At 71.1% G+C, this 57,671-nt stretch carries 46 protein-coding genes and 1 pseudogene (1 of these 47 running past the window's edge); 19 read left to right on the forward strand and 28 right to left on the reverse strand.

Features of this window, described 5'->3' with window-relative positions; translation table 11 throughout:
• The 3 genes from ACFPP6_RS32775 to ACFPP6_RS32785 all read left to right on the forward strand — a co-directional run.
• Positions 1 to 188: transglycosylase SLT domain-containing protein (locus ACFPP6_RS32775; RefSeq protein WP_382050046.1), on the forward strand; the 188-nt coding region annotated here is incomplete at its 5' end.
• Between the two features lie 297 nt (positions 189 to 485).
• Entirely contained in the window at positions 486 to 722 is a 237-nt protein-coding gene (locus ACFPP6_RS32780; protein WP_382050048.1) for a chaplin family protein, read from the forward strand.
• Between the two features lie 311 nt (positions 723 to 1,033).
• On the forward strand, positions 1,034 to 2,272 hold the full coding sequence (locus ACFPP6_RS32785) for a serine hydrolase domain-containing protein (protein WP_382050050.1): 1,239 nt from the start codon (positions 1,034 to 1,036) through the stop codon (positions 2,270 to 2,272).
• On the opposite strand, the gene ACFPP6_RS32790 is transcribed toward ACFPP6_RS32785, so the two are convergent.
• The gene (locus tag ACFPP6_RS32790) at positions 2,262 to 2,648 is read right to left on the reverse strand and encodes a hypothetical protein (RefSeq protein ID WP_382050051.1); all 387 of its coding nucleotides are present in this window, start codon (positions 2,646 to 2,648) and stop codon (positions 2,262 to 2,264) included. The genes ACFPP6_RS32785 and ACFPP6_RS32790 overlap by 11 nt on opposite strands.
• Before the next feature lie 230 nt (positions 2,649 to 2,878).
• Here ACFPP6_RS32790 and ACFPP6_RS32795 point away from each other — a divergent pair, with 230 nt between their 5' ends.
• Entirely contained in the window at positions 2,879 to 3,505 is a 627-nt protein-coding gene (locus ACFPP6_RS32795) for a hypothetical protein (RefSeq protein WP_382050053.1), read from the forward strand.
• Between the two features lie 7 nt (positions 3,506 to 3,512).
• Here the strand turns inward: ACFPP6_RS32795 and ACFPP6_RS32800 are convergent, their stop codons facing one another.
• From ACFPP6_RS32800 to ACFPP6_RS32825, 6 genes are all read right to left on the reverse strand, one after another.
• A complete protein-coding gene (locus ACFPP6_RS32800; protein WP_382050055.1) occupies positions 3,513 to 3,692 on the reverse strand; it encodes a hypothetical protein in 180 nt (59 codons plus the stop codon).
• Between the two features lie 39 nt (positions 3,693 to 3,731).
• Complete coding sequence (locus ACFPP6_RS32805) at positions 3,732 to 4,967, reverse strand: glycosyltransferase (RefSeq protein WP_382050057.1); 1,236 nt, start codon at positions 4,965 to 4,967, stop codon at positions 3,732 to 3,734.
• A gap of 355 nt (positions 4,968 to 5,322) precedes the next feature.
• A complete protein-coding gene (locus tag ACFPP6_RS32810) occupies positions 5,323 to 6,246 on the reverse strand; it encodes an aminoglycoside phosphotransferase family protein (RefSeq protein ID WP_382050059.1) in 924 nt (307 codons plus the stop codon).
• Between the two features lie 147 nt (positions 6,247 to 6,393).
• A complete protein-coding gene (locus ACFPP6_RS32815) occupies positions 6,394 to 6,801 on the reverse strand; it encodes a DnaJ family domain-containing protein (RefSeq protein WP_382050061.1) in 408 nt (135 codons plus the stop codon).
• A gap of 11 nt (positions 6,802 to 6,812) precedes the next feature.
• Positions 6,813 to 8,324, reverse strand: a complete 1,512-nt coding sequence (locus tag ACFPP6_RS32820; RefSeq protein WP_382050063.1) for a TnsA endonuclease N-terminal domain-containing protein — start codon at positions 8,322 to 8,324, stop codon at positions 6,813 to 6,815.
• Between the two features lie 394 nt (positions 8,325 to 8,718).
• On the reverse strand, positions 8,719 to 9,687 hold the full coding sequence (locus ACFPP6_RS32825; RefSeq protein WP_382050065.1) for an isopenicillin N synthase family dioxygenase: 969 nt from the start codon (positions 9,685 to 9,687) through the stop codon (positions 8,719 to 8,721).
• A gap of 237 nt (positions 9,688 to 9,924) precedes the next feature.
• Between ACFPP6_RS32825 and ACFPP6_RS32830 the strand changes: the two genes are divergently transcribed.
• Both ACFPP6_RS32830 and ACFPP6_RS32835 read left to right on the forward strand, forming a co-directional pair.
• Positions 9,925 to 10,971: an Lrp/AsnC family transcriptional regulator gene (locus ACFPP6_RS32830; RefSeq protein WP_382050067.1), complete on the forward strand. Its 1,047-nt coding sequence runs from the start codon at positions 9,925 to 9,927 to the stop codon at positions 10,969 to 10,971.
• A gap of 80 nt (positions 10,972 to 11,051) precedes the next feature.
• A complete protein-coding gene (locus ACFPP6_RS32835) occupies positions 11,052 to 12,278 on the forward strand; it encodes an erythromycin esterase family protein (RefSeq protein ID WP_382050069.1) in 1,227 nt (408 codons plus the stop codon).
• 25 nt (positions 12,279 to 12,303) lie between these two features.
• On the opposite strand, the gene ACFPP6_RS32840 is transcribed toward ACFPP6_RS32835, so the two are convergent.
• Positions 12,304 to 13,224: a LysR family transcriptional regulator gene (locus ACFPP6_RS32840; protein WP_382050071.1), complete on the reverse strand. Its 921-nt coding sequence runs from the start codon at positions 13,222 to 13,224 to the stop codon at positions 12,304 to 12,306.
• A gap of 146 nt (positions 13,225 to 13,370) precedes the next feature.
• Between ACFPP6_RS32840 and ACFPP6_RS32845 the strand changes: the two genes are divergently transcribed.
• Positions 13,371 to 13,838 (forward strand): nuclear transport factor 2 family protein, encoded by a 468-nt coding sequence (locus ACFPP6_RS32845; protein ID WP_382050073.1) that lies wholly within the window; start codon positions 13,371 to 13,373, stop codon positions 13,836 to 13,838.
• A gap of 63 nt (positions 13,839 to 13,901) precedes the next feature.
• Here the strand turns inward: ACFPP6_RS32845 and ACFPP6_RS32850 are convergent, their stop codons facing one another.
• The 9 genes from ACFPP6_RS32850 to ACFPP6_RS32890 form a co-directional block, all read right to left on the reverse strand.
• Positions 13,902 to 14,747, reverse strand: a complete 846-nt coding sequence (locus tag ACFPP6_RS32850; RefSeq protein ID WP_382050075.1) for an MOSC domain-containing protein — start codon at positions 14,745 to 14,747, stop codon at positions 13,902 to 13,904.
• Between the two features lie 19 nt (positions 14,748 to 14,766).
• Complete coding sequence (locus ACFPP6_RS32855; RefSeq protein ID WP_382050077.1) at positions 14,767 to 15,435, reverse strand: O-methyltransferase; 669 nt, start codon at positions 15,433 to 15,435, stop codon at positions 14,767 to 14,769.
• Positions 15,436 to 15,611: 176 nt separating this feature from the next.
• The gene (locus ACFPP6_RS32860) at positions 15,612 to 16,838 is read right to left on the reverse strand and encodes a cytochrome P450 (RefSeq protein WP_382050081.1); all 1,227 of its coding nucleotides are present in this window, start codon (positions 16,836 to 16,838) and stop codon (positions 15,612 to 15,614) included.
• 115 nt (positions 16,839 to 16,953) lie between these two features.
• Positions 16,954 to 18,249, reverse strand: coding sequence for a cytochrome P450 family protein (locus ACFPP6_RS32865; RefSeq protein WP_382050083.1), 1,296 nt, complete (start codon positions 18,247 to 18,249; stop codon positions 16,954 to 16,956).
• The gene (locus ACFPP6_RS32870) at positions 18,246 to 21,446 is read right to left on the reverse strand and encodes an amino acid adenylation domain-containing protein (RefSeq protein WP_382050085.1); all 3,201 of its coding nucleotides are present in this window, start codon (positions 21,444 to 21,446) and stop codon (positions 18,246 to 18,248) included. Before ACFPP6_RS32870 ends, ACFPP6_RS32865 begins: the two co-directional genes overlap by 4 nt.
• Positions 21,447 to 21,583: 137 nt before the next feature.
• Positions 21,584 to 22,084 carry a pyridoxamine 5'-phosphate oxidase family protein gene (locus tag ACFPP6_RS32875; protein ID WP_382050087.1) on the reverse strand — a complete coding sequence of 167 codons (501 nt, stop codon included), beginning with the start codon at positions 22,082 to 22,084 and terminating at the stop codon, positions 21,584 to 21,586.
• Positions 22,085 to 23,156: 1,072 nt separating this feature from the next.
• Positions 23,157 to 24,536: a DEAD/DEAH box helicase gene (locus ACFPP6_RS32880; RefSeq protein ID WP_382050089.1), complete on the reverse strand. Its 1,380-nt coding sequence runs from the start codon at positions 24,534 to 24,536 to the stop codon at positions 23,157 to 23,159.
• Between the two features lie 500 nt (positions 24,537 to 25,036).
• On the reverse strand, positions 25,037 to 25,702 hold the full coding sequence (locus ACFPP6_RS32885) for a hypothetical protein (protein ID WP_382050091.1): 666 nt from the start codon (positions 25,700 to 25,702) through the stop codon (positions 25,037 to 25,039).
• A 366-nt stretch (positions 25,703 to 26,068) separates the two neighbouring features.
• Positions 26,069 to 26,458, reverse strand: coding sequence for an SH3 domain-containing protein (locus ACFPP6_RS32890; protein WP_382050093.1), 390 nt, complete (start codon positions 26,456 to 26,458; stop codon positions 26,069 to 26,071).
• A 378-nt stretch (positions 26,459 to 26,836) separates the two neighbouring features.
• Here ACFPP6_RS32890 and ACFPP6_RS32895 point away from each other — a divergent pair, with 378 nt between their 5' ends.
• Positions 26,837 to 27,607 (forward strand): helix-turn-helix domain-containing protein, encoded by a 771-nt coding sequence (locus tag ACFPP6_RS32895; RefSeq protein WP_382050095.1) that lies wholly within the window; start codon positions 26,837 to 26,839, stop codon positions 27,605 to 27,607.
• A 26-nt stretch (positions 27,608 to 27,633) separates the two neighbouring features.
• Here the strand turns inward: ACFPP6_RS32895 and ACFPP6_RS32900 are convergent, their stop codons facing one another.
• Both ACFPP6_RS32900 and ACFPP6_RS32905 read right to left on the reverse strand, forming a co-directional pair.
• Positions 27,634 to 28,230 carry a hypothetical protein gene (locus tag ACFPP6_RS32900; protein WP_382050097.1) on the reverse strand — a complete coding sequence of 199 codons (597 nt, stop codon included), beginning with the start codon at positions 28,228 to 28,230 and terminating at the stop codon, positions 27,634 to 27,636.
• Between the two features lie 109 nt (positions 28,231 to 28,339).
• A complete protein-coding gene (locus ACFPP6_RS32905; protein WP_382050099.1) occupies positions 28,340 to 29,194 on the reverse strand; it encodes an inositol monophosphatase family protein in 855 nt (284 codons plus the stop codon).
• A 65-nt stretch (positions 29,195 to 29,259) separates the two neighbouring features.
• Here ACFPP6_RS32905 and ACFPP6_RS32910 point away from each other — a divergent pair, with 65 nt between their 5' ends.
• Positions 29,260 to 30,006: a TetR-like C-terminal domain-containing protein gene (locus tag ACFPP6_RS32910; protein WP_382050101.1), complete on the forward strand. Its 747-nt coding sequence runs from the start codon at positions 29,260 to 29,262 to the stop codon at positions 30,004 to 30,006.
• Positions 30,007 to 30,103: 97 nt separating this feature from the next.
• A complete protein-coding gene (locus ACFPP6_RS32915) occupies positions 30,104 to 31,348 on the forward strand; it encodes an MFS transporter (RefSeq protein WP_382050103.1) in 1,245 nt (414 codons plus the stop codon).
• Positions 31,349 to 31,585: 237 nt separating this feature from the next.
• Here the strand turns inward: ACFPP6_RS32915 and ACFPP6_RS32920 are convergent, their stop codons facing one another.
• Together ACFPP6_RS32920 and ACFPP6_RS32925 are read right to left on the reverse strand one after the other, a co-directional pair.
• On the reverse strand, positions 31,586 to 32,890 hold the full coding sequence (locus tag ACFPP6_RS32920; RefSeq protein ID WP_382050105.1) for a phosphatase PAP2 family protein: 1,305 nt from the start codon (positions 32,888 to 32,890) through the stop codon (positions 31,586 to 31,588).
• Between the two features lie 436 nt (positions 32,891 to 33,326).
• Positions 33,327 to 34,256 carry a nuclease gene (locus tag ACFPP6_RS32925; RefSeq protein ID WP_382050107.1) on the reverse strand — a complete coding sequence of 310 codons (930 nt, stop codon included), beginning with the start codon at positions 34,254 to 34,256 and terminating at the stop codon, positions 33,327 to 33,329.
• A 297-nt stretch (positions 34,257 to 34,553) separates the two neighbouring features.
• On the opposite strand from ACFPP6_RS32925, the gene ACFPP6_RS32930 reads away from it, so the two are divergent.
• A complete protein-coding gene (locus tag ACFPP6_RS32930) occupies positions 34,554 to 35,675 on the forward strand; it encodes a glycosyl hydrolase family 18 protein (protein ID WP_382050109.1) in 1,122 nt (373 codons plus the stop codon).
• Between the two features lie 18 nt (positions 35,676 to 35,693).
• Here the strand turns inward: ACFPP6_RS32930 and ACFPP6_RS32935 are convergent, their stop codons facing one another.
• Entirely contained in the window at positions 35,694 to 35,984 is a 291-nt protein-coding gene (locus tag ACFPP6_RS32935; RefSeq protein WP_382050111.1) for a hypothetical protein, read from the reverse strand.
• 234 nt (positions 35,985 to 36,218) lie between these two features.
• Between ACFPP6_RS32935 and ACFPP6_RS32940 the strand changes: the two genes are divergently transcribed.
• On the forward strand, positions 36,219 to 36,818 hold the full coding sequence (locus ACFPP6_RS32940; protein WP_382050113.1) for an HAD family acid phosphatase: 600 nt from the start codon (positions 36,219 to 36,221) through the stop codon (positions 36,816 to 36,818).
• A 63-nt stretch (positions 36,819 to 36,881) separates the two neighbouring features.
• On the opposite strand, the gene ACFPP6_RS32945 is transcribed toward ACFPP6_RS32940, so the two are convergent.
• Positions 36,882 to 38,129, reverse strand: a complete 1,248-nt coding sequence (locus ACFPP6_RS32945; protein ID WP_382050116.1) for a cytochrome P450 family protein — start codon at positions 38,127 to 38,129, stop codon at positions 36,882 to 36,884.
• A gap of 402 nt (positions 38,130 to 38,531) precedes the next feature.
• Between ACFPP6_RS32945 and ACFPP6_RS32950 the strand changes: the two genes are divergently transcribed.
• Positions 38,532 to 41,009: a discoidin domain-containing protein gene (locus ACFPP6_RS32950; protein WP_382050118.1), complete on the forward strand. Its 2,478-nt coding sequence runs from the start codon at positions 38,532 to 38,534 to the stop codon at positions 41,007 to 41,009.
• A 189-nt stretch (positions 41,010 to 41,198) separates the two neighbouring features.
• Here the strand turns inward: ACFPP6_RS32950 and ACFPP6_RS32955 are convergent, their stop codons facing one another.
• Complete coding sequence (locus ACFPP6_RS32955; protein WP_382050120.1) at positions 41,199 to 42,275, reverse strand: hypothetical protein; 1,077 nt, start codon at positions 42,273 to 42,275, stop codon at positions 41,199 to 41,201.
• A gap of 203 nt (positions 42,276 to 42,478) precedes the next feature.
• On the opposite strand from ACFPP6_RS32955, the gene ACFPP6_RS32960 reads away from it, so the two are divergent.
• The 5 genes from ACFPP6_RS32960 to ACFPP6_RS32980 all read left to right on the forward strand — a co-directional run bounded on the left by ACFPP6_RS32960 (position 42,479) and on the right by ACFPP6_RS32980 (position 52,597).
• Complete coding sequence (locus tag ACFPP6_RS32960; RefSeq protein ID WP_058043632.1) at positions 42,479 to 42,712, forward strand: hypothetical protein; 234 nt, start codon at positions 42,479 to 42,481, stop codon at positions 42,710 to 42,712.
• Between the two features lie 197 nt (positions 42,713 to 42,909).
• Entirely contained in the window at positions 42,910 to 44,556 is a 1,647-nt protein-coding gene (abc-f, locus tag ACFPP6_RS32965; RefSeq protein WP_382050123.1) for a ribosomal protection-like ABC-F family protein, read from the forward strand.
• Between the two features lie 557 nt (positions 44,557 to 45,113).
• Entirely contained in the window at positions 45,114 to 51,194 is a 6,081-nt protein-coding gene (locus tag ACFPP6_RS32970; RefSeq protein ID WP_382050125.1) for an FG-GAP-like repeat-containing protein, read from the forward strand.
• Positions 51,191 to 51,613 carry a hypothetical protein gene (locus tag ACFPP6_RS32975; RefSeq protein WP_382050127.1) on the forward strand — a complete coding sequence of 141 codons (423 nt, stop codon included), beginning with the start codon at positions 51,191 to 51,193 and terminating at the stop codon, positions 51,611 to 51,613. Before ACFPP6_RS32970 ends, ACFPP6_RS32975 begins: the two co-directional genes overlap by 4 nt.
• Before the next feature lie 162 nt (positions 51,614 to 51,775).
• A complete protein-coding gene (locus ACFPP6_RS32980) occupies positions 51,776 to 52,597 on the forward strand; it encodes a lipase family protein (RefSeq protein ID WP_382050129.1) in 822 nt (273 codons plus the stop codon).
• A gap of 94 nt (positions 52,598 to 52,691) precedes the next feature.
• Here the strand turns inward: ACFPP6_RS32980 and ACFPP6_RS32985 are convergent, their stop codons facing one another.
• The 3 genes and pseudogenes from ACFPP6_RS32985 to ACFPP6_RS32995 form a co-directional block, all read right to left on the reverse strand.
• The gene (locus ACFPP6_RS32985) at positions 52,692 to 53,468 is read right to left on the reverse strand and encodes a maleylpyruvate isomerase family mycothiol-dependent enzyme (protein WP_382050131.1); all 777 of its coding nucleotides are present in this window, start codon (positions 53,466 to 53,468) and stop codon (positions 52,692 to 52,694) included.
• Between the two features lie 56 nt (positions 53,469 to 53,524).
• Positions 53,525 to 54,856, reverse strand: a complete 1,332-nt coding sequence (locus ACFPP6_RS32990) for an aldehyde dehydrogenase family protein (protein ID WP_382050203.1) — start codon at positions 54,854 to 54,856, stop codon at positions 53,525 to 53,527.
• Positions 54,842 to 55,534: pseudogene (locus ACFPP6_RS32995) on the reverse strand (type 1 glutamine amidotransferase domain-containing protein); the annotation flags it as partial. The gene ACFPP6_RS32990 and the pseudogene ACFPP6_RS32995, both read right to left, overlap by 15 nt.
• A 244-nt stretch (positions 55,535 to 55,778) precedes the next feature.
• Between ACFPP6_RS32995 and ACFPP6_RS33000 the strand changes: the two are divergent.
• Positions 55,779 to 56,744 (forward strand): YwqG family protein, encoded by a 966-nt coding sequence (locus ACFPP6_RS33000; protein ID WP_382050133.1) that lies wholly within the window; start codon positions 55,779 to 55,781, stop codon positions 56,742 to 56,744.
• Positions 56,745 to 56,780: 36 nt separating this feature from the next.
• Here the strand turns inward: ACFPP6_RS33000 and ACFPP6_RS33005 are convergent, their stop codons facing one another.
• A protein-coding gene (locus ACFPP6_RS33005; RefSeq protein ID WP_382050135.1) for a hypothetical protein crosses the window boundary here: on the reverse strand, positions 56,781 to 57,671 show its 3' portion. It continues 273 nt past the right edge of the window; the window shows 891 of its 1,164 coding nt (coding positions 274–1,164); its start codon lies beyond the right edge, outside the window; it ends in the stop codon at positions 56,781 to 56,783.

Raw genomic sequence — 57,671 nt, forward strand, 5'->3', positions numbered from 1 at the left:
GGGACATCAACGCTGCCAATGGTGTGCCGTCGAAGGGTCTGCTGCAGATGATCGACCCGACGTTCAAGGCGTACCACGTCGAGGGCACGTCCTGGGACATCTACGACCCGGTCGCCAACATCACCGCCGCGTGCAACTACGCCGCCGACAAGTACGGCTCGATGGACAACGTCAACTCCGCCTACTGATCAGGCAGAGAGCACCGGTCTTCGAAGGGCCGGAAAGCCATCGCAGGGGCGGTGGCACCCCCACCACGGGGTGCCACCGCCCCTGATGCGTGTGTCCATCGCACGCATCACTCAACCACGCATGTTCGTCAGGTGGTTGGAGGGCCGTACCCGTAGGGGGTCAATGCCGGGGACGCGGTCACGGAGGAGGATGAACATACAGGCCATTGGTAGTGCCAGCGGTTTTTCCTACGCAAGACTCTTCCTTGCCAGAGCTTTTACCTGGCTTACTTCCCCCTTCCACCTTTTGGAGAAGCTATGAGCATCCGCAACGCCGCCGCCGTGACCGCTCTCGCCGCCGCTGCCCTCGGCGCCGGTGCCGGCGCCGCGAGCGCGCACGGTCAGGCCGTCGGCAGCACGGAGAACTCCCCGGGTGTGGCCGCCGGAAACGTGGTGCAGGTCGCCCCGCGCGTCTCCCCGAACGTCGGCGGCAACGTGGTCTCCGTGGTCGGCGTCGGCAACCTCAGCCACGGCAACACCCTGATCAACAAGTAAGCCCCGGTTCCAGCCGCCGAGGGCCACAGGGGTATCCACACCTGTGGCAGGCCGCGCGCCCTTCGACTTCCCGTCGGGCGCGCGGCCTTTCTCTGTTCCCGTCAGGAGTCTTCGCCGTGACAGACGAATGACGCACCCGGGCGCCGGCTTCCGCCTGCGGGATGACGCGTGCTGAACACTTCGGATGACCTTCAATACCCGTTCGGTCTGATGACCTCGCGCCTCAACCTGCGGGACGATCGGGGTCGTTGCAGTGTCTCCGGCCGAAGCGGCGCGGAGACGACGCAGGAGCCAGGGGCGGAGGACTGGGCATGAGGCGCAGCGGGTACGGCAGACACCGGGTGGCGGCGAGAGCGATCGCGGGGGTGGGTGCGGTCACCGCACTACTGGTCGGCGGGCCGGTACCGAACGCGTTCGCACGCCCGGAGCCCACCGCGCTCTCGGCGCGGCCACCGCGGGCCGGGGCGGACACTCGCGCCGAGGTGCAGAAGGCACTGGACGCCATGGTGAGGGCCGGTGCTCCCGGTGTCCTGGCACGGGTTGACGACAGCACGGGCTCCTGGACCGTCACCAGCGGTGTCGCCGACCTGCGGACGGGAGGCGAGGTTCCGCACGACGCGCAGTTCCGTATCGCGAGCCTCACCAAGGGGGTGGTGGCGACCACGGTGATGCGGCTGGCCGAGGCGGGGCAACTGGAGCTCGACCGCCCGGTCGGGGACCGGCTTCCCGGGGTGGTCGGCGGGGCCGACCGCATCACCGTCCGCCAGTTGCTCAACCACACCGGTGGGCTGGCCGACTACATCGAGCACGAGGAGTTCAACGACCCGGCGGTCTACGGCAAGCGCACGTACCGGCCGGAACAGCTCGTGGCCCTGGCGGACGGCCTGGGCGCGAAGCACGAGCCCGGACCGCCGTTCACGTACTCCAACACCGGCTACTTCGTGCTCGGCATGCTGATCGAGAAGGTCACCGGCCACCCGCTCGCGGACGAGCTCCGGCGCCAGGTGCTGGAGCCCGCCGGCATGACCAGGACGTTCCTGCCGCTGACCGACCCGGAGCTGAACGGGCCGCACGCCACCGGCTACTACCTGCCCAAGGGCACCGATCCGCAGGCCCCGGGCGCGTTGCGGCCGATCACGGAGATCAACCCCTCCTTCGCCTGGGCCGCCTACGGGCTGGTGTCGGACGCCCGGGACGTCAACCGTTTCTACCGGGCCCTCTTCGGCGGGCGGCTGGTCCGGCCGGCGTCGCTGGAGCAGATGCGCACCGGTGTGGCCACGCAGCACGCCCCGGTCTTCCCGCACTACGGTCTCGGGCTGGAGTCGGCCGGACTGACCTGCGGCGAGATGTGGGGCGGGACCGGTTCGATTCCCGGCTACGAGACCTTCGCCTTCGCCGACCGCGACGGGGAGCGCCGGATGACCCTCTCGATCAATGTCCAGCGCAACGACCCCGGGGTGGAGGACATCGTCTACGCCGGGCTGGACGCGCTCAACCAGTACTTCTGCGGCAGGCCGTACGCGCCGCCGGCCCGGGAGCTCAATTGGTGATGGTGGTGCAGGGGAGTCCTACGCTGGCGCCGCCGCGGAACCCTTCCGCACACAGCCGGGTGCCCGGCGGGAAGTGACGCTGGGGGTACGCCTGGTCCCGGTACGTCCTGAACTTCGCGACGTCTTCGGTCTTGGTGCCGGCGCTCCAGCCGTTGGTGGTCCACACGCGGGCACGGATGCGGTTCGGCTGGTTGGTGTTGGTGACGGACACCTCCACCCGGCCCAGGTAGGTGCCCGTGTCGTAGGTCTCGATGCAGACCGAGTGGTTGCACCACTTGCCCGCAGCCGCTGCAGGCGGTCCTGCGGCGATGACGCAACCAAGCGCCGCAGCCATTGCTCCGATTCCGGAGAAGATCTTCTTGGTGATGCCGTGCATGGCGCGTGGCCCTCCAGTATTCGTCATCCGTCGATCGCGTCGTCGCTTCCTGGTGCCAGTGTGATAGCTGATAGTCAGCCCGATCGGCCTCTCCCGCCCCGTTCACCCGAACCGGGCAGCCGACGCCCCCTGCGCGTCCGTTGCACCCATCGAGTGGATCCCGTACTCGCACGGGTCATTGCGGGCCCGCCGTGCCCACGGACACGGGCGCCCTTTCCGACGATGGGCCCATGTCACTGAGTCCTCCGCATCCTCTGCGCTCCCTGGCCCGCCGCATCGTTCCTGTCGTGCTGGCCGCACATGCCGTGCTGGGCGCTGCCCAGCCCGCCCCGGCTCAGCCCGCCTCCGCTCCGCACGCGCCCGCCGCTTGCACACCGGCCGGTTGCGGTTCGGTCGTCGTCGCCCCCGTGTCCCAGGCGCCCCCGGACCACGGCCCCTGCACCAGCCCGGAACCGGTCGTGTGCATGATCCGGAAGGAGACGCCCCAGGAGCGCAAGGTCACTCGCGATCAGCGGGTGCGCTATCACCGGCTGCTGAAGGACATGGAGCGCAAGGCATGCGCCATGCGCGCCCGGGGGAGCTCGGAGGAGAACATCGCCCGCACCTTGGTGAAGATGCGCAACGACGCCAAGGACATCGTCCGTGCGGGCATGACCCCGGAACAGGTCGCGGAGCTGGAGGCGCGCAACCAGAAGAAGTACGGCAACCCTCTCGGTCCGACAGCGGATCAGCTGCACGTCAAGTACGGCTCCTGGGAGAAGGTGAGCGAATCCGCCACACGCTCGAGCGAGGCCGTGGACCGCGAACTCGGCCTGGAGTTCCGCCACTGTTCCTGTGATGTCCTCCGGGCCGGATGACACCACGTCAGGCCCGGAGGCGTTCCGCAAGGGCGAGGAGCAGGTAGAGGTCGGGGACCTGCGAGACGCTGACGCCGGTCAGGAGGCTGCGCCCTCTCGCGTCGTTGAACCACCCAGAGCGCCCCAGCCGCTCCCGCTCCGCCGGCGCCGTCACCCGGCCGTCCGGCCCGGGTATCTGCTCGTTCATGGGTACCCCCGTGATGAGACGTCAGTTCGGGGGACCAATCTACGCAGGCGTCGGAGGCTTCTGCCTGCTGATCGTGGCGAGCAGCAGTCGCGCCGCCACCGCCGCCCCGTCGGTGCGGATCAGGCCGGCGACGGAGGCCGCTCGTGCTCGGGTCTCGGGGCTCAGGGCCGTCCTGAGCGCGGCCGACAGGGACTCGAAGGCCGGAGCCGGGCCGTCGTGTGCCGCGCCGATGCCCAGGTCGGCCACGCGGCGGGCCCAGTAGGGCTGGTCCGCCGCCTGGGGCACCACGACCTGGGGCGCGCCGGCCCGGGCGGCCGTCGCCGTGGTGCCTGCGCCGCCGTGGTGCACGACGGCGGCGACCCGGCCGAACAGCGTCTGATGGTTGACCTCGCCGGCGGCGAAGCAGTCGTCCCGGTCGTCGATCAGGGCCAGCCCGGCCCAGCCGTGCCTGACGAGTGTGCGGCGGCCCTGCGCCCGGACCGCGTCGATGGCCACCCGGGCGACGTCCGTCGACGCGTGCATGGGCATGCTGCCGAAACCCACGTACACCGGTGGAGGCCCGGCCTCCAGGAAGGCCGTCAATCCGGCGGGTAGCGGGCGGAGATCGGGCGTGATCCATGCGCCGGTCTGGACGACGTCGAGCCCCGGCGTCCGCTGCCACGGGTCCAGGACCGGATCCGTCGCCAGCCACGGCCGGCGGCCGACGACGTAGGCGCGGACGTCGTCCACCGGAGGCAGGCCGATCGTCGCCCGGTTCGAGTTGAGCGCTTCGCCGAAGAGGGCGTTGACGCTCTCGGCGTCCAGGTCCCACAGCACCCGGTTGTCGGTCACGTCCGGCGGGAACGGCCGTCCCGGATACGCCATCGGCGGGTGGTGCGGCGACGGCAGGTCGAGCTGCTGGAAGGTCACGGACACGGAGCGGATGCCCAGCCTTTCGGCCACCGACAGCGCACCGGCCGCGGCCGGCAACATGCCGGTCGCCACCAGCACGTCGCATCCCTCGGCCGCCGCGGTGACCGTGTCGAACTGGGTGGCGATCAACTCGGCCGCATACCGGGGCAGGGACGACGGCGGCGGCGCGGCCGCCGTCAGCTCGCGCGCCGACGGGCCTACGGGCACCACCGGAACGCCGGCACCGGCCAGCCGCTCCGCGAACTCCTCGTCCGGCGGCGCGCACACCCGCACCTCGGCGCCGAGTTCCCGCAATTGCACCGCGAGTCCCACCAGCGGTTCGACGTCCCCGCGCGACCCGTACGTCGACAACAACACGCGCATTTCACGACTCCCGTTTCCGTGGATTCCGGCTTCGGCCGGTGATTCTGCGGCACGGCCGGGGTCTTGCCGCAAGGTCCCCGGTGCGCTATACGTTGAGAGTGGAAAGGAGTGTGAGTACTCTCCTTTCCTTTTTGCTGTCCGCTGTGGACGGACAATCTCGACGACGTTCGGGAACCCGCTGCTGCGTGACGTCGCCGACGGCGAGGTGCTGAGGGCATTGGCCGATGCTTTTGAACAGCGCGAGGCGGCCGCCGGAGACGTGATCGCCCGCGCGGGGCAGCAGCGGGACCGGTGACTTCAACCTGCCCCGCTGCAGGAGGCGGTGGACCGCAGCGCCGCCCGCCACCAGCCTGCGTCAGGTGGTGGCGAACCACGCTTGAGCGAGCGAAGGAAGCGTGGCCTCGGCGGGTGCGCCCAGTTCTCGCATGTACCAAGGGAGGTTGCTGTACACGTGCAGCAGCGTGTGGGCGAGCAGCACGGTCGGCTCGAAGGCGCGGCCGTACGACTCGGTGAGGCGGGCCAGCAGTTTCGGATCGCCTCGGGTCACGAACAAGCCGACGCCGACGAAGTCGTACGCGCGGTCACCGATCATGGCCGGTTCGAAGTCGAAGAGCCCGGTCAGACGCCACCCGCCGGGATCGACGAGGAGGTGTTGCCGCATGACTTCCGTGTGGAGGAGCGAGCGCTGCGGCGCCCGGGGGAGGGGGACGGAGGCGAGGAAGTCCGGTATCTGCTCCAGCCAGTGTTCCGGCAGTCCGCGTGTGCGCTGCCGTTCCACGGCGCCGGCGCGCTGCCCGTCCAGGAAGATTCCCCAGTCCCCGGGGCCCAGGACGTCATCGAGGGGGCCGGGATCGAGTGAGTGGAGTACGGCGAGGGCCTCGCCGGTCTCGGTCACGAGCCGTTCGCGGTCCGCCTGCGGGATGGCGTCCCAGGCCTGAGCCAGATTCCGGCCGGGGAGCCGGGACATCAGCACGTACCGCCAGCCGTTCTCGTACGGCCCGAAGTCGCGCACCTGCGGCGTCGCCACCGGCAGCCGCCCCTGGAGAAACGACAGGACGCGGCCTTCGGTGATTGCGTCCTCCGCCGCGGCTCCGGGAAACAGCTTGAGGACGTGCTCGTCGCCCACCGCGTAGACCGGCTGGGATCCGTCGGGAAAGCGGGCGAGCGGCTCACCGGCCAGGCCCAGGCGAGCGCACAGTGCCTCGGCTCCCGGCCGCATGACCGTTTCGTCGGGGACGACCGCGTCCCACTCCTCATCTGTGTCCACCGGCGGAAGCATGATCGAACCGTAGACAGCCCGCTTTCCGGCCTGCAACCGGGTTTCGCCACCACGCGCTTGGCCGGGGGAGGAGGGTGTGCCGGGCGCCGGCGGAGCCCCGTACCGCCGCTGCCGGTCGGAGCCGATGCCGGGTGGACTGCCCGGCCCCTACGACGGGGCCTGCCGGTGCTCCCGCCACGCCGTGAGGACGGACTCGATGTCGTAGGGCGAGAGGTTCAGCGGTGGGCCGGGCGGGGGCATGCGGAGGGCGGCGGCGATCTTGTCGTTGATCTCGGCGATGATCCGGCGCGCCTCACGCTCCGTCCCGGACTCCACGGCCGCGGCGAGGGCGTCCTCGGCCTCCTTGCGCAGGGCGAGCGACGGCGGGAGGAAGGAGACCTTCTCGCGCCGCATCTTCTCCTTGATCCACCAGTCTTCGTCGTAGGGGCGTTCGAGGCCGGGCAGCGGCTTGCCGAACCCCGGCAGGTCCTTGAAGGCGCCGCGCTGCTCGGCTTCCCGTATCTGGCGGTCGGTCCACGATTCGAAGTCCATGCCGCGGGGCTTGCGCTCGGTCACTGCTCGCTCCTTCACCGCTCGGCGGCCCTGCCGTCCCTTCCTGCTTCCAGGGTCGCAGACACCGATCCGCCGCAGCGCAGCGGCCGAGGCGGGGACGGTGCGAGCCGGTAGGGGCCGAGCTCCCAGTGCCAGTCGTTGCGCAGCACCAGCGCCGCGAGGTCCAGGGAGGTGAAGGGGATGCCGTGCGCGATGTCCCGTACGTCCGGCCAGGTCAGCTCCCCGGAGGCCAGAGCCGCACCGATCCTGCGCTCCAGCTCCGGGTCGGCCGGGTGCCGTGCGAGATCCGCGCGCGTACGGGCGCCGTCGGTGACCAGGAGGCCCCACCCCTTGCGGCGGCAGAGCCCGGCCGCGGCCCGGTGCTTGGCCTGGTTGATCGCGAGCGGGATGTCGCCCCGTGGTTTGGCCTCGATGAGCACGGTGCGGCCGTCGGTGGTGACGGCCAGGAAGTCGGGGTAGTACGAGCGCCGCCGCCCGGCGTGGGTGTAGTCGACGGCGAGGGGCTGCTCCTGGAAGTAGGCGACCTGGTCGGCGTGGTCCAGGAGCTGGACGACCCGCAGCTCGGTCACCGACTCGTACTGCACTTCGCGCCCCAGCTTGCCGCTGAACCAGACGCCGGAGTGCTCGCGCTGCCCGACGCTGCGCCGGGCCGCCAGCTCCTCCCGGGCGGGGGCGGGACCGGGAGCGCCGAACCAGTCGGCCGCCGTGGCCAGCGCCTCCCACCGGCGTGACGCGCGCTCCCGGCGTTCGGCCACCCTCTGCTGCTTCCGTTCCTCCTTGTGCCGCTCGGCAAGCGCCCTGACGGCCTCCTGGAGCAGACTCCGGGCCTGTTCCTTGCCGTACCCGGCGAGACGGGCCAGGACCAGGCCACCGGGGTTCAGCGGCACGCCGGGCAGCGCCACCTCGACGACGTCCGGCAGCCGCGCCGCGACAGGAGTGTCATGCGCGCGTTCCGGGCCGAGGAGGCCGCCCAAGGCTTCGCGCAGGGCGACGGTGGCCGGGTCGCGGCTGCCGAGCATCCGGGTGATGCCGCGGGCCTGCAGCTGGCTGATGCGCTGCCGCGTCAGGGAGAACTCCTGCCCGATGGCCTGCTGGGTGGACGGCTCATGGTTCTCCAACCCCAGCCGGCGGCACAGCACGGCGTGGGTTCGTACGTCACGCAGCTCGCCGACTGCTGCGGCCACCAGGTCCCGCAGCACGGTCGCCGTGCCGGCACTGTCACCCGCCACTGCTTCCCAGGACAGGTCGGTGGTCGCGTAGCCCGGGCAGACGGTGTCCAGCAGCCAGGCCTCCAGGAGGAGCCGGCCGTCCGCCTGCCACAACCGCTCGGCGACCGGCCGCAGCGCCTCGACCGGGAAGCCGCCCAGGTACCTGAGCGGCTTCCTGGCCAGGAACTCGGCACGGCGCTCGGGCGACAGACGATGCCCGGTCACCTCCTGCCAGACGTCGGCCACCGCGCTCGGCTCGCAGACCGGCGGCCGCTCGCGCTTCCCCCGCCGACTTCCGCTCCCTCCTGGCGGTCGCACGCACCCTACGGTTCTCCGCGAGCCGCGCCTGCCAGTCGTACGCCCCCGAAGCCAGCCGTCCGGCCAGCCACGCGACGGCCGCCTCACCATCGGCCGCCTCGTCCAGCGGAACCAGCTGCCTGGCCGCCCAGCGCATGGCGGTGACACTGCGCTGATGCCGGTCCGCCAGCTCCTCGACGCTCAGCCCTCCGGCGATACCGTCGACCAGCCGTCCGTACTCCTCGGAACTCCAGCTGCTGCCCCTGCGCTCCGGGACGGCTATGTCGTCCACAGCACCATCGTTCACCTGCAAGCCCCCCACTTCGCACGCGAGTTGCCGGCCACGAGATCGTGGCCTGCGTACGGGAGTATGTCCGATGCGTGTTCGCGGAAGCGGGGAGGCAGCGGCGGTGTCTCACTTCAGGGCGATCTCGGCGACCTTGGACCGGACGTAGGCGCGGGCCGTGACCGGAGGGTGGAGTACCCGGCCGATCGGGGCGGGGAGCGACTCGACGACGGTGTGCGGGTCGCAGTCGTAGAAGTAGACCAGGGACATCAGCTCCTCGGACGGGGCGTCGGCGGGCGGGGCCAGGACGCGGTGGCGGCCGGAGCGCCAGCGGTCTCCGGTCCAGCGGGCCATCAGGTCACCGATGTTGACGGTGAGCGCTTCGGGGTCGTACGGGGCGTCCTGCCAGCCGTCGTCCTCGGTGTGGATCTGCAGGCCGCCCTTGCCGGGCTGCCGGTCGAGGACGGTGACGGTGCCGAAGTCGGTGTGCGGGCCGACACGGAACTGGCCCGGCCGCGGCATTCCCGCAGTGGTGATGGCGGGATACCAGTTGAGTGTCAGGGTCCAGTCGGGTTGGCTGGTGTGGCGGGTGAAGAAGTCGAGCGGCTGGCGCAGGGCCGCAGCCAGGAGTTCGAGCAGTTCGTCGGCGAGCGCGCGCATGGAACGTACGTACCGCGCGAGGAGGGGCTGCAGCGCCGGAGACCGGGACGGCCAGGCCTTCGCCGGCAGCAGTCCGGGCCCGGGGCGCCCGGCAGCGGCGTCGTCCGGGCCGGGGGCCGTCGACCAGGTTTCCACCAGGTCGGGCGGCGTGATCAGGCCTTCCGCCCGGCCGGTGGCCACCGCTCCCGGGCCGCTCCAGCCGTACTGGCCGCCTTCCGCCAGGAACGGCAGCTTCGCGTCGGCCGGTTGGTGGAAGAAGGCGCGGGCCGCGGTGCGGATCGCGGCAGGCAGGTCGGGATCGACGCCATGGCCGGTGACGAGCAGGAAGCCCGCTCGCTCGAGTGATCGGTCGACAGCGGTGGCGAGACGGTCGCGGCTCCGGCGGTCACCGCTCCGCCACAGCGAGAGGTCGATCGTGGGGATGGCGGAAGTACTCATGCTGCTCTCCTCCTCATGGCCTTGCCGCGTCCGGGGTGGTGCAGCGGCCCGGTCATGGTCGTTCGAGGGGCGGACGCCACCCAGCCGTTCGCCGGGAAGTGGGAGGAACGGGCGATTCCGGCCGGTGGGGCGGGAGAATGCGTCAGGCTGCGGGCCCGGTCGGGACCCGGGCCGTCTATCGTCGGGTCCTGTCGTGGAGATCACGAGGTGGCGTGGACGCAGGGGAGGGGGGTCACGGTGGTGGGATCGGGATCGGGATCGGGATCGGGATCGGGATCGAGGTCGGGATCAGGGGCGGGCACCTTCGACACTCTGGAACTGGGGCTGTTACAGGCCCTCCAGCTCGACGGACGTGCGGCCTTAAGCCGCATCGCGCGCCGCCTGGGCGCCTCGGAACGCACGCTGACCCGCCGCTACAGCCGGCTGTGCACGCTGGGCCTGCGCGTCGTCGGCCAGCCCGTCCCGGCACGGCTGGGCATGACCCGTTGGCTGCTGCGCCTCCACTGCGCTCCCGGCTCCGCGGGCTCCGTCGCCCAGGCCCTGGCCCGCCGGCCCGACACGAGCTGGATCTCGCTGGCCTCCGGGGGAACCGAGCTGTACTGCGCCCTCACCACCTCCACCCAGCACGAGCGGGACAAGCTCCTCTTGGAGAAGCTGCCCCGCACCCCCGGCCTTACGGGCGTCGACGCGCACTGCCTGCTGCGCCTCTTCACCGGCATCACCAGTACGTGGTACGCCAGCGGCATCCCGTTCGGCCCGTTCGGCCCGGTCCGTAGGGGTGAGGAGGGACGCGTCCCAGTGCCGGCCTCGGAGCTCCGCGAGTCTCCCGGGCCCGGGCCCCTGTCCCTGGACGCCACCGACCGCGCTCTCCTCGCCGAGCTGGCCAAGGACGGCCGGGCGGGCCTGCCCGAGCTGGCGGCCGCCACCGGCCGATCGCCCTCCAGCGTCCAGCGCCGCCTCGAACACCTCAAGTCCCAGGGCGCACTGGGCTTCTCCGTGGACTTCGCGCCCCGGCACCTGGGCTACCACCTGATGACCCACCTCTGGCTGCGAGTGGCTCCCGGCGAAGTCTCGGCCGCCGGCCGCGCCCTGGCCGCCCACCCCGAAATAGCCTTCGCGGCCGCCACCACCGGCCCGCACAACCTCGTGGCCAGCGGAGTCTTCCGTGGCGACCACGACCTCCACGACTACCTCGACCACCGCATCGGATCGCTCCCCGGCATCCAGTCCATCGAGACCGCCCCCATCCTCCGCGAGGTCAAACGGCTCGCCTTCCGCGCCTGACCGGGAACCAAGCTTCTCTCGAAGCTTCAGAGCTCAGCCTCCTTGACCTCAATCAAGCTTGAGGTGCGAACCTGGGCGGCATGAACAACACCACCGCCCCTGTTGGGGGTCCTTTCGCTTCGCCCGTGAGCGCGTCCGATCCGCGCCATGCTGACGTCCGTCCGCTGCCCCTGTCCGGCAATGCACTCGATGCGCTTGCCGAGGACATCTCTGCGAAGGCGACCGTTGTCGGCATCGGGGAGTCCACTCGCTTTTCCCGGGAGACTTTCGGTGTGCGGGATCAGCTCTTCCGCCGGCTGGTCCAGGATCACGGGTTCCGGGCGCTGGCTGTTCAGGACAACGCGGTCGTCGCCGCTCGGCTCGACCGGTACGTGCTCGCCGGTGACGGTTCGGCCGAGTCCGCCCTCGAGGGCGCCTGGCGGCCCTGGCGTACCCACGAGATGGCCGCGGCGCTGGAGTGGATACGGGCGTTCAACCGGGACCACCCGCACGACCCCGTCCGCATCTTCGGTGTGAAACCCGCACAGGCCCAGCTCGGGGACTACGACGCCGTGCTGGACCACGTCCGTGAGTCGGCCCCGGAACGGTGGGCGGAGGTGGCCTCGCACCTGGAGGTGATCCGCAGTGCTCACCAAATCGATGAGCATGTGCAGCGTGCCCGGGGAACGCACCCGGGACGCCCCTTCGCCGACCATGCCCGCGACGCGCTCGCGCTGGTCCGGTCACTGACCGGCACTGCCCCCGCCCATGGCGACGACATCCTGGCGCGGATGCGTCTGATCGTGGACTTCCACGAACGCAGCGTCGCCGGGCGGGACAGCTACGCGGGTGACGACGCCGTATGGGCCGATGCCATCAGCGGCCATCAGCGCCGGACCGGCCTGCGCATCGTCTACTGGGACGGCATCGCCCACACGTCGGCAACCGCGGCGACCCTGGGCCTCGCCCCCGAGCGCGGTCCGCAGCCCACCGTCGGCAGTGTGCTCCGCGAGCGTTACGGCGACGAGTACGTATCCGTGGCGATCGGCTTCCACCACGGAGACCTCGGCGCGGTAGTCGTCCCGGAGCCGGCCGGGGAGCTGATCGACGCAACGCTCGGCGCGGTGGACCTCCCCGCCCACTGGCTGGACCTGCGCGACGCCGCCGTACGCCGCCGGTGGGACGGCCCGGCGAAGGCCCGTGTCATCAGTGGCGTCTACGACCCCTCCCGCGATGCCGCCGAGCACATGGTCGTTCCTTCTCTCGCCGACGCGTTCGACGTGCTCATCCACATTCACGAGGTATCCGCGGTGCGATGGCTGCCGTGAGCCGGGAGACCGGGGCGTCATGCAGTCATGCAGCCGAAGGGTCGCTCAGATCCCGGAGCCGGCGCGACCGGCCGCTCTGGTGGATCAGTTCGCGGAAGCGGGCCACCAGCGGGTTGGTCGTGTTGCGGCGCCAGACCAGGGAGTTGGACGTGGTGGCGCCGGCGAGCGGGCGCGGGGTGACGCCGGTGCGGTGCAGCACCCGGTAGGAGTCGGCGAGCACGGCGGCGCCGAAGCCGGCGGCGGCCAGTGCCAGGAGTGTCTGCACCGTACGGGCCTCGGCGGCGATCCGCGGGACGACCCCGGCCTGCCGGCACAGGGCGGCGATCTCGTCGTACGACAGCGGTGAGACTTCCCGCGGCCACAGCACCAGGGGCACGTCGCCGAGTGCGGTGAGCGGCAGTTCGCCGTCGCCTGCGGCCAACGGGAGTGCGGAGGGAAGGAAGAGCGTGAAGGGCTCGCGCCACCACTCGCGTACGGCGAGCCGTTCGTCCTGCGCGGGCAGCCGCTGCACGGCGAGGTCGCAGCGGCCTTCCAGCACCTCGGCGGACATCCGGGCGTCGTCGAAGCTCTCCACCAGGCGGAGCTCGACGTCGGGGAGCGTCTCGCGGGCGGTGCGCAGGGCGGCGCCGAGCGGGCCGTTGATCCCGGACCCTGCGAAGGTGATGGTCAGCCGCCCGCGCAGCCCCTGCGCGGCGAGCCGCACGTCCTCCTGTGCGGCCTGGGCCTCGGCGAGGATCACCCGGGCGCGGGCGAGCAGCGCTTCGCCGGCCGGGGTGGGGGTCATGCGACGGCCCTCGCGGTGGAACAGCGGGGTGCCCAGGCGGCGTTCGAGGTCGCGCAGCTGGCGGCTGAGTGTCGGCTGGGTGAGGTGCAGACGCTCGGCGGCGGCGACGAGGGTGCCGGTTTCGGCCACGGCGACGACGTAACCGAGGACTCTGATCTCCATGTATGCCTCCTGGGCAGACATTGTCTGCTCAGGACTGCCTTGCAGGCAAACAAGTGCGCGGGCAGGGTGGGTCACGTCAAGCAGAACGGCGACAACGAAACGAGGAGCCCATGACTACTGACCTCATGACCACTGAAACTGACCCCATGACTGCCGACCCCGAGGCTCCTGCCACTTCCATTTCCACCTCCACCTCCACCTCCACCTCCGTCCGGGCCGCCGCACTCCACACCGTCGAGGCGTACTTCGAGGCATTCGGCCACGGCGACATGGACGCGGTGTTCGCTCTGCTCGACCCGGAGGTCGAATGGTTCGTCCCCGGTGACGCGGCGCTGGTTCCCTGGGCGGGGCGGCGCACCGGGCACGCGGCGATGCGCGAGTGGTTCCCCCTGCTCGCCGGTGCCGGGGAGCGGAAGGACTTCGAGCTGTACGGGATGACGGCGCTCGGCCCGGACCAGGTCCTGGTGAACGGACGGTTCGTCTTTCGCATGCACGCCACCGGGGCGGTCTACGACGACGAGTTCGTCATACGCTTCACCGTCCGCGACGGGCGCATCACCGCCTACCGCATCTACGAGGACACGCTTGCCCTCGCCCGCGCCTACCGGGGCTGAACGGGCTCGGCGGTTCCGGGCGTCAGTTGCCCGGTGCGATGCCGAGCGACCGGATGAGGGCGGTCAGGCGGCCGCGGGAGCGTGCAGCTCGGACTCGCCCCACGAGGTGACGGTCACGTCGTCGCCCACGGAGATCTTGCCGGGCCGGAGCACGGCGAGCTTCGTACCGAAGGCGACTCCGCCCTCGGAGGCGCGCCGGTAGCCCGCGAGGGTCCGCAGCGGTTCCGGGCCCGCCTTCTGCGCCGATTCCTGTTCGACCAGGGTGACGGCACAACGGATGGCGAGCTTGGCGTAGCCCAGTTCGGTCGTGCCGATCCCGAGGACGTGGGCCCGGTCCTCGGTATGGGGCTCGGCCCAGCCGTCGATCACTATGTTCGGGCGGAAGCGGTTCATGGGCAGCGGCGCCGTGCCGCGTTCGGCCAGCTTGCGGTTGAGCAGTTCGAGGGTGGAACGTGAGATGACGTGCAGGGCGCAGCTGTCGGCGTAGCCGGAGGTGCCCGGCGTTCTGCCGTCGGTCACTCGATGGTGCTCCGGCGGCACCCGCACCAGGCGGCTGGGGGTACGGAGCACGTCGGAGAGCCATGCGGCGGCTGTGTCGCCCTGGTCGATCCCCTGGTAGGCGGTCCCGAACAGGTCGACCGGCCGGCGGGCACCCGAGGCGTCCACGGGCAGGTCCACGGCCTCGGTGTCCGGCGCGCGGAGGGTGAGCCGTTCGCCGTCGTCACTGACGGCAGGCCGGATCAGGGACAGCCGAGGGTCCCGGCGCTGGGAGCGGAAGACGCCCTCGTCGCTGATGACCATGAAGCTCCGGTCGTGCGCGAGCCCGGCGGGCGTCAGGAGAGCCTCACGGGTTGCCACGCCGGCACACCCCTTGATGGGGTAGTACGACATCTCGACGACGCGGGCCATGCCCTGTTCCTCCGGCTCTCTAGCGGGTGACGAGTGCGAGGGCGAAGCCGTCGTGGCCCTTGGCGCCGACGGTCTGGACGGCGGTCGCGGTGAGGCGGGGATGCTCCGCGATCAGCTCGGTGAAGCGGCGGACGCCCTGGATGTGGGGGTCGGCACTGGCCGGGTCGGTGACCGCCCCGTCCCGCACGACGTTGTCGCCGATGATGACGCTGCCGGGCCGGGTGAGCTTCAACGCCCACTCCAGGTAGGCCGGGTTGGACGGCTTGTCGGCGTCGATGAAGACCAGGTCGAACGGGTCGTGCCCCTCGTCCGCCAGCCGGGCCAGCGAATCCAGGGCCTTGCCGACGCGAAGGTCGACGATGTGGTCCAGCCCGGCGCGGGAGATGTTGGCGGCGGCCACGGCGGCACACTTCCCGTCGGCCTCGAGAGTGACCAGGCGCCCGTCCGCAGGCAGGGCCCGGGCGAGCCAGATGGTGCTGTAGCCGCCGAGGGTGCCGATCTCCAGGATTGTGCGGGCGCCCTGGAGCGTCGCCAGCAGGTTCAGCAACTTGCCCTGATTGGGGGCGACCTGGTGCGGGGGCAGCCCCGCCGCTCCACTGTCCGCGACGGCCGCGAGGAGCGCGTCGTCCTCCTCGACCAGCAAGCCGTTGAAGTAGTCGTCGACGGCGGTCCAGGTCTGCTGGGACACGTGGATTCCCTTTCGATACGCAATGCGTTCCGGAGGCGAACCTACTACGGACGTCCGGCAGTCGGCCAAGAGTTTGATACGCAGTTTCCCGGACACCACTGACCTGTCCGGCGACGACGCCGCCCACGCGGAGGTCGGCCTGCTGCTGCGCGAAGCCGCCGCAGCAGGCCGTCACCTCACCAGGTGACCGGGATCCCGGCAGCCATGATCGCCATCCGGTTGGGGTGCCAGGGCACCTCCTCCGCCGGTACCGCGAGGCGGATGCCGGGCAGCTGGTCGAGGAGGACGCGGAAGGCCGTCTCGGACTGGCGGCGGACGAGGTGCGCGCCGGGGCAGTGGTGGCGGCCGTAGCCGAACCGCAGGTGGGGGTTGGGGGAGCGGTCCGGATCGAAGGTCTCGGGGTCGGTGAACGCGGCCGGGTCGAAGTTGACCGCGTCCAGGGACAGCAGCACCAGGTCGCCTTCACTGATGGACGCGGAGCCGAGCTCGGTGTCCTGGGTGACGTAGCGCGGGATGGCGTTGCCCAGGACGACGCTGCACCGCAGCAGCTCCTCCACGCACTGCGGCATGGTCTCCGGGCGGGCCCGCACCGCACTCATCACCTCCGGCTTCTGCAGGAGGTTGACGGCCGCCACGCCCAGGAAGCTCGCGAAGTCCTCGTAACCGCTGACGAACAGCACCGAGACGATGTTGGACAGCTGCTGGTCCGTCAGTCCCTTGCCTTCGGCGTTGAGATCGGCGAGACGGTCCGCCAGGCCGCGCGGCTCGCCGGGGCGGCGGCCGGACATGTGTTCCTGCATGTAGACACGGATCTCCTCCCAGTTGCGGGCGAGTTCCTCGGGTGTGTACGTGACCATCGTCAGGTCCATGTCGGCCCGCCGGGCCAGCCACTCGCGGTCCGCGAAGGGCAGGCCGAGCAGCCGGCACATGCACTGGGCGGCGACCCATTCCGCGAAGTGCCGCTGCAGATCGCCCGGTGAGCCCTCCCGGACCATCGCGTCCAGGCCCTCACGGGTGATGCCGGCGACCCAGTCGGCGGGCAGCTCCGGCTGGTTGCGGCCGAGCGCCTTGAGCACCTCGTCGCGCAGCCCGGCCTTCTGCAGGTGGTTCATGGCGTCCAGCAGTTCGGGCGCCAGGACCGGGACGTCCTGCGCGGGGCTGTCGGCCTCGGCCAGCACGGACCGCGCGAAGGCCCGGTCCCGCAGCACCTGCTGGGTCAGTTTGTAGCCGGTGACCAGCCATGCCTCCCCGCCGGAGTTGGTGCTGACCCGGGCCACGGGGCAGCGGCTGCGCAAGTCGGCGAGCTCGGGGGCGAGACGGTCGCCGTCGGTGCTGAACGGATAGTGCGGAAGCGGCTCCTCGCGCGGAGCGTCGTCGGTCATGGGCGGCTGCGGTGCGGTCACGTCGTACGAGCCTTTCGTCCGGGGGCGAGCGCGGTGCGGTATTCCGGCGGAACAGATGCAGAGGACGGAGTGGGTGGAGCGGGTGGAGAGGGCGGAGAGGGCGGAGGGGGAAAGGTCACCAGCGCACCGGCAGCCGTGCCGGTGCGCGCAGCGGGGTCGTCTCGTCCCAGGGGACCGACTCCGCCGGCACCGCGAGCTCGATGCCGGGCAGCCGCTCCAGCAGCACCTGGACCGCAGTGGCGAGCTGCAGCCGGGTCAGGTGCCCGCCGGTGCACGTGTGCGGGCCGTGGCCGAACGCCACGTGGGCGTTGGGCGACCGCGTGAGGTCGAGCCGGTCGGGGTCGGCGAACGCCTCCGGGTCGCGGTTGGCCGACGCCGGTACGGGGACGACCGCGTCGCCGGCGCGGATGTGCTGCCCGTGCAGGGTGAAGTCCTCCTTGGCGACGAGGATGTTGATGGCGTTCATCAGCGGGATGTAGCGCAGCAGCTCTTCCACGGCGGTACCGATGCCTGCCGGCTCGTCCTGCAGCCGCCGCAGCTGATCAGGGTGGGTGAGGAGGGTGAACAGGGCGTTCCCGGTGTGCTGCATGTTGGTCTTGTAGCCGGCCATGAGCATGGTGACGACGAAGCTGACGACGTCGTCCCGGGTCAGCTCGCTGCCGGGGCGCCGGCTCTCCGCCAGCAGCAGGTGGACGTAGTCCTCGCCCTCGCCCTCCTGCTCCTTGCGGGAGATGAGTTCCGCCGCGTAGTCCTGCAGCGCGTACAGCGCCGCCAGAACCTCCTCCATCGACAGCCCGGAGGCGCTGAGCAGGGTGAGGGTGTGCGGGAGGTAGAGGTCGCGGTCCTCGTGCGGCAGCCCGACGGTTTCGCACAGCACGCGCAGCGGCAGCGGCTCGACGTACGCGGAGACGAGGTCCGCCGTGCGGTCCGGGGACCCGGCCACCATCTCGTCGAGCAGTTCCTCCGCCATGGCCCTGACCCGCGGGCCCATGAAGTCCAGCCGCCGGCGGCCGAACAGCGGAAGGACGGTGCGGCGCACCCGCTCGTGGTGTTCCCCGGTCATCTCCAGGAACGTAGGCAGGCACGGCGGCGGCGCGTCGTCGCCTTCGCGGGGCGGCCAGGCCGACAGCAGCGGACGCTCCAGCCGGGGATCGGCGAAGGCGGCCCGCACGTCCGCGTACCGGCTGATCAGCCAGCCCGTCTCGCCGTTGGGCAGCTGTGCCTTGACCACGGGCTGTTCGGCACGGAGCCGGGCGTAGGCGCACGGCGGTCCGGCGGTGCCGGGCTCCACGGCCGGGACCGGGATGAGGGCTTCGGGGGCGCCCATGCCGGTTCCGGAGCCGCCCATGCCGGCTCCGAGGCCGTTCGTGGGGGTCCCGAGGTCGTTCATTGCGGTTTCCAGGTCACTCATGCGTTGGCCTCCGAGGAGTCGCCGGCGGGACGGGTGATGTAGCCCGAAGTGAAGAAGTAGTCCAGATAGCGGTCGAGCAGGGCGGAGTCGACCGGCGGGCAGTCCAGCCCGCTGCCGGCCAGCGCGGCTTCGGCATTGCGGCGCCCCAGCACCGGGAACGTGTCCTTGAGGTACATCTCCTTGACGGACATGTCCGCCGTACGGCTGCGGTCCACGCACAGGGACACGAACGGGGCCGTGGCGCTCGTCGGGTGCTCGGCGACGTGCCGCACCAGCTCGCCGACCCACTGCGCGTACGGCAGCGTCCGCAGCGGGAAGCCTGCCGCGCGCATCCGGTCCAGGACGTCCGACAGCATCGCCGGGCACGGGTTGGTCAGGTGGTAGACGCGCCCGTCGGCCGGCCCGTTGACGGCGATGTGGACGATCGACTCGGCGAGGTAGTCCACCGGCACGAAGTCCATGGGCAGCTCGATGTCGGGGGCCAGCCCGGTCTCGGCGATCGTCTTGAACAGCGAGCAGATGGCCGTCTCGGTGTTGCACACGCCGTGCGTCCGGTCGCCCGTCACCTCGTACGGCCGGTGCACCGCAACCGGCAGACCCTGCTCCGCCGCCTGCTGCAGCACCCCTTCGGCGACCCACTTGCTCTCGGCGTAGCCCATGGTGAGCCCGTCCGCGTGGGCCAGCGGCACGTCCTCGTCCACCTCCCGCACCCCTGCCGGACCGAACCCGGCGAGGACGGCGACGGTCGAGACGAAGTGCACCGGCACCCGCCGCGGTGCCGCGATCCGGACGACCTCCCGGGTGCCGTCCACATTCGCCGGGCGCAGCTCCTCGTACGGGTAGAGGAAGTTGACCCGGGCGCCGTTGTGCACCACCAGGTCCAGCGTGCGGGCCAGCTCGGCCCGGTGCTCGTCCGGCAGGCCCAGCCCGGGTTCGGTCAGGTCGCCGGGGAAGCAGTCCACGCGCTGCCACGCCGCCTCGTCCGGGTGCAGGCCGTAGCGGGCGAGCGCGGTGCGCACCCGCCGTTCGGCGTGCGTCCGGCTCGACGCCCGCACCGGGCAGTGGACACGCGCCGCGGTCGAGCGCAGCAGCCGGTCGAGGAGGAAGGCGCCGACGAATCCCGAGGCGCCGGTGAGCAGGACGTTCCGCGGGTCCCGGGGGCTCGGGGCCGGTCCTTCGGCGGGCGGGAGGTCGAAGCCGAGACCGGCCTCCTTCTCGAAGTCGACGGTCGGTCCGGCCGTCGTCGTCACGGATCCGCCGCGTGCCGCACTCACGGCCGCCGCGAAGCTCTCCAGCGCGGGCGCGGCCAGCAGCGCCCTGATCAGGCCGGAGCCCAGGGAGGCGTCCAGGTCCAGGACGGCGAGGGTGCGGGTGACGGCCTCGGAGGCGAGCAGGGAGTCGCCGCCGAGGAGGAAGAAGTCGTCCTCGGGCGCGGGCCGCACGCGCAGCACCTGCTGCCAGACCTCGGCGAGGAGGCCGAGCATGCCGTCGGCCTTCGTGCCGTCGGTCTTCCCCCTGTCGGCCTTCGCCCTTTCGGTCTTCGCCCCATCGGCCTTCGTCCCGTCCACGTCTGAGGGGGCGGTGGCAGGCGTGGGGGCGGTTTCGGAGCCCGGGGAAGCGGACTTGAGCCGGGCGCGGTCCACCTTGCCGCCGCTGGTCACCGGGAAGTGGCCCATGGGTATGAGTACCGGAACGGCCTGCGGCGGCAGCCACTGCGCACAATACGCGCGTAGATCCGGCAGAGGGAGAGGCCGGCCGGGTTCGGCAGGGGTGACGTACGCGGTCAGCGCACCCTCCTCGGCCTTGACGACGGCCTCGCCGACCGCGGGGTGGGCTCGCAGCCGCGCCTCCACCTCGTCCAGTTCGATGCGTATGCCGCGCAGCTTCACCTGGCGGTCCAGCCGTCCCCGGTACTCCAGCAGGCCATCGGCCGTCCACATCACCCGGTCGCCGGTCCGGTACAGCAGGCCGTCCGGCTCCACCGCGGGTATCGATACGAAGCGCTCGGCGGTCAACCGCGGGTCCCCGAGGTAGCCCAGGGCCAGCCCGTCCCCGCCGACGTACAGCTCGCCTTCCTCGCCGCGTGCCGCGAGCGAGCCGTCCGCCCGCAGGACGTGGCAGACGGAGGCGCCGAAGGGACGACCCAAGGGGACGTGCGTGGCGTCCTCGGGCAGCGCGCGCAGCACGTGGGCGGTGGAGACCACCGAATTCTCGGTCGGACCGTAGAAGTTGACCACCGTGGTGCCGGGGCAGGACGCGAGGACGGCGTTCGCCAGCCGCGGGTCCATCGCCTCGCCGCCGGCCGAGACGAACCGCAGCCCGGAGAGCGCTTCGGGGCGGGTGCGGGCCACGAGGTGGAAGACGCTCGTCGTCAGGTAGGCGACCGTCACGTCCTGCGCGCGGAGCAGCTGCTCCAGGGCCGGAGGCGAGAGGAGTTCCTCCCGGTCGGCGATGACCAGGCACGCACCGGTGATCAGCGCGCCCCAGATCTCGATCGTCGAGGCGTCGGAGGACAGCCCGTAGGCGTGCAGGACCCGGTCGTCCGGCCCCGGCGGCGGCAGCTCGGGCTCGGACAGGACGAGGCGGACCACGCCCCGGTGCGGTATCGCCACCGGCTTGGGCCGGCCGGTCGTGCCGGAGGTGAAGACCACGTAGGCGCGGTCGGTCGCGGACGGGGTGCGGGCGGGGCCGGCGAAGGGGACCGGGGCGCCGTCCCCGTCCCTGCCCCCGCTCCCGTCCCCGTCGTCGAGCCCGATGTTCACCCGCAGTCCGCGCACCGGGCGCGCGCTGCCCGGCAAGGTCACGGCGGCGCGCAGCCCGGCGTCCTCCGCCATCGCCCGCAGCCGGGCCGGCGGCAGGTCCTCGTCGAGCGGCACGTACGCACAGCCGGCCTTGAGGATGCCCAGGAACGCCACCAACGCCTCCAGCGAGCGGCTGCCGCGCACGCCGACCAGGTCGTCCGGACCGACGCCCTGTGCGAGTAATCGCGCCGCTAAGGCGTCGGAACGGGCGTCGAGTTGCCCGTACGTCAGGGTGCGTTCCCCGTGCCGGGCCGCCGGCGCGTCGGGCCTAGCCGCTGCCTGAGCGGCGAACAGTTCGGTCAGGCAGCGGTCCCGGGGATAGCCGGGTGGGGGCGTGCCGTCCGCCGGAGATGTGGGTCGGGGGAACAGGGATGGCGAAACGGTGGTGTCGGTCATCGGGTTCTCGGGTCCTTCTCGGTCGGACTGTGGGAGGGGATGCGGGGGCCGCGCGGGACACGGGGCGGTCAGCTGGCGGGGGCCGGGGCCGGGGCCGGGGGGTCGGTGGTCGACTACCAGTGGTTCACCACCGGTGGTCAGCCGGCGTCGGATCCGGCCTCGGCTCCGGTGCCGGCTCCGGCATCGGCGAAGTCGGCGGCGAAGGCGGCGAAGTCAGCGGTGCGCCAGCGCTGGGGGCGCATGCGGAAGGCGATGTCGTCCTTGAGCTGGTCCGAGGTCGCCGCCAGGTAGTCGCGCGCCTCGCCGGGGTCCAGATAGCGCTGGGCCAGAGCCTCGCGCACGGCAGGGTCGATCGGGTCCTCGATCGAGGTGACGGGGCCCTCGACGCTGACGTAGCGGTACGGCCGTCGCTCGTCCTGCACGCAGAGGCTGAACCGTCCCGCGGCACGCAGCAGCCGGGCCTTGACCGTCTCCCGGCCCGTCTCGACGACGATCTCACCGCCCGGTTCGTAGCCGTACCAGACCGGCACCACCAGGGGCGCACGGTCGCCGCTCCGGGGATCGGTGACGCCCAGGACGCCGATGCGGGGGGCGGCGAGGAATCGTTCACGGGCGTCGTGGGGCATTGCGGGCAGCATGAAGTGAACTCCTGTTCTGGTGATGGTGATGGGGGTGGGGATGGGGATGGTGACGGGGTGGTGGCAGCGAGGGGTGAGGATCGCAGAAGCGGTCTCCCCGTTGCTCTCCGGCTGAATGCCTGTGAATGCGGGGGACGGGTTCTCGAAGGTGCTTCCCGGCCCGGCCGGTGCAGGTTGTCGTCTGCCGGCCGGTGCTCCCGTCCTATCTGAAGGAAGGCTCGTCTGCGAGCCACCGAGCCGGCCGGAAGGCGGGGCGGCGCTGCTCGGCTGCAACGGCCTGCGGGCCGTGGTTCTGCCCGCCCCGCCGGTCCCGCCCGTCCCGCCCGATTCGAATCGTTCCTACGCCCGCACTCGGTACGTGGCTACGCAGAACGGGTGCCGGAGTCCGGACCGCTGCCCCTCGTACTGCCTGCTCAAGGGGTCTCCAGGTGCCACCCACACGTACTCTCACAGAAGCCCAGCCTTCGAACTACAACAGACAGGGAGGAATAGGGAGGATGCTCGACGTACTTGAAGGAACCTCTCATACCTGACGCGGCCCTGATCCACTCTGCCCGGCGTGCGGCACGTCGCACAACCGTGCCTGAGGGGTATGGCTGACGGGCTACGGGTCACTCCCTGGTGGGCTTGCGTAATCGACCATGATCGGTTCCGCGAGAAGAACCACCCTGCTGGTGACCGTGCGTGGTCGCCGGAGATGCCGGGGTAAAGGCCGTGCGTCGGAAGGGATCGGCCCGTACCGCTGCAGGCCGTTCCATCATTCCTTACGGACCGTCACCACCCTTAGGGATGCGGTCCGTTGTTCGGTTCCGGCTCGGGTTCCGCGGAGCGATCATGGTGAGTCAGATTTTCGGACCGAGCCGAGCCGGTTAGACCCGGACTGGGTCGACCACAGCCCTACGGCGCAGGGCCGCCGGCCGATGCGCTTGGTGGCCGGAATCCACCGCGCCGGCGCCGCACGCAGGGGCTTCGGCAAGGTCATGACCGCCGGCCGCCGCTGAGGCGGCACGCCCGGTCGTCGGAGCGGCGGCTCACAGCAGTGGGTCCCGGCAGTGGGTCTCAGCAGTGGTTCTCAGCCGCCGCGGCGGACCCGGGCCGCCTTGCGGGCTTCGGCGAGCTTGCGGGCCTCGGTGGCCTTGCGGGACTTGCCGCCGGTGCCGCGGGAGGTGTCCTTGCTGGTGCCCAGGCCACGGAAGGGGGTGTTGGTGTTCTTGGCCCGGGGCGCGGCCGGCCCGCCGTCGAGCGGGGTGCCGGAGGGAGCCTTGGCCCCGGTGATCCGGCTCAGCTCCGCCTCACCCGAGCGCACCTTGGTGGTCTTCGCCTCGATGCCGGCACCGGCCATCAGCTGGCTCACCTCGCGGCGCTGTCCCGGCAGCACCAGCGTGACGACGCGGCCGGACTCGCCGGCCCGCGCGGTGCGGCCCGCGCGGTGCAGGTAGTCCTTGGGGTCGGTGGGCGGGTCGACGTTGACCACGAGGTCGAGGTCGTCGACGTGCAGGCCACGGGCCGCGACGTTGGTGGCCACCAGGACGGTGACCTGGCCGTTCTTGAACTGCGCGAGGGTCCGTGTGCGCTGCGGCTGGGACTTGCCGCTGTGCAGGCCCGCGGCGTGCACTCCACTGGCCCGCAGGTGCCGGGTGAGCTGGTCGACCGCGTGCTTGGTGTCCAGGAACAGCAGGACGCGGCCGTCGCGGGCGGCGATCTCAGTGGTGACGGCGTACCGGTCGGGACCGTGGACGACCAGTACGTGGTGGTCCATCGTCGTGACCGCGCCCGCGGAGGGGTCGACCGAGTGGACGACGGGGTCGTGGAGGTAGCGGCTGACCAGCTGGTCGACCTCGCGGTCCAGGGTGGCCGAGAACAGCATCCGCTGGCCGTCGTGGTGCACCTGGTCGAGCACCTCGGTGACCTGCGGCAGGAAGCCCATGTCGCACATCTGGTCGGCCTCGTCGAGGACGGTGATCCGTACCCGCTCCAGGCGGCACGCCTTGCGCTCGATGAGGTCGTGCAGGCGGCCGGGGGTGGCAACGACGACCTCGGCCCCGTCGCGCAGCGCGGCGGTCTGCCGGCCGATGGACATGCCGCCGACGACCGTGGCCATCCGCAGCCGGAGCGCGTCGGCGTACGGCACGAGCGCCTCGCTGACCTGCTGGGCGAGCTCCCGGGTGGGCACCAGGACCAGGGCGAGGGGCCGCTTCGGCTCCGCGCGCCGCCCGGCCGTCCGTACGAGCAGCGGCAGGCCGAAGGCCAGCGTCTTGCCCGATCCGGTCCGCCCGCGTCCCAGGACGTCACGTCCCGCGAGGGCGCTCGGCAGCGTGGCCGCCTGGATGGGGAACGGCTCGCGCAGGCCGCGCTCGGTGAGCGTGCGCAGCACCGCGGCCGGCAGCTCCAGCTCGGCGAAGGAGGCGACCGGGGATGCCGGGGAGACCGGCGGGGTGAGGGCCACAGACATGAAGAGCCTTCCGTATGGGGAACGTACCGAGGAAGGCCCGGCAGGAACGAGCAACCGACGAACAAGGGAAACCGGACGGACGGAATCGACGGCCCTCACGGTCATGCAAACGTTTGATGGTAACACAAAGTGACAGCGCGCCCCGGTGCTGTGGCGCTGATCTCTCCGTATGCACGCCCGAGGGGGACATCCTGCCGGCGGAGGAGCTCGGCGAGGTGCCTGCCCGTGATCCGGAGGGCGCGGGGGACGGACAGATGGCCTCGGCGGCCCAGGTGTGCCTGCTGCAGACACAGCACGGACAGAATCAGCAATGCGATGGAGCGCCGTTCTCCGGGGAGGCGGCGGGAGGTCGAGTGAACCGGCGTCATCGGCTTGATGCGACCCGCCGGAGCTGACCCCCTCGGCCTTGAAATGACACAGGCCCTCATCAGCATCCGACGTGTCGCTAGCGCATGCGCCCGCACAGCCGGCCGGAACGCACATGACGCGCACCGGTCCGCTCAGGCCTCAGCGGCTGCGGTCGTCTCCGCGGCTGCTTCGGCCTCAGGCTCCGTTGCCCGGTTCGCTGTGTCCGGCGCCGCGTCTCCCTCGACCGCGGGCGCGGTGTAGAACACGGAGCCCTGCTTCCGCTCGCGCTCCAGGCGCCCCTTGGCAACGAGGGCTTCCACCGTGCTGCGCACCACCGGGCCACTCACGACGCGCTCCGGGTGAGCCTGTCCCAGCTCCTTGACGATCTCGCTGACCATACGCGGCTGACCGTGCTTGCCGAGAACACCGAGAATCAGCTCACCCAGTGTGGGCCCGTCGCCCTTCCTGGTGCGCACCGCCGGTGCCGGCTGCTCCGCGCCCGCACCCGCGTTCCCGGCCTGCGCCGGCTTCTTCCGGCGTCCCGGGGAAGCAGATGACTTCTTCGCCCGGCGCGCTCGTGGTACGGCTCCTGCAGTCGCTGTGCTTCCGGCCTTGCCAGGCGCTTCGGCCGCCTCTCCCGGGCTGGCCTGCTGCCCGGCCACAGTGCTCCGCATGCCGGAAAGCCACGCGTGCTCGGTCTCCAGCGTCTGAAGGCGAGCACGGAGACCTTCCTGCTCCTTCTCGTTCTTCTCCAGGTCAGCTGCGAACTGCGCTGCATACTGAGCCTGGATGTTGGCGCCGTCCATCTCGTCGGTCATGACCGCTCCCTCACCTGGACTGGTGTATTGCTGCGGGATGTTACCCACCCAGGCGCGGTATCAGCACCACCTGCCGCACAAGTAGACCCTGTGCCACGTCTCGACGCGTCCCCAATTGGGATACAACGAGGGCATGTCGGAGCCGCGCTGCATGGGGTGAGCGGCGTTCAAGTGCTCACCGCACGGAGTCCGCACCGCATGTGTGATGTTGACGGCCCACCCGTGGCGGCTCCTCGGTTCCGTCGGTGCCGACCGCCGGGGCTCAGCGGTCCACCTACCCGACCCCACCAGCCAGGCGACGAGAACAGCGGGCGGATCCGGCGTGTGTGCCGGGTCCGCCCGCTGCCGGGTGTCACGGTGAGAGGGTCAGCATTTGTTGTCGGGGTGCTTGGAGCCGCCGTCGTCCAGACGGTCGTTGTAGACCCAGCCGTTGGTGTCCTTGCCGTCTATGCGGACATGGGTCCACTTGTGGCCGTGGTCGTTCTCCACCCAGCAGTGGTACTGCAGCACCGTGCTGCCGGAGACCTCCTTGACCACGGAACAGTCCTCGCTGGGGCCGGTGCGGATCTTGGCGCTGTCCCCCTTGGGCGTGCCCTTGCCCGGGGACTTGTTGGACCAGGTGGGGTGGGCGCAGGCGTCGGCCCCGCTGGGTTGGGCACTGGCGGACGGTGCTGTGACCGCCACGGTTGCCGAGGCCATCAGCAGTGGCACCACGGCTGCGGCGAGAAGTCCTGCCTTTGCCCTGTTCACACTCATGGATTTCCCCTTTTCGGCTCGGTGGGCAGCCGGTGCGGCTGCCCGTGATCACGAGAACGCTGTGCGAAGGAGTGGCGCTGGACGACGAACGGCCGGTTCCGAGTTCGGCCTCGAAGCAGGCCATTGCCGGTTCACCGTGCAGGTTCCGTGGATCCTTACGGCCGTCGTCGTGGAGGAAAAGCTATGTCGGGTTTATTTCTACGTCAATGAAGAAAGTGCGTAGCTCAGGCGAAGTGGCAGGCAGGTGCCGGGAATTCGTTGCAACGATCCTGGCGGTTAATGCAAAGGTTTCGATGGAGTCGTTGCAACGATCCGGTCGTGAACGCACACTGGTCCCGGCTCCGGCTCGGCGCTCCGGACCGCAGGAGGTGACTACTGATGCCGGGTAGCAGACTGACGCAGCAGGACCGCCGGCACATTGCCGCCGGACTGGCCGACGGGCTGTCGTACGCCGGGATAGCCAGACGCCTGGACCGGCCGACGTCGACCGTCACCAGGGAGGTGATGCGCAACGGCGGCCCTGTCGGATACCGCGCAGACCGTGCGCACCATGAGGCGGGGCGGCGTGCCCGTCGGGGCGGACGCGGCGGCACCGGCTCCGCGCCGGCTGCCGCGTTCGCCACCGACCTCCCCGGCCGGGACGGGGAAGCGGTGCGCGACTACGAGAAGCGGCTCACGGAAGTCCTGGTCGCCATGGGTCTGCCAGGGATGACGGCCCGCGTGCTCGCCTGCATCGGCATCACCGACTCGGGCTGTGCCACGGTCGCCGACCTCGTTCAGCGGCTGAACGTCAGCCCGGCGTCGGTCTCCAAGGCCGTCGGCTACCTCGAAGGCCAGGGGCTGATCCGGCGGGAGTGCGACGCACGCCGGCGGCGCGACCGGTACGTCATCGACAACGAAATGTGGTTCGAGGCCATGATGGCGAGCGTCCGGCTCAACGCCCTCCTCGTCGCGACCGCCCGTGACGGCGCCGCCGTCCTCGGACCCGGAACGCCCGCAGGAAACCGGCTGAACGACATGGCCCACCTCCTCGAACACGTCAGCCACGACCTCCACCGGTCGATCGAGCGCTGGCTCCACGGCTACTACGCCCGGCGGGCGCCGCACGCGCACGGTGGTGACAACTGCGACCCCACCAGCTCGCAGTAGCCCGTTGGAAGCCGGTCCGCAGGTGTTCAGTGGAGCTTGTTCACCGCAGTGCGGGTCGTAGTCCTGAAGCCGCTGACGGGGGCGTCCTTGAACGTGCCCATCTGCCCCCAGTGCACGACGGTCACCGTCCGGCCGTCCCGCCCCACCGAGAAGAGATGGACGTCGCTGCCCGTCTCGGCGCGCGTCGTCTGCACCCCTTGTACGTGGGCGCCGTCCGCCACCTCAACCCTGCCGAGGTCGCGCCACGCGGCGCGCGTGCCGGGATCCTCCTGCTCGACCTTGCCCGCGCAGTCCCTGACCGCCTTGTCCAGCAGCCCGGCCAGCGCCTCGGCCCGCGACGCGTCGCGCTCGACCACGGTCACCTGCACGGCGCTCGTGTCGAGGTCCGTCCAGAACGCCCGGTGCCGCGAAGTCGCCCCCGGCAGCGCCTCACCCACGCAGAACGGCAGCGGGTCCGGCACACCGCCCGTCACCGCCCCGCCGTGCCAGGCCGTCCCCGCCCGCGGAGGCAGCTCCGCCGGGTCGAGGAACGCCGGCACACCCGGTGCCGCGGAGGCGGGCGACGCCGCCACGACGACCGCAGCAGCCGCCAGGACGGCGAAGACAGGACGACGACGTCTCATGAGAACTCCCCGGAAGGAAGGAACAGTTGGTCTCTCATTGTCGCAAAGAAATGCCGCCCGCCCCGGCGTGACAGCCACAGCCTGGCAGCCTGGTCGGACCCGCCGCCATTTACGAGTTCGCAGCCCCGGCCTCGACGCCTCGACTGCGGATCATCGACATCAGCAGCCCGTGAGTCTCGGCGTCCGCGGCCGCTACGAGCCCACGCCCTGCCTGCCCGTCCTGCTCACCTTGCCCGATCGGAGCGCCGTCAACTCCTGTGACGACGCAGCCGGCGGCCCGGCACAGAGCGATACCGGCGGCGAAGTGCACGCTCCCGGTCAGGTCGCCGCCGTCGGTGACGTATGCGGCACGCTTGCCGGCCGCGACCCAGGCCAGCGCCAGCGTCGTGGACACGACGCGCGGCCGGAACCGTTCGACGAAGCCGGGGTGAGTGAGCAGGTCCACGGCCCTGAATCCGGGCGCGCTCGGAAAGGGCGGATCCAGGTTCACGTCCACCAGCCGGGTGGCCGCCGTCGGCGCCAGTCGTGTGTCGCCGTCATCGCGCCGCACCCAAGCGGCATCACCGTCGGTGAAGAAGACCTCGCCACTGAACGGATCGGCCACCGCAGCCGGACCGTTGAGCAGTGCCGCGTTGCGCAATGCCACGTTGACAGCAACGAGCATGTTACCGACGGCATAGTTGAGTGTGCCGCACAAGGGGTCCACCAACCACTGGCGCACCGCGTCGGCTGCACCTCGCCGCCCGCCTTCCTCGCCGAGCACCGCGTCCTCGGGCCGCGCAGCACGGATGACGCCTAGGATCGCCTCCTCAGCGGCCACATCGGCGTCAGTGGCAAAGTCCCCGGCACCCTTGTCCATACGGGTGAGACGCTGCCCGTACCTGGCGCGCACGGCCTCTGCGCCGGCACGGACGGCACCTATCGCAACGTCAGTGTCGTCAAGTCCCGCAGTCGAGTTGATCACGACGTGCAGAGTAGCCGGGCGGCGACGCACCCTGAGCTGTTGCAGCCGGCATGTACGGTTCGGCCATGGAGATATCCCGATCAAGCACCACCGATGAGAACGGTGAGAACGGTGAGAACACCGGGCTGTCAGCGGTCATCAAGAGCACCGCGCGTCAGCTGCTGCTGAAGGTGGGCGCCGGAGGACTGTCCCTGGAAGCCGTTGCCGACGGCAGTGCACTTGACGTCACCGCCGTGGAAGCCGTCTTCCCGCATCGTGACGACCTGCTGACCGCGCTGGTCATCGATGCCTACAACGAGTCCGGCGCCGCGATGGAGCAGGCCGACCGGGCGGCCAGGGACGCCGGCGCGACGGCTGGTGCGCGGCTCCTCGCGGTCACCCGCGCACTGCGGAAGTGGTCGTTCGGCAACCCCGCCGAGTTCACGCTGATCTACGGCTCGCCCGTGCCGGATTACCACGCCCCGCAGGACACGGTCCCGCCCGCTTCACGCACCCCAGCGGTGCTGGCCGGGATCGTGCGCTCGGCGCTGGAGGCCGGTGAACTCACCCCACCCCGGCGCGCGGTGGCGGGGCCGCCGCTGCTCCTGCCGGAAGCCGTGGAGCTCTTCGGCGGCGTGCCCGACGCACCGTTCTCGGACGTCATCGAACGCGGCATCGTGCTGTGGAGCAACCTGATCGGGCTCCTGGTGTTCCAAGTCTTCAGCCGTACCCACGACAGTGTCCGGGACGAGTCCGCGTTCTTCGACTTCGCCGTCGCCGTGGCGGCCGAAGGCATCGGACTCGTGGTGCCTGCGGGCGAGAACACCGACTAGAGGGGGGCCGCCCGCCGAAAGGCGGCCCGGAAGCCGTCTGTTAAAATGAACGCGTTCGCCTCCGGCGCCCCATCGGGTGCGCCAGGAGGCTTTTTTCATGCCTTCTGACACACCCCAACCCTGCCAACCCTCCGAACTCTCCGAGCCCACCCTCCTCCCCACCACCGGCTACCGTGCCCTGCTCCGCAACCGCGAGTTCGCCGGCTTGTACGCGAGCTTCACCTTGACGGCCGCCGCGAGCACGCTGTCGGGCTTCGCGCTCGGGATGCTGGTGGACCACCGGACCCATTCCCCCTTCCTCACGGCCGTGAGCATGTACGGCGCCACGTTCGCGACGGTGTTCGGTGCACTGACGCTGATGTCGGTGGCCGACGGCGGCCGGCCCCGCCGGACGCTCCTGGCGCTCCAGTGCGTCTCGCTGGCGGGCGTTGCCGCACAGGCGATTCCGGGGCTGCCGCTGCCCGCCAGGTTCGGGCTGCTCCTGATACTGGGCTTCTTCCAGTCCTTGGGAACGGGCACACGGATGGGACTGCTCGCCGAAGTCGTGCCGGCCTCCACGTACGCGTTGGCGCGGTCGCTGATGAACATCACGTCCGGCGGCATGTCGGTCCTCGGCTACGCCATGGGCGCCGTGCTGCTGCGGCACCTGAGCCCGCACGGAGTCTTCGGCATCGCCGCGGTTCTGACCGGCCTCGGACTGGTGGTGGTCGCCTCCACCGCCCGGGAGCACTCGATCCGCCTGACGCGGCGGCCCGGTCTGCGTCAGACCTGGGCAACGAACACCGCGCTCTTCTCCCACCCGGGCCGGTGGGCGCTGCTGCTGAACCTCTGGGTTCCCAACGGCCTGATCGTCGGCTGCGAGGCTCTGCTGATCTCCTACTCACCGGACCACGCCGGAGTCCTCCTGGCCGCCGGGTCGGCGGGCATGCTGCTCGGAGACCTGACCGTCGGGCGGCTGCTCACCGCCGGCCGGCGACGCCGCTGCGCGTTCGCCCTGCGGCTGCTGCTCGCCGTCCCCTACCTGCTGTTCGGGTTCCACCCGCCCGCGTGGGCGGCGACGGCCGCGGTGTTCGTCGCCGGTGCCGGGTTCGCCGCCACCCTGCCCCTGCAGGAGCAGCTCATGCAGCTGACCCCCGATCCGGTCCGCGGCCAGGTCCAGGGCGTCGAGTCCGCCGGCCGGATGACCTGGCAGGGCATCGGCGCCGCGATCGCCGGCGGCGTCGCCCAGTACCTCACCCCCGGCGCCGCGGTCACCGCTCTGGCCGCGGTATCCGTGGCCGTCACCGTCCTCTCCCGGCCGTTCGTGATCCGGAACTCGCCCGCGGCATCCGGGACCGGGTGACGGCAGCGGGGGAGCGCCGCCGACGCGGCGGTCGGGTATCTCGCGGACGAGGAGAGCCGCTACCGGATCACCGGTCTCCGCGGACGGTGCCCTCATACGTGTGCTCCCTCCACCCATGGGCCCTTGGCGCGGTATGAAATCCGCGTGATGCCCGTGGGGGAGGGAGCAGGTCCGGCCGTTGACCGGCCCGGTCGTCCGTGGTCGCCGCCCTCGGAGGACCGGGTGCCGCCGGTGGCGTCAAACCAGTTCGGGTTGCGGTTCCGGCTGCCGGGCCGGTGCGGTCCTCGGTTCCCAGGCTCTGGTGGTCCGCACGTAGCCGTATATCACCGAGATCATCGCCAGAATGAGAATCGGTCCGAACACCCACGGGTATTCGGCCATTTCCATCGGCAGATAGCGATAGGACACCAGGAACGCGGCAAAGACCGTCGTGCCGTAGGCGACCAGCTGGATTCCTGCCCGGTCCCAGCCGCGTTCCTGCGCGCGCAGCGCCGCCTCGATCGTGAGGGTGAAAACCACGCCGGCGATGATGTCCGTGCCGTAGTGGTAGCCGAATCCCAGCGTCGCGCCGAGCGTGGCGATCAGCCAGAACGTGCCTCCGAAACGGAGAAGGCGCGGGCCCTTACGGGAATGAATGAAGATCGCGGTCGCCCACGCTGTGTGGAGGCTGGGCATGCAGTTGCGCGGGGTGATCTCGTCGAACGGCATCGCGTGCGGGGTGCTGATGGGCGTCGGCGTGTTCGGCCACAGGTCGGCCACCGCCCAGTGCCCGCCGTCGGCGCCGTAGGCGAAGATCGGCCCGACCACCGGGAAGATCATGTAAATGCCCGGTCCGAGGAGGCCGATCACCAGAAAGGTGCGCACCAGGTGATGGCTCGGGAAGCGGCGCTCGGCCGCCACGTTGCGCAGCTGGTACAGCGTGACGAGGACCGCGGCCACCGCAAGCTGGATGTAGACGTAGTCGAGAACGTGCTCGCCGACCGTGCCGGTGGCCTCGACGATCCGGCCCGCCAGCCACGACGGGTTGCCCAGCGCGTGATCGGCGACCGCCACGTACTGGTCGAGCACCGTCGGGCGGGTCTTCGACGTGATGAGCAGCCAGGTGTCGCCGGTCTTGCGGCCGGCCACCAGGAGCAGGCCCAGCCCGACGGCCTTCAGCAGCAGGATGCGTTCCCGGCCGGTACGGCGTGTGACGGCGATGACGGCACAGCCCAATATCACCCACAGCGCGCCGTTTCCGAACATCATCTTGGCGTCGACGGCCCACCGCACGAGAAAGAAGACGATGTCGATGCCGACCGCGACGCCGGCCGCGATGAATCGCTCCCGCCAGGTGAGCACCACCATCATCAACGCCATACTGGCGTACAACAGCGGGCCCGATTTGGGGGCGAGTATCACCTCTTTCACCTGGTTGGTCATCGGCCCCGGGAGGCCGTAATGACGTGCGGCGATCTCCAGCGTGATGAAGAATGCGAGGGCCACCACGCCCACCGTCGCCCACAGTATTGTCCGTGGTCGACGCCAGGCGGCGAACGTCATTCTGCGGTTTATTCGCGAAAACACCCGCGATGCTATAGATATCAATTATTTGGCCGATTTGTTAGTTGTCAGTTAAATATGTCACTCTTCGTGCCGGATAGCCTGTTTTCCGGTGAACGACGGGCGATGGGATGCTCGTCATGAGTCGGATCATGCTATCGGAGTGGTGCGGGTGGTTTTCGGGGGTTACGGGCGGTGGCCGGTTGACTGCGCCCGACGGGTCCGGCGCCGCCTGGAATGACCATGAAGTTCTCGGCGTCCGGTGGGCATGGCGTGCGCCTCGGCGAAAGCGCACCGCTCCTCAGGAAATGACTGAAATGTCAGATATGCCGGAACTCGATAAAGATGGTGCAGGCATGGCGGATGCCCGTCACGGGCCGGCCGACGGTCGACGGCCGGCGGTCGTCGGCCGGCGCGATCCGGATCCTGGCGCGGCCTACTTCTCGTCGAAGACGACGTCCTCGATGTCGTACTTGAGCTTGACGTTCTGACCGCTGACGGCGAAGAGCTCGTGCAGCCCGGTGAAGGACTTGCCGCGGTCGGGCGAGCCGTGAACGGCGGAAAAGACGGTGAACCTCTCCTGACCGCCGGCCAGATAGGCGGGCAAGCAGGCCAGGGAGGCGGAACCGTTGAAGAGGATGTAGTCGTACAGCCGCCGGAAGAGCTTGGGCAGGATCACCGCGTGATCCGTCAGCGTGTTCAGGTCGGCGACCGTCACCCCGCCGTTCCTCGTCACGTCGCTGGGCCAGAGCCCCAGCGCGTCCGCCCTGGCCTTCTGCGCCACGTCGGCCATTTCCTGGCGCAAGGACCTGGGCAGCGCCGAGTAGAACGTGGGGTAGGCGAGGCCGAGTTTCAGCAGGTGATGGTTGACGCTGGTCCGCAGCAGATCCACCGGGACGTCGATCCGGTCACCGGACCTGTACCGCTTCTTGCCGTCGCCGCCGGGAATGACCGGCATGGGCCCCTTGCAGACCAGGGCGATGCATCGGCCACCGGGCCGGTCGGCGCCGCTGGCGAGAATGAAGCCGGGCACGGACAGGGGAGTGGCGTATGTGACCGTCTCGCGGTCGTCGCCCTCGCCACCCCGGCGCCGCACTCCGGCGAAACCGAGCCAAGCCAGCATCTCGTCCGCGGCTTTGTGCCCGAATACGAGGGGCTGGTGCACCTGATCGCCCGCGGGCTGGTAATGGGTTTCCAGCGTGTCGATTCCGTCGAACCTCACGGTGGCGTGCCCCGAACCCCCGTGACCGACCTGCTTGAAGCCTGGCACGTCCATCCAGAAACCGGGGTCGTCGGGCTGGAAGCGGATCGTGTCACCGTCCGGCTGGGTACCGAGGACCCGATAGGTCCCCTCGATGATGACCATGCTCATAGGAGCCTCCTCCCGCGGAGGCCGGATTCTGGGGCCGGTCCCGATTGGTTCATGAGCGGGTCACTTCCACAAGTGCCTTTACGGGGCCGCCCGCCGGGCTCCCCGGGGCGCTCTTCTTCCAGTACGCGCCGCGGGGCAGGGCGTGTCAAACGGGCCGCCCCGCCGACAGCCGGGCCGGCGACCAGCCCGGCCATGAGCCCGGCGACCAGCCCGGCGGGAAACCCGCCCCCGGAAGCCCCGAGTGGGCCATCGCGGCTCGCCCGCCGGACACCCACGTACCACGCTGGGTGGATGGTCCGCAGACACGCCGCCGTCCTGACCGGAGTCATCGCCCTGCTGAGCGCGCTGCTTCCCACCAGCGCCACCGCCACCGTCACCGCTGCCACCACCGCCACCACTGCCGCGACCACCGGTCCGCCCGCCTCCCGGACCTCGGCGCAGCGCACGCAGCGCACCGTCTCCGCCTGGCTGCCGTTCTGGGAAGCGGGCGCCTACCAGGACGCGCTCGCCCACGCCGATCAGCTCCACACCGTCAGCCCCTTCTGGTACGAGGCCACCGCCGCGGACCGCGTCGAGGAACACGCCGGCGCGGGCGACCGAGCCGTGATCGACGGGCTGCACCGGGCCGGCATGAAGGTGGTGCCGACCGTCACCGAGAGCCTGGACGCCGCCGCCATGGCACGCCTGACGGGCGACCCGAAGACCCGCGCTGCGCACGTCGAAACCCTGGTGCGCCTGGCCACCGCCCGCCCGTACGACGGCCTCGACCTCGACTACGAGAAGATGAACGGAACGGGCCTCGCCCCGGCCGTCGTCCAGCAGGTGCGTACGGGCTTCAACTCCCTGGTCACCGAGGTGTGCAGCCGCCTGCACACCCTGCACAAGGAATGCACGGCCGCCGTCTTCCCCCGTACGGCGACGCGCGACGAAGGCCCGGTCTACGACTACGCGCATCTGGGCCGCACCCTCGACCGCCTGCGGATCATGGGTTACAACCTGCACAACGCCCTGGACCGGCCCGGCCCGTTGTCCAGCCCCGCGTGGTACGAGGACATCCTGCGCTACGCGACTGCGCGCGTACCCGCGCGGAAAATCGAGATGGGTATCCCCGCCTACGGCTGGGACCACCGTGCGGGCGACACCGCCCGCGCCACCCACCGCACGTCCCGCGAGGCCGAGGCGCTGCGGCAGCGCGTCGGCGCGCCCTACGCCCTCGACCCCGGCTCGAAGACCCCGCACTTCACCTACACCGAGGACGGCCGGCAGCGCGAGGTCTGGTACCAGGACGCGCGGGGGATCGCCGCCCACCTGCCCGTCCTGCGTAAATACGGAGTCGAGCACACCGCACTGTGGGCCCTGGACTTCGAGGACCCGCAACTGTGGCCCACGCTCGCCGGGTTCCCGCTCTCGTAGCGCAAAGGCGGACGAGACTCAGTCTCCGGACGGGTCCATGCCGTGAAGACACTCGGGGAAGCCCTTCAGCTCCGGAGCCGCTGCCGCGGGAAGGGAAGAGAGCTGCGAGGGAACACGGACGAACAGCGTCGGTCCGAAGGCATTGCAGGTCACGCCGACGGCCTGCCCAATCGCGGGTGAGCGCACCGGTGCTGGTGGGGCTGGGGAGGCGAGTGCGGCAGCGGAGGCGGCCGATGCGGTCACCATGAGCAGGCCGATGCCGGTGCCGGTGAGGACGCGGCCCGGCTGAGGCCGGTGGGACGAGATCATGGAGTCGAGCATGCAGCCGGGAACCGGTACGAAGCCGTAGGCGCACAGCGACACCCCTCGAGTGGGTGACGGCCCCGTCCTCTTCACGCTCCCGCCACTTTCCGGTCGCCCATGCGCCCTCTTGCGGTGGTGATCTTGCCGGCGGACACGTTGCCCACCGGAAACCCCGGAAACCCCCGGAAGCCGGAAGACCGGGAACCGCCGGGAACCGTAAGACCGGAAGGAACAAGGTTGATGTTCGTCGGGAAGCTTCGCACTGCCGCCTTCGCCGCCCTGGCGGCTCTCGCGCTGCCGGCCGCGTTGCCGGGCACCGCCTCTGCCTCCGCCTCCGCCTCTGTCTCTGCCACGGAAGCCGCCTCGCCGAGAGCCGTGCCCGGTTACCAGACCTGGCAGGCCGATGTCCGGAAGGCCGTCGGCCCGGCCGTCCCGTGGCTGCAGGACCGCGTCGGCCGGGGCGGCGGCAGGCTCGCCGTCGTGCTGGACATCGACAACACCGCGCTGGAGACCCACTACCACCCGGGACAGCCCAACACGCCGGTCCTCAAGGTGGCCCAATGGGCGAAGGAGCACCGGGTGTCGGTGCTGTTCGTCACCGCCCGCACCTCCTCGTCGTCCGCCCGGAAGGAGCTGAAGAACGCCGGCTACCCCGTGGACGCCATATGCACGCGCGAGCACGGCGAGAGCAAGGAGGAAGGCAAGGAGCGCTGCCGCGGGGAACTCACCCACGGCGGCTACACGATCACCGCCAACATCGGCAACCGGTCCACCGACTTCGCGGGCGGCTTCTACGAGAAGGCCTTCAAGCTGCCCGATTACGACGGCCAGCTGTCCTGAACCGCCCGCCTCGCTTGCCTGGCCCGCCTGGCCTGCCTCGCCGAGCCGAAGCGACGCCTGCGGCTACGGATGAAGCCGGACCGGGAGGATCTCCGTGCTGTTGCCCACGAAGCTCGGGTGCCGGGGCAGGTCGTGGTCGGGGACGGCGAGCGTGAGGTCGGGGTAGCGGTCGAACAGGGCCTCCAGAGCGGTCGTCGCCTCCAGCCGGGCCAGCTGCGCGCCCAGGCAGTAGTGCGGGCCGTGACCGAAGGAGAGGTGACGGACCGCGGGGCGGCGGGTGACGTCGAAGCGGGCCGCGTCCGGGCCGTACGCACGCTCGTCGCGACCCGCGGCGGTGTACGAGGCGAGCACCGGGGTGCCCCGGGGGATGGCCGTGTCACCGACTTCCAGGTCACGGGTGGGGTAGCGGAAGGGGAAGAAGCTCACCGGGCTGTCGTAACGCAGGGTCTCCTCGACCACGTCGCCCCAGCCGGCCTTTCCCGCGCGTACCAGCGCCAGCTGTTCCGGGTGCGTGCACAGTGCCCGTACCGCGTTGGTGATGAGGTTGAGCGTGGTCTCGTGCCCGGCGATGACCATCAGGAGCAGGGTGCCGACCAGTTCGCGGTCGGTGAGCCGGTCGCCGTCCTCGGCCTGTGCGGCCAGGAGGGCGCTGGTGAGGTCGTCGCCGGGGGCCGCGCGGCGCCGGTCGAGGACGAGGCCGAGGACGTCGGCCATCTCGCGGTTGGCGGCCAGGGCGCGCTCCGGTGTGGTCGTGGTGCTCACGATCAGACTCGACAGCCGGTGCAAGCCGCCCTGCAAGTCCGGGTCGACACCCAGCAGTTCGCAGATGACGGCCATGGGCAGGGGAAGGGCGAAGTGCTCACGCAGGTCGACCACTTCGGAGGACCCCATTCCACGGCCTTGCGCCGCCTCGCCGAGCGCGTGCAGCAGCCGGGACGTCAGCTCCTCGACGCGAGGCCGTAACCCCTCGATGCGGCGAGGGGTGAACACCTGGGTGACCAGCCCGCGCAGCCTCCGGTGGTCGTCCCCGTCCGCAGTGGTCATGCCCTCGACGGTGGCGAACGTGGCCAGTGGCCACCCCGCCGGTATGCCGCCCTCGCGCAACGCGGTGAAGTGGCGGGCGTTCTTGGCGACGTCTGGGTGGGCGAGGAACGCCTTGAGCTCCTCGTGCCGGGTGACCGCGACAGCGGCGACCTCGCCGGGCAGCACCACGGGAACTGCGGGCCCTCGTGCGCGCAACCGCTCGTTGGCTGCGTGCTGGTCGGCTCCCGTCGGGTCGAGGCGGTGCGGTGTGTCGGACCGGTCCGGCATCTGAGGCTCCTCGGGGTACGTCGGGCGTAGGGCGCTGAGGGCTGAAGCAAGGGCATAGCCCACGACTTGGCCGTTGCCGTTGCCGTTGCCGTTGCCCAGCCCCCTTGTGCGTACCCAGTACGGCTGTGCGACTACGCCGCCGGCGGCGGACGGGATCAGCGAGGGATCGGCCGGATTGACGTCTGTACACCCCTCTTCCCGGCCAGAAGAGTGACCTCTTCCGTCCCGGTTGCGGGATACCGACCGTACTGACTCAGGACCTGGTCCTCCAGGCCGGGCCCTTCAGGAGCCGATGTGTTACCCGACCCAGTCCGCAGACACAGCAGACACAGCAGACACAGCAGACACAGCCTGTTCCGCCGTTCCCGCCTCAGATCCCAAGGGCTCGTCCTGATCGCCCTGGTGGCGGTCATCGTCGCGCTCCTGCCCGTACTGGGCGCGCGCGGTGGCGGGGCCGCCGCCGAGGACCACGGCGCCCACGGCGCCCACGGCGCCCACGGTGCCCGCCCGCCACGCCCGCACCACGCCGCCGCACCCGCCTCGGCCATGGAGCCGGCGGCGCCCGTCCTCTCCAGGGCGGGCTGGACCGCTTCCGCGAGCGACGAGGAGACCGCGCAGGCCGACAACCGCGCCGCCAACGTGCTGGACGGCAAGGCCGACACCCTCTGGCACAGCCGGTGGTCGGGGAGCGCGGCGCCGCTGCCGCACTCCCTCGTCATCGACATGCACCGCACCGAGGTCGTGTCCGCGCTCCTCTACCAGCCGCGCACCGACAGCCCCAACGGCCGCGTCGGCGAGTACGCCATCCACCTCAGCACCGACGGGCAGAACTGGGGCGCGGCCGTCGCCGGTGGCACCCTCGCCGACGACACGACCACCAAGACGCTGAGCTTCGCCGCCCGCGGCACCCGGTACGTCCGGCTGACCGCCACCTCCGAAGCGGGCAACCGCGGGCCCTGGAGCTCCGCCGCCGAGATCCGGCTGCTGGGCGACCCGGGGCTGCCCGCCTCCGTCGTCGACCTGCCGACCACCGGCTGGACCGCTTCCGCGAGCGACGAGGAGACCGCGCAGGCCGACAACCGCGCCGCCAACATCCTGGACGGGGACGCCGACACCCTCTGGCACAGCCGCTGGTCGGGGAGCGCGGCCCCGCTGCCCCACTCCGTCACCATCGACATGCACCGCACGCAGACCGTCTCCGCGCTCACCTATCAGCCGCGGAAGTCCGAGGCCAACGGGCGGATCGGCGCGTATTCCGTCGCCACCAGCCTTGACGGGGTCTCTTTCGGAAGCCCCGTGGCCGGCGGCGTGTGGAAGGACGACGACACCGTCAAGAGCACCACGTTCACCCGGCCGGTCCCGGCCCGGTTCGTCCGGCTGACCGCCACCACCGAGGCCGGCAACCGCGGCCCGTGGAGCTCCGCCGCCGAGGTGCGGCTCAGCGGCCCCGCCGATCCCTCCGTCTCCGGCTCCTGGGACCGGGTCACCGGCTTCCCGCTCGTCCCCGTGGCCACCGCCGTTCTGCCGAACAACAAGCTGCTGGCCTGGTCCGCGTACGCCATCGACCGGTTCGGGGGCAGCAACGGATACACCCAGACCGCCATCATGGACCTCGGCACCGGGCAGGTCACCCAGCGCCGGGTCGACAACACCGGCCACGACATGTTCTGCCCCGGCATCGCCGTGCTCTCCGACGGCAGGGTGCTGGTCACCGGCGGCAGCAACGCGTCCCGCGCCAGCATCTACGACCCGCGCACCGACACCTGGTCCGCCACCGGCGAGATGAACATCCCGCGCGGCTACCAGGCCATGACCCTGCTCTCGAACGGCGACGCGTTCGTGCTCGGCGGATCCTGGAGCGGTGCCCGCGGGGACAAGGACGGCGAGGTGTGGTCCCCGGCGACCGGGAAGTGGCGGAGGCTTCCCGGCGTACCTGCCACGGGCACCATGACCGCCGACCCCGCCGGCCCCTACCGGGCCGACAACCACCAGTGGCTGCACGCCACTTCCCGCGGCCGGGTGCTGCAGCTCGGGCCGAGCAAGCAGCTGAACTGGATCGACACCACCGGCAACGGCACGGTCACACCGGCCGGAACGCGCGCCGACAGCCCGGACGCCATGAACGGCAACGCCGTCTCCTACGACATCGGCAAGCTCCTCACGCTCGGCGGCGCCACCGCGTACGAGAACGCGAACGCCACCCGCCGCGCCTACACCGTCGGTCTCGGCGACGGCACCCGGCCGGTCAGCAAGCGCACCGGCGACATGGCCTACGCCCGCTCGTTCGGCAACAGCGTCGTCATGCCGGACGGCAAGGTGGCGGTGTTCGGCGGGCAGTCCTACCCCGTCCCCTTCAGCGACGCCACCTCGGTGATGACCCCGGAGATCTGGGACCCGGCGACGGGCGCCTTCACCAAGATGGCCGGCATGGCCGTCCCGCGCAACTATCACAGCGTGGCGAACCTGCTGCCCGACGGACGGATCTTCTCGGGCGGGGGAGGGCTGTGCGGCGACTGCGCGACCAACCACGCCGACGGGGCCGTCTTCACCCCGCCGTACCTCCTCAACCCGGACGGCAGCCGGAAGCCCCGCCCGGCCTTCACCAGCACTCCGCCCGCCAGGGTCGCCAACGGCGCCGTCCTGCCGGTGACGACCGACAAGCCGGTCGCCGCCTTCTCCCTGGTCCGCGCCGGAGCGGCGACCCACTCGGTCGACAACGACCAGCGGAGGGTCCCGCTGACCTTCCGGCAGGCGGGCAGCACCTCGTACGAGCTGACCGTCCCGGGCGATCCCGGAGTGGCCCTGCCCGGCACCTACATGCTCTTCGCCCTCGACGCCGCCGGGGTCCCCGGCGTCGCCAAAATGATCACGATCGGCTGACCCGCGCCGGGAGGGGCGGAAGCGGCGCACCCCGAGCGGGTGCGCCGCTTCCCCCGCGGACGCCGGCCTTCGCGGCCCGCCGAACTCCATATGGGCAGGCCGGATCCCGACACCCTCCGATCACTGGGCGCTCGCGGCAGGGGCGGACGACGAGCCTCAACGCCACGCGCCGACCGGGGGGACCGTCAGCTAGTCGCCGCCCCCGCCACCACCGTCGCCGCCCCCGCCGCCGTCCCCGCCGCCATCGCCGCCTCCGCTGTCCCCGCTGTCGCCGCCGTCCGCACCCCAGCCGTCGCCGCCGCCGGGCTCGTTGTCGTCGCTGCCCTTCCCGAGGTTGGTGAACCAGGGACGGTCCCATCCTGCGTCGGTGGCGATCGGCTCGCCTCCGTGCACCGGGCGCCGCCGCTCCGCCCGGAACCGCGCAAAGCCCGTCGTGTCCCCGAGCCCGAAGGCCACGGCGAAGACCTGCGCCATGACGGCATCCAGCGGGTCGGGGCTCTCGTACTGCACGGGAGCCAGCGGCAGCAGCAGCGTGCCCGGTTCGAGCACCACTCGGCGCGGGGGACGCGTCAGCAGGGCGACACGCCGTTCGTTGCGCAGCAGCCACGAACTCGCCGCGTTCTCCCGCCGCAGCACCCAGTGCTGCCCGGGCAGTCGCACCTCCACGGAGCTCTTGGACTTGCGCAGCTTCTTCTTGAGGCTGAGCTCCGCCGCGACGTCGCCGACCGTCAGGTGCAGGCCGTTGGACGGTCCGGGGGACTCGCGGTAGAAGCCGTGCGGCGCTCGGATCCGTACGACGGGGGCGCCGGGCCCCCAGACGTCGACGCGTATCAGACGCCGGTCCACAGCGACGGTGACCGGCCCGGCGGGCCCCGGCGCGTACCGCCGCGCGATCCACAGCGGTACGCCCTCGGCCCTGGCCTGGGCGGCCAGGGCGGCCACCCGCTCGGGCCCGCCGCACTGCCGTACGGCCAGCTCTCCCAGCTTGCGGGCGAACGCGGCGGCCTCCCGCACCTTCACCGGTGTGGCGGTACCGGTGACGCGGGTCACCGGGACGATCCCGGGCCCCTCGGCGAGCCGCTCCAGCGGGCGCTCCGCCCCGCCGGCGCCCAGCCAGCACGAGCGCAGGAACGCCTCGGCCATGGCGGCGAGGTTCAGCTCGCTCAACGGCGTGGTCGCTCCGCCCCTCCGCAGCTGCTCCTCGGTCAGCTCCACGGTCCGCGCCAGCGGATTCCACGACCGCTCGCTATAGAGCACCTGACTCACAACATCCCCCATACGTACGCGGCCCAGCTCAGCAGAGCCCACCTTCACATACGCCGGCCGTGTTCCGTTACCGGGGTGGCCCGACCGGGACCGAACCAGTACAGACGGCCTCCACGTCCGCCGAACTGGGAAACCTTGGTCAAGTTCGAATCCTGTCCGAACGGGCGGGGGTAGGGATCGGACACCGAACTGTGGAGGTTGGCATGGCTGGATTCCTCGACCGGGCCAAGGAGCAGGCCCAGAGCGCCCTCAACCAGGGGAAGCAGAAGGTGGACGAGGTCCACCAAAAGCGAGCCGGCAACGACCTGCTCCAGAAGCTCGGCGCGGCCTACTACGCGGAGCGGAGCGGCTCGGGCTCGCCGCAAGCGACCCACGACGCGCTCGCCGCTCTTGAAGCCCACATCGCCGTCCACGGGGACAGCTTCCTGCGCGGGTAGCCCTGGCCTGTGGAAATGGGGGGCGCCTCGAAGGGCGCTCCCCATTCCGTGGACCCCGATAGCAAATGAGTAGAGGCGAGACGCATCGTCTTGCTAGGGTGGGTCCATGCGCTTCTTCTGCTTTCTCTGAGTCCGGGCACGGCCGACGCCGCCGTTTCTGCTGCCCGTAGACCCTTCCTATCCCCAGGGAAAGTCAGATGCGCGAACGCGCCCATACTGCTGTGCCCGCTGCCGTGGCACAGCTGTCCGTCAAGGACGTCACCAAGTCCTACGGCACCCGGACCGTCCTCGACCAGGTGTCCTTCACCGTCCGCCCGGGCGAGAAGGCCGCCGTCATCGGCGAGAACGGCTCCGGCAAGTCCACTCTCCTGCGGCTGCTCGCCGCGGCCGAGGTGCCCGACGCCGGAGAGATCACCGTCAGTTTCCCCGGCGGCACCGGCCACCTCGCCCAGACCCTCGACCTCGACCCGGACCGCACCGTGCAGGACGCCGTCGACCTCGCCCTCGCCGGACTGCGCGACATGGAGCACCGGCTGCGCACGGCGGAGGAACACCTCGGCGAAGCATCGGAGGACGAACTCGCCGCATACGGGGAGCTGCTCATCGCGTACGAGGAACGCGGCGGATACCAGGCGGACGCCCGTGTCGACGCCGCCATGCACGGGCTCGGGCTCGCCGGGATCACCCGCGACCGCATGCTCGGCTCGCTCTCCGGCGGCGAGCAGTCGCGGCTCGCGCTCGCCTGCGTGCTGGCCGCCGCCCCCGAGCTGCTGCTCCTCGACGAGCCGACCAACCACCTCGATGCGGCGGCCGTGCACTGGCTCGAGGAGCACCTGCGCGCCCACCGCGGCACCGTCGTCGCGGTCACCCACGACCGCGGCTTCCTGGAGCGCATCGCCACCACGATCCTCGAGGTCGACCGGGATGCGCGCACGGTGCACCGGTACGGCGACGGCTGGGCCGGTCACCGCGCCGCGAAGGCCGCCGCCCGCCGCCGCGCGGAGCAGGAATATGCCGACTGGCTTCAGGAGGTCGCCCGTACCGAGGAGCTGCTCGAAGCCGCCGGAAGGCGGCTGGCCACCACCGGCAAGGACCCGCAGCAGGGCTTCGGCAAGCACCGCCGCTCGCACGAGGCGAAGCTCGGCGGGCAGGTGCGGTCGGTCCGCGAGCGCCTGGCCCACCTGCAGCGCAACCCGGTGGCGCCGCCGCCGGAACCACTGCGCTTCACGGCAGCGCTGACGCCGGCGGACGGCCCGCCTCCGGCCGGCCGCCCGCTCGCCGAGCTCGACGGCATAGCGGTCGGCGAGCGGCTGCGTCTGGACGGGCTGCTGGCGGTCGCGCCCGGGCAGCGGCTGCTCGTCACGGGCGAGAACGGGGCGGGCAAGACGACGCTCCTGCGCGTTCTGGCGGGCGACCTGGAGCCGGACGCGGGCGCGGTACGCCGCCCCGCCCGGATCGGCTACCTGGCGCAGGAACTGCCCGCGCGCTCCACGCGGCTCCCGCTGCTCGCCGCCTTCGCGGCCGGACGGCCCGGCCTGCCGGAGGAATACGCCGAACGGCTGCTGGCGCTGGGCCTGTTCCGTGAGGAAGACCTGGACGTTCCGGTCACGTCGCTGTCCGCAGGGCAGCAGCGGCGGCTGCAGATCGCGAACCTGGTGACCCGGCCCGCGGACCTCCTCGTACTCGACGAGCCGACGAACCACGTCGCGCTCGACCTGGTCGAGGACCTGGAGGCGGCGCTCACGGCGTACCCGGGAGCGGTGGTCGCGGTCTCGCACGACCGCGGCTTCCGCGAGCGGTTCCCGGGGGAGCGCCTGCATCTGCACGGCGGCCGGAGGCGCTGACCTTGCCGGACCTGGCCCCGGCCGGGTCCGGAGCCGGGTCCGGGGGCACGGCAGAAGCCGCCTCGCTTCGGACGCCCTCCGGGAAGGCTTGTCTCACGCGTCCCGTCCGTCCCAAGTCCCTTCCACCAGACGTGGATTGCGGCGATATCCAGCCACTCAGCTGCCGGAGCGCACCGTTGGCAGCCCCCACCTGCGCTTTACCGCACCCCGGTTGGCCCCGCATCGGCGAGTACCGGACATTTATTCGACGCCTCCCATGGGGATTCGGTCAGGTGGGGAGTATCTGTGTGTTTCCTATGGGGGGTGTGTGACGAGTGTTGCGATCTACGCGGCCTGCACGACCTACAAGGCCCACACGGCCTGCACGGCGAAGAAGAGCAGCCCAACTGCTTTCCTGCCTCCTGGCATTCGTTCTCCTCGCCCTGGCCGGAGTCACCGGGACGGCCTGGGCCCGGACCGCAACGCCCCCCGTACCCGGCCGGACCGCACCACCCCCCGTACCGCCATCTCCTCTCCTGACCCGTACGGCCAAGGACCTGCCCAAGCCTCCCCGGTCGATGACGCTGCCCGAGCGGCGCAAGCAGCTCGACGCCAACCGCGGCGGAACCGGCCCGATGCGCGAGTTCGTCCGGCCCCGCCCGCCGGCCCCGTCGGCGAAGCCCGAGAGCCCGCCCGCCGGGGCCCTGCAGAAGGGCCCGGCGGCCTCCGCCAAGGGAACCAGGGGCGCACCGGGTCTCAAAGCGCCCGCGGGCACGGCGCCCAACCCGGACTGGGTGTCCGCCTACGCCTCCGCCTACCCCGGCATGCTGTCCATCGGCGGTCAGGTGAAGTTCTCCGGCATCGAGGCCGCCAAGCTCTCCAGCATGTGGCTCTACGTCATGGACGAGGAGAAGAAGCCGGTCCTCCAGCAGGAGATCAAGAAGGCCGACGCCGACCCCCAGGGCAGGTACCTCGAGAGCGGCGCCTGGTGCTACGGCTGGTGGCCCAAGAACTCCTACCCCGCCGACCAGTGCTTCTGGTGGACCTCCAGCCTGCTGGACGGTCACCTGAAGGACGGCAAGAAGTACTACGCCTGGATCTTCCTCACCGCCACCGACGGCTCCTCCAGCCCAGGCGGCACCTCCTCGCCCTTCGTCGAGGCCTTCTACACCCCCGACATCCCCGGCGCCCAGGCCGGACTGTGCACGTGCTACGCCCAGGAGCACCGTGCCGACCCCATCAACACCGCCACCGGCATGTACTACGAGAAGATCACCGATGCCACCCTCGCCGGCGCCGGCAAGCCCTTCTCGCTCGACCGCTACTACCGCTCCGACTCGGCGGCCACCGGATTGCTCGGCCGCGGCTGGTCCACCCCCTTCGACAGCAGACTCACCCTCGCCTCCGACCGGGCCACGCTCCAGACGGACGACGGCGCGCAGGTCGTCTTCAAGCTGTCGAACGGCGCCTACACCACCCCTGCCGGATCGGTGCTCAAGCTCGCCAAGTCGGGTTCCTCCTACGTCCTCACCTCGATCGACCACACCCGGCGCACCTACAACGCCTCCGGTCAGCTCACCGCCGTCACCGACGCGAGCGGCCACGGCCTCACCATCGGCTACGCCTCCGGACGCCCCGCGACGGTGAAGGACACCGCCGGCCGCACCGTCGAGTTCACCGTGGACGGCGCCGGCCTGCTGACCAAGGCGGCACTGCCCGACAACACCACCGTCAGCTACGGCTACACCGGCGGCCTGCTCACCTCCGCCACCGACCGGCTCGGCCGGACCACCGCCTACACCTACGACGGCGCCAAGCGCCTGGCCACCTTCACCGACGCCGAGGGCGGCAAGGTGACCAACGCCTACGACGCCGCCGGCCGGGTGAAGTCCCAGACCGACAGCGCGGGCAAGACCACCACCCTCACCTGGGACAACAAGCGCGAGTCCCACGTCACCGACCCCAACGGCGGCGTCTGGACGGACGTCTACTCCGGCAACGTGCTGATGGAGAGCACCGACCCGTACGGCAAGACCGTCTCCTACAGCTACGACCGGCAGCTGCGCCCGGTGTCCATCACCGACCAGCTCGGCAACACCACCGAGATGACCTACGACGGCGCCGGGCGGATGCTCACCCGCAAGGCCCCGGCATCCGCGGGCTACACCGAGAGCTGGACCTACGACGGCGCCGGCAACGTCACCAGCCACACCGACGGCCGCGGCAAGACGTCGAAGTACACCTACACCTCCGGCAACCAGCTCCAGACCAGCACGGGCCCGGACGGCGGGACGGTCACCTACACCTACTCCGCGCTCGGATCCGTCGCGAGCGTGCGCACCCCGCGCGGCAAGACCGTCGCCTACGACCACGACGCGGCCGGCAACCGCACCGCCGTGACGACCCCCCTCGGCGAGAAGACCACCTTCCGCTACGACGCGGCCGGGCGGATCACCGAGAAGACCGACCCCCGCGGCAACGCCCAGGGCGCGAACCCGGCCGACTTCACCACGACCTACACCTACGACGGCCGCGGCCTGCTGCGCACCGCCAAGGACCCGCTGGGACACACCACCGTCTACGGCTACGACGGCGTGGGCCGGCTCACCTCCGTCAAGGACGCGACCGGCCGCACCGCCGCCTACGAGTACGACGGCGAGAGCCGCCTCACCAGGACCGTCAACCCGGCCGGCAAGTCCGTCACACGCGGCTACGACGCCAACGGCAACCTCACGGCCGTCACCGACGCCCTCGGCAACAGGACGACCTACGCCTACGACAAGGCCAACCGCCTGATCGCCGAGGTGTCGCCCCGCGGCAACGCCCAGGGCGCGAACGCCGCGGCCTACACCACCAGCTACGGCTACGACGCCGCAGGCAACCGCACCACCGTCACCGACCCCACCGGAGCCGTCACCACCACCGGCTACGACGCCCTCGGCCGGCCCGTCTCGGTGACCAACCCGCTCAAGCAGGTCACCAGGACCACCTACGACGCGAACGACAACATCGCCACCCTCACGGACGCGCTCGGGAAGGTCACCCGCTACACCTACACGGGCACCGGCCTGACGGACACCGTCACCGACCCGCTCGGCAACAGGACCGGCTACGGCTACGACGCCGACGGCCACCGCACCAGCGAGACCACCCCCCTGGGCCGCAAGACCACCTGGACGTACGACGACGACGGGCGCACCGCCACCCGGACCGACCCCCGCGGCAACGCCCAGGGCGCGAACCCGGCCGACTTCACCACGACCTACACCTACGACGAAGCCGGCAACGTCACCAAGGTGCGCGACCCGCTCGGCGGGACCACTGTCACCGGCTACGACGCGCTGGGCCACGTCGTCTCCGCCACCGACGCGCTCGGCAAGGTCACCAGAACCGCGTACGACGAGCTCGGACGCGTCGCCAAGGTCACCGGACCCGACGGCGCCGTCACCGCCTACACGTACAACACGGCCGGTGACCTCGCCACCCGCACCGACCCCAAGGGGCACACCACCGGCTTCGCCTACGACGACGCGGGCCGTCGCACCACGGTCACCGACCCGCTCGGCCGCAAGAAGACCTTCGGTTACGACGCCGACGGCAACACCAACCGGATCACCAACGCCCGCGGCACCACCGCCACCGTCACCGTCGACCCCCGCGGCCTGCCCACCGCGACGGCCTTCACCGACGACACCCCCGGCACCACCCTCGCCTACGACGCCCTCGGCCGCCGCAAGTCCGTCACCGACGCCACCGGTACCCGGGCCTACTCCTACGACCCGGCCGGCCGGCTGACCGGCGTCACCCCGGGGGCCGGCAAGGGCGCCTACGGCTACACCTACGACGACGCCGGGCGCCTGACCTCCCGCACCGTCGACCACACGGCCCCCAAGCCCCTCGACTGGAGCGGCGCGGCCCTCACCGCCACCGCCGACCTCGACGGCGACGGCACCACCGACGTCGTCGCCACCGACGCCAAGAGCGGCGTGCGCACCTTCCTCGGCCGCGCCGACGGCACCTTCGCCGCCGGCAGCACGCTCACCGGATCCGGCACCGGCTTCCAGCAGGCCCTGACCGTCGAGTTCACCGGAGACGGCAAGCCGGACCTGCTGGCCGTCGACAAGGCCACCGGCCACCTCTGGCGCTACACCGGCGACGGCAAGGGCGGCTTCGCCGCACCGGCCGACCTCGGCGCGGGCTGGGGGCCGATGACCCTGACCGCCGGGGACTTCAACAAGGACGGCAAGCCCGACCTCCTGGCCGTCAGCTCCGGCGCCAACCGGCTCTACTTCTACCCCGGCGACGGCAAGGGAGGCCTCGGCGCCCGCACCGACCTCGGCAGCGGCTGGGGCACCTACCGCATCGCGCTCCTGGAGTACACCGGCGACGGCAAGCCCGACATCCTCGCCGTCAACCCCGGCGACGGCCACCTCTACCTCTACCCCGGCGACGGCAAGGGGGGCTTCGGCGCCCGCACCGACCTCGGCGCGGGCTGGGGAGCCATGCAGCTGGTGCCGGGCGAGTTCAACGGCGACGGCAAGCAGGACTTCCTCGCCGTCGACACCGCCGCGCACAAGCTGCGCTTCTACCCCGGCAACGGCACCGGCGGCTTCGGGACGTACGTCCTCCAGCCCGACGACTGGACCCCGTACGGCCTCCCGCTCCTCGCCCGCACCGGCCCCTCGGACCGGACCGGCATCGTCGCCGCGGCCGGCTCCCGGCTGCGCACCTGGAAGGGCGACGGCAAGGGGCGCTTCACCGACGCTGCCGACGCCACGACCGCGGGCAGCGGATCGAGGGTCGGCTACGGCTACGACGCCGACGGCCGACGGACCTCCCAGACCGGCGCGGCCGGCACCATCACCTACGACTACGACCCCGCCGGGAACCTCGGCACCACCACCCTTCCCGCCGGCAACGGCCACACCGAGAAGCGCGCCTACGACAACGCCGGCCGCCTCACCTCCGTCACCAGCGCCAAGGGCGGCACCGTCCTGTCCGGCCGGCAGCTGACCCTCGACCCGTCCGGCCGGCCCACCCGGATCGCGACCAGCCGGGCCGGACAGCCCGACAGTTACCGCTACTACAGCTACGACCCCGCCGGCCGCCTCCTCACCGCCTGCCCCTCCGCCACCAAGGCCGACACCTGCCCCGCAGCCGACGCAGCCACCACCTACACCTACGACCCCGTCGGCAACCGAAAGACCCAGAGCCGCAACGGCACCACCACCTCGTACACCTACGACGACGCCGACCAGCTCACCTCGGCCGCCGCCGGATCCACCACCCGCGCCTTCACCTACGACGCCGACGGCAACCGCACCGGCGCCGGGGACGACACCTTCCGCTACGACGCGGCCGGCCGTCTCACGTCGGTCACGTCCGGCTCCTCCGGCTCCGACACCTACACCTTCGGCTACGACGCCGACGGCAACCGGGTCACGGCCGGCAGAGCCGGCAAGCGGCTGCGCACCACAACCTGGGACGTCAACGGCCCGCTGGCCACCGTCGGCACCGAGTACGACGCCGAGGGCGCCCTGAGCAGCGAGTACCAGTACAACCCCCTCTCCCAGGTCCAGGCACGGACCGGCCCCGGCGGCACCCTCTTCCACCACCACGACCAGCTCGGATCGGTCACCGACACCACCGACGCGGCGGGAGCCGCCCAGAGCAGCTACACCTACGGGGCGTTCGGCGAGACCGAGCGGACCGACATCGCCAAGAACCCGCCCGCCAACCCCTTCACCTTCGCCGGCGGCTACGCCGAACCCGTCACCCAGGCGGCCGGCCTCTACCTCAGGGCACGCGACTACGACCCGGCCACCGGCCGCTTCACCGCCAAGGACCCGGCCCCCGCAGCCATCCACGACCCGTACATCTCGACGTACGCCTACGCCAACAACACCCCCACCCGCTTCACCGACCCCACCGGCCTCAAGGCCGGCGACCCCGACGACGACCACATCGACTCCTTCGGCGAGGGCGTCGAGGTTTTCGGCGACGGCTTCGTCCAGGGCCTGAAAATGCCCTTCGAGTTCGTCGGCGACCTCTACAACGCCTTCACCGGCAAGAACGGCGGCGCGGGCGGCTTCTTCGACAAATACATCCCCGTACGCCCCGCCTACACCCTCTACCGCGCCTCGTACCACTTCTCCAAGCAGGGCTGCGAGGAGCTCTCCGAGGTCTACCGCAAGGCGGCCGACGAACTCGCCGCACAGGTCGCCCTCGTCGGCCTCGGCGGACTGCGCGGCTGGCAGCGCAAGGTCGCCAAGGAGGAGACCAGCGTCCTGGGCTCCGAGGGCATCTCGCCCAAGCCGGGCAAGGGCAACGGCGGACCGCCGCCGCTGCGCCAGGCGTACATCAACGAGGTCGAGGCCCTGTCCCAGCAGGCGGCATCCATGCGGGCGGCCGGCGCGAGCCAGGAGACCATCGCGCGCACCCTGCACAAGGCCCGCCGTGACCTGGGCGTGAAGTACAAGGACCTCACCCCCGAACCGCTGCGGAGCGAGATCTACCAGCGCAACCTGCAGAAGTACGGTGACAAGCTGGGGCCGACGATCGACTGGCTCCGGGCCAAGGGCAAGACGTGGGAACAGATCATCGAGAGCGCGACCCGCACCGGCGGGCAGGACCTCGGACTGGGGAAGAAGCAGGAATGAGCATCACGGTGCGGTCCTTCGACCGCTTCGACGAAGTGGCCGCGTTCGACCCGGCGAGCGGTGAGCTCGGCCCGCGCACGCGGGCCGGCTCCCCGCCCCCGGGAGAGGCGCCGGCCGGTCACTACGGCGAGCTGGGCGGGGTCCCGGTCGTGCTCTACCGCACGGCCGGCAGCCTCCGCCTGCGGCTGGGGGAGCGGGACGTCGCCCTCGACGGCCGCCTGGAGATCCGCCACGAACGGTCCGCCGACCGCTGCCTGCTGACGGTCGGCACGACCACACTCGCCTACCCCGCCCCGGACAACCTGATCGACCCGGAAGACGACCCCACGGCCTTCGCCGAGGCGGAGGACTTCGACATGGGGTTGTTCGTGGCCAACGTGGCCGGTGATCCCGGCCGCAGGGAAGTGGTCTACCGGTAGGGAGCCCGGCCGGAGCCGGACATGGGCCGGTGTCCTGTTCGCTCCGGCGCCCTGTTCACTCTTTCAGGGAAAACTGGTACGGGAATTCTTTGATACGCATGTCTTTCGGTAACGGCTGTGATGCGACGTCCCCATGTCACCGGCCCGTGAAAGGGAGCCCCCGTGCCCGTGCCCACCGCGATCGACCACAAGGCCCGCACCTACAGCCTGGCGCACGCCTACTGGCTGGCCCAGGCGGCCGACCTCTCCTACAAGGACGAGGCCACCATCGAGAAGCAGGCGCGGAACTGGGGCTTCGACCGCGTGCGGCACCACAGGACGCGGTTCACGCCGCCCTTCCCGCTGGAGGACACCCAGGCCTTCACGATGGCCAGCGACGACATGATCATCACGGCCTTCCGGGGCACGGAACCCCAGCAGATCCGCGACTGGCTCTCCGACGCGACGACCCCGCCCTGGCCGGGACCGGCGAAGACGGGCTACGTCCACTACGGCTTCGGCCAGGCCCTGGAATCCATCTTCCCGGATGTGAAGAACACCCTCCACGAGTACCGGACGAACGGTCAGACCGTGTGGTTCACCGGCCACAGCCTGGGCGGCGCGCTGGCCATGCTCGCCGGCGCACGGCTGTATCTGGAGGAGCCGAAGCTGCTGGCCGACGGGGTCTACACCTACGGCCAGCCCCGTACGTGCGACCGGCTGCTGGCGGCCGCGTGCAACAAGGGCTTCAAGCAGCGCCTCTTCCGGTTCGTGAACAACAACGACATCGTGCCGCAGATGCCGCCCGAGCCCATGTACACCCACGCCGAGGCCCTGCGGTACATCGACTCCGCGGGGAAGGTCCACGAGACCATGTCGCTCTTCGGCGGCCTCGCCGACCGGGCGAAGGGCCTGACGGCGGACGCCCTCGCGCCCGCGAGCGACGGGGTGCGTGACCACTCGATCCGCAAGTACGTGGCCGCGCTGGAGAAGAACCTGGCCTGACCGGCCGGTCAGGCCGGTTTGCCGTGACATCTGCGACGCCTCCGGCGGGCTTCCCGGTCGGCATGTCGTGGCCTGCCGGCGAAGTGCGAGGTCGTCAGAAGGCCGAGTGAGCGAACCAGTGGGCGAGCAGGTCCTGGTCGCCGAGCAGCTCGAAGGCGTCGCTGTTGCGGTCCAGGCGGCCGTAGAGGAGCAGGAGCAGGTCCGCGGCCGTTCCCCGGACCGTGGCGTCCGCCGCCGTGCGGGACCGGGCGTCGCCGGTCACCAGCCCGAAGCCGTCGGGGCGCAGGTGGATGAGCCAGCCGTCGCCGTCGCCGCCATCGCCGTCCGTGCAGCCGAAGCGAATGGTCCGGTCAGCGCTGCGCAGTTCGGCGGTCCCGGGTGCGAAGAATGAGGCGAACGGCAGGTTGGTGAGGAACTCGTCGATGCCGTCCACCGCCAGGACGCGGTCGATGTGCGGCGAGAGCCCGAGTGCGAGCTCGGCGTCGGTCCGGTGCACCAGCGTCTCGAAGAGCATGCGGCGGACCCAGAACCGGGCGTGCTGGTCGAGCCCCCAGGCCCACATCGGCGCGTCCGGATCCGTGGCGGCGAACACCTGGTCGGCCTCCGCGGCGCCCGTGGCCAGCCAGTCCGGATAGCCGTCGGGCTGCTCCGGCAGGCACAGGTCCACCTCGCGGCTGGTCGGCGGCTGCTGGATGCGCCGGCTCAGCAGGGCGGTGAACCAGCGGTGCACGCTGCCGGTGTGGCGCGTCAGGTCGGCCAGGGTCCAGCCGGGGCAGGACGGCACCGGGGTGGCGGGGGCGGCGCCCTTTACCGTGGCGATGAACCGGGCGGTCTCGGCCGCGACGGCTGTGGCGTGCTGGGCTGGGTTCATGTCTGAGGCCCTTCTGGTCGTGCAGGTGGCAGGGGTGTGAGGCAGTGGAGTACTGGTCAGGTCAGCGGCTTGTCGAGTACGGCCTTGGTGTGGCTGAAGGTGTCGATGGAGTACTCGCCGTGGTAGCGGCCCATGCCGCTCTCGCCCACACCGCCGAACGGCAGGTCGGGTACGGCCAGGTGGGAGACGGGCAGGCCGAAGGCCAGGGCACCGGAGGACGTCTCGTCGGCCAGCCGCTGCCTGGTCCGCGGCGAGTCGGTGAAGGCGTACAGGGCGAGCGGCTTGTCACGCTCGTTGACGAAGGCGATCGCGGCGTCCAGGTCGGGCACGCCGATCACCGGCAGGATGGGACCGAAGATCTCTTCCTGCATGACGGGTGCGTTCGGGGAGACGTCCGCGAGCACGGTCGGGGCGAGGTAGCGGCTCGCCCGGTCGTGTACCCCGCCGGTGACGACGCGGCCCTCGCCCAGAAGCCCGGTCAGCCGGTCGAAGTGCCGCTCGTTGACGATCCGCCCGTACTCCTCGTCGGCCGAGGGGTCCTGGCCGTACTGCGCTCGGACGGCTGCGGCCAGGTGTTCTTCGAGCGCGGTGGCGGTGTCGCCGATGGCGAGTACGTAGTCGGGCGCGACGCACGTCTGACCGGCGTTGAGGAACTTGCCGCGGACGAGCCGCTCGGCCGTGGCCTCCAGGTCGACGCCGGGCTCGACCAGCACGGGGCTCTTGCCGCCCAGCTCCAGGGTCACGGGAGTCAGGTTCCGGGCGGCCGCGGCCATCACGATGCGCCCGACCGTACCGTTGCCGGTGTAGAAGATGTGGTCGAAACGCTCTTCCAGCAGCGCGGTGGTCTCCGCGACGGCGCCCTCCACGACCGCGACGGCCTGCGGGTCGAGATAGCGCGGCAGCAGCCGGGCGAGGGCTGCCGATGTCGCCGGTGCCAGCTCGCTGGGTTTGACCACGACCGCATTGCCCGCGGCCAGCGCACCCACCAGCGGCGTCAGCGCGAGCTGCAGCGGATAGTTCCAGGGCGCGATGACCAGCACCACCCCGAGCGGGTCGCGGACCACGCGCGCTTCGGCCGGCTGGAAGGCCTCGGGAACGGGGGCCGGCCGGGGAGCCAGCCACTCCGCGAGGTGCGCGACGGTATGGTCCAGCTCGTTCAGCGTGAAGCCGATTTCGGTGCGGTAGGCCTCCTTCGGCCCCTTGCCCAGATCGGCACGGAGGGCGGCCAGGAGTACGTCGGCCTGTTCCGTGAGCAGCGTGCGCAGTGCCTGCAGCTGCCCGAGCCGCCAGGCCAGGGGCTTCGTACGGCCGGTGGCGAACCCGGCCCGCAGCCGGGTCACAGTGGTGGCCGGATCGGCGGCGGGCGCGACGTCCAGCGCGGCGACCAGGGCGTGGGCCAGCTCTGCTGAGGAGGCCGGGTTCTGCCCGGTGTAGAGGTTGCGGTCGACGACGATGTGCGGGGCGAACGGCTCCGCGGCGACGAAGTCGGCGCCGAGCCCGTTCAGGCGGTCCTCGAGCAGCCAGCAGGCCCGGTCGGCGAAGCCCGCTGCGGCCTCCTCGGCGTTGCTGAACGCGGTCATCCGGTACCCGGCGAACGGCCGGCTGCCGTCCTCGCGGTGGGCGGCGAGCAGTGCGGCGGGCGCGTGGCAGAGCAGGGCGAGCGGCTTGCCCGAGTCGAGCGTGCGGGTGAGGATCCGGCCGGAGGCCGAGTCGAGGGCAAGGTCCTCCATCGGGCCGTGGCCGCCGGGGTAGAAGACCAGGTCGTAGTCGTCCGGATCGACTTCTTCCAGCACTGCCGGGCTGCCGAGCTCGGCCTTGATGGCATCGAGGTACGCGGCGAGACGGCCGGCCCGCTCCTGGCCGCCGGCGGCGTCGGCGCTCAGGCTGACCGGGTCGACCGGGGCGGCGATGCCGCCGGGCGTCGCGATGGTGATCCGGTGGCCCGCCTCGCGGAGGATCCGGTGGGGCTCGGCGAGCTCTTCCGCCCAGAATCCGGTCGGGTGCGGGGTGCCGTCGGCCAGCGTCCAGTGGCGGGCGCCGGTGACGACGAAGAGTGCGGAAGGCATGACGGGCTCCAGAGGACGAGAGCAGTAGAATTTAAGGGCATAGATGATTCATGCACTCAAGTAATGAGGTGAAGGTAGATCTCAATGGTTGATGTTGTCAACTGATCCGGTTGCGCCTCTGCCGCCGGAGAGCGCCCGGAGAGCACCCGGAGAGCGCTGGGGGTCGCCGCCCGGTACGGCCTGGGGCGCCCCGCGCGCGAGCGTGTGTTTGGATTCGGCGTCGGCCTTGGAAAGAGGGGGAACGTTGACACGCACGACACCGCCGCGCCCGCTGGATGTGGCGGCCGAGCTTCCGGAGCTGGCGGGCCTGGCCAGGACGGCCACCCGCTTGCACCCGCGCCGGGGCACCCCCACCGTCCATGACAGTTCGGTGGGCGGTCCGCTGCTGTGGCCGGCGGACGAGCCCTGGCCGGAGTACGAGCCGGAGCTCGGGGCCTACGGCCCGATGACCATGCTGGCGGACATCCGCCGGGCACGGGGGATCGGACAGGACGGGCTGACCGGACGGGAGAGGGAAGACTTCGACCGGAACAGGGTCTGGTACCCGGCGGAACTGCTGCCGGACGGGCCACTGCCCCTGATTCCGCTCGTACAGCTCTACGCCCGGGACGTATCCGGACTCCCGTGCCCCGAGGGGACGGACATGCTTCAGGTGCTGTGGACCACGTTCGACGAGTTCGAAAAGCCGGGTGCCGTGCAGCTGCGGTGGCGGCAGTCCTCGGACGTGCCGGAAGCTCTGGCCGATCCGCCCGAGCCCGCCTACATCGACGAGATCGACCAGGTGCCCACACCCTGTGCACTGCATCCGGAACAGGTCCGGGAGTTCCCACCGGTGCACCTCCTCACGGACGAGCAGGCGAGGCGTGTGGAGACCTGGGCGGAGGAGCGGTCGGTGGATTACCGGGGAGGGTTGTCCGTCGCTCCCGGCTGGAAGCTGGGCGGCTGGCCCTCGCACTTCACCTACCGCCACCCCGCGGGCTCCGACGACCTCCAATGCCATGAGTGCGGCGGGCCTGTGGAGGCGCTGCTGACCGTCGACAGCAGCGAGTGGCACGGATTCAGCCGCAGCTGGTGCCCGGTTGAGGACGTGGACGAACATCCGTACGCCGTCAGCGCGCCCACGATGGTGTCTGTCTGCCGCGGCTGGACTCTGCAGATCTACGCCTGCGTCGGCACGCCGTCCCACCTGCCACGGTCGATCATGCAGTAGCAGCCACGGGCAGGGGCGGCGCTGGCTCAGCACGGCTCAATACGGCGAGAGAGTCAGGCGCAGGAACCGGGGCCGGTAGATGTCGGCGCGGCGGATGACATCGGCCGGGGCGAGACTGTTGACGTTGTAGGAGACCACGATGTCACGGCGGCCGTGTTCGAGTTCCGGATGTTCGTGGGGGTTGTAGGCGATGACATTCGGGTTGCGGTACGTGCCCTTCGGTCCGGCTTCCGGTGCGGTGTACACAGTCCGGGGCCGGGTGAAGGGACCACCGGGGGAGCGGGACCAGGCGATCTGCGTCTCGGCACTGAACGCCACATCCGCGCGCTGGGTCACCAGCGCGTACCAGGATCCGTGCCGCACCACGCTGAGCTCGTCCGAGGTGAACAGCGCGCCTCCGGGACCGGCCAGCCGGCCGGCGTCCGCCTCACGACCGGACCAGAGGCCGCGCGTCGTCCAGTACTGCCAGGGACCTCGCAGATCACGTCCGGCGACCCGGGCGAGCCGCAGGTGGCTGCGGCCTTCGGGGGTGCGCTCGGTCCCGTAGATGTACGTGTGCCCGCCCTGCGGTTCCAGCCAGGCACCCCACGCGATGCCGGCGGAGGACGGCAGCGGGGTGACGGACGCCGGTCGGCCGTAGGCGCCGGCGCGAAACCTGGCCAGCACGTTGCCCCGCCAGGCGATGTCCAGGGGCCCGCTCCCGGTGCGCGCGTAGCGGGCGTAGACGACGCTCACGCCGTGGCCGTCGGGGATGCCGGCGCGTGCCCAGTACCAGGACCCGCTGTCCGGGCCGGTCACCGGGGAGGCGGGCTGCCCGGCCCGGTCCCGGCCGGTCACCGTGCGCGGGCCGCGCCCGGTCCACAGCACGAAGCTGTTGTTCAGAAAGGGGGTCGTCCCACCCTCGCCGACCGTGGGGGAGCGTGAACC

This window comes from Streptomyces aureoversilis (assembly GCF_042657885.1).
Classification (GTDB): domain Bacteria; phylum Actinomycetota; class Actinomycetes; order Streptomycetales; family Streptomycetaceae; genus Streptomyces; species Streptomyces aureoversilis.

Excerpts from the sequence above, each read along its gene's own strand:
- ACFPP6_RS32935 (WP_382050111.1), bottom strand. The coding sequence starts at position 35,984 with ATGATCTCGTCCCACCGGCCTCAGCCGGGCCGCGTCCTCACCGGCACC.
- ACFPP6_RS32865 (WP_382050083.1), bottom strand. The coding sequence starts at position 18,249 with ATGAGTGACCTGGAAACCGCAATGAACGACCTCGGGACCCCCACGAAC.
- ACFPP6_RS32825 (WP_382050065.1), bottom strand. The coding sequence starts at position 9,687 with ATGAGTACTTCCGCCATCCCCACGATCGACCTCTCGCTGTGGCGGAGC.
- ACFPP6_RS32925 (WP_382050107.1), bottom strand. The coding sequence starts at position 34,256 with ATGGTCATCATCGAGGGGACCTATCGGGTCCTCGGTACCCAGCCGGAC.
- ACFPP6_RS32790 (WP_382050051.1), bottom strand. The coding sequence starts at position 2,648 with ATGCACGGCATCACCAAGAAGATCTTCTCCGGAATCGGAGCAATGGCT.
- ACFPP6_RS32880 (WP_382050089.1), bottom strand. The coding sequence starts at position 24,536 with ATGTCTGTGGCCCTCACCCCGCCGGTCTCCCCGGCATCCCCGGTCGCC.
- ACFPP6_RS32885 (WP_382050091.1), bottom strand. The coding sequence starts at position 25,702 with ATGACCGACGAGATGGACGGCGCCAACATCCAGGCTCAGTATGCAGCG.
- ACFPP6_RS32975 (WP_382050127.1), top strand. The coding sequence starts at position 51,191 with ATGAGCATCACGGTGCGGTCCTTCGACCGCTTCGACGAAGTGGCCGCG.
- ACFPP6_RS32960 (WP_058043632.1), top strand. The coding sequence starts at position 42,479 with ATGGCTGGATTCCTCGACCGGGCCAAGGAGCAGGCCCAGAGCGCCCTC.
- ACFPP6_RS32940 (WP_382050113.1), top strand. The coding sequence starts at position 36,219 with ATGTTCGTCGGGAAGCTTCGCACTGCCGCCTTCGCCGCCCTGGCGGCT.
- ACFPP6_RS32985 (WP_382050131.1), bottom strand. The coding sequence starts at position 53,468 with ATGAACCCAGCCCAGCACGCCACAGCCGTCGCGGCCGAGACCGCCCGG.
- ACFPP6_RS32910 (WP_382050101.1), top strand. The coding sequence starts at position 29,260 with ATGGAGATATCCCGATCAAGCACCACCGATGAGAACGGTGAGAACGGT.
- ACFPP6_RS32920 (WP_382050105.1), bottom strand. The coding sequence starts at position 32,890 with ATGACGTTCGCCGCCTGGCGTCGACCACGGACAATACTGTGGGCGACG.
- ACFPP6_RS32795 (WP_382050053.1), top strand. The coding sequence starts at position 2,879 with ATGTCACTGAGTCCTCCGCATCCTCTGCGCTCCCTGGCCCGCCGCATC.
- ACFPP6_RS32845 (WP_382050073.1), top strand. The coding sequence starts at position 13,371 with ATGACTGCCGACCCCGAGGCTCCTGCCACTTCCATTTCCACCTCCACC.
- ACFPP6_RS32930 (WP_382050109.1), top strand. The coding sequence starts at position 34,554 with ATGGTCCGCAGACACGCCGCCGTCCTGACCGGAGTCATCGCCCTGCTG.
- ACFPP6_RS32805 (WP_382050057.1), bottom strand. The coding sequence starts at position 4,967 with ATGCGCGTGTTGTTGTCGACGTACGGGTCGCGCGGGGACGTCGAACCG.
- ACFPP6_RS32870 (WP_382050085.1), bottom strand. The coding sequence starts at position 21,446 with ATGACCGACACCACCGTTTCGCCATCCCTGTTCCCCCGACCCACATCT.
- ACFPP6_RS32810 (WP_382050059.1), bottom strand. The coding sequence starts at position 6,246 with ATGCTTCCGCCGGTGGACACAGATGAGGAGTGGGACGCGGTCGTCCCC.
- ACFPP6_RS32850 (WP_382050075.1), bottom strand. The coding sequence starts at position 14,747 with ATGGCCCGCGTCGTCGAGATGTCGTACTACCCCATCAAGGGGTGTGCC.
- ACFPP6_RS32895 (WP_382050095.1), top strand. The coding sequence starts at position 26,837 with ATGCCGGGTAGCAGACTGACGCAGCAGGACCGCCGGCACATTGCCGCC.
- ACFPP6_RS32970 (WP_382050125.1), top strand. The coding sequence starts at position 45,114 with ATGACGCTGCCCGAGCGGCGCAAGCAGCTCGACGCCAACCGCGGCGGA.
- ACFPP6_RS32945 (WP_382050116.1), bottom strand. The coding sequence starts at position 38,129 with ATGCCGGACCGGTCCGACACACCGCACCGCCTCGACCCGACGGGAGCC.
- ACFPP6_RS32785 (WP_382050050.1), top strand. The coding sequence starts at position 1,034 with ATGAGGCGCAGCGGGTACGGCAGACACCGGGTGGCGGCGAGAGCGATC.
- ACFPP6_RS32780 (WP_382050048.1), top strand. The coding sequence starts at position 486 with ATGAGCATCCGCAACGCCGCCGCCGTGACCGCTCTCGCCGCCGCTGCC.
- ACFPP6_RS32890 (WP_382050093.1), bottom strand. The coding sequence starts at position 26,458 with ATGAGTGTGAACAGGGCAAAGGCAGGACTTCTCGCCGCAGCCGTGGTG.
- ACFPP6_RS32900 (WP_382050097.1), bottom strand. The coding sequence starts at position 28,230 with ATGAGACGTCGTCGTCCTGTCTTCGCCGTCCTGGCGGCTGCTGCGGTC.
- ACFPP6_RS32840 (WP_382050071.1), bottom strand. The coding sequence starts at position 13,224 with ATGGAGATCAGAGTCCTCGGTTACGTCGTCGCCGTGGCCGAAACCGGC.
- ACFPP6_RS32800 (WP_382050055.1), bottom strand. The coding sequence starts at position 3,692 with ATGAACGAGCAGATACCCGGGCCGGACGGCCGGGTGACGGCGCCGGCG.
- ACFPP6_RS32915 (WP_382050103.1), top strand. The coding sequence starts at position 30,104 with ATGCCTTCTGACACACCCCAACCCTGCCAACCCTCCGAACTCTCCGAG.
- ACFPP6_RS32835 (WP_382050069.1), top strand. The coding sequence starts at position 11,052 with ATGAACAACACCACCGCCCCTGTTGGGGGTCCTTTCGCTTCGCCCGTG.
- ACFPP6_RS32875 (WP_382050087.1), bottom strand. The coding sequence starts at position 22,084 with ATGCTGCCCGCAATGCCCCACGACGCCCGTGAACGATTCCTCGCCGCC.
- abc-f (WP_382050123.1), top strand. The coding sequence starts at position 42,910 with ATGCGCGAACGCGCCCATACTGCTGTGCCCGCTGCCGTGGCACAGCTG.